Raw genomic sequence first — 55015 nt, forward strand, 5'->3', positions numbered from 1 at the left:
GCAGCCACCCAGGCAGGCGCCCTTCAGGCCAGTCTCAAGCGGGAGCGGCAAACCCTGGCTGCCCTGGAAAAGACCCGGGAGGAAGGGAAAAAGATTCACGAGGCCTACCGGCCCATCGGCCATCTGGCCCAGGCTGCCCGGGGCAACAACGCCCGGAAGCTGACCTTCTCCTCCTTTGTGCTTCAGGCAGTGCTGGACGATGTGCTGGAAACGGCCAACCTGCGGCTGTCCAAAATCAGCCAGGGCCGGTACACCCTGTACCGGAGCCAGGAGATTGTGGACGCCCGGAAGGAACAGGGGCTGGGGCTGGAAATTATGGACGCCTTCACCGGCCAGGCCCGGGCGGTAACCACCCTGTCCGGGGGCGAGATTTTCTTCACCTCTCTTTCCCTGGCCCTGGGGCTGTCCGATGTGCTGGAAGCCTACGCCGGGGGCCTGCACCTGGACACCATTTTGGTGGACGAGGGCTTTGGTTCCCTGGACCCGGAAACCCTGGACGGGGCCATCACCTCCCTGTTGGAACTCCAGAAGGGAGGCCGGCTGGTGGGCATTATCTCCCACGTGGCAGAGCTGAAGGAACGGATCAGCGCCCAGCTGGAAATCATTCCCACGGGCCAGGGCAGCCGGACAGAATTCCACGTGAGCTAGGCGCAGAAAAGCGCCCTGGCTGGATAACTCCAGGACGCTTTTGCTTAATTCTTATAAAAAACGGAGCAGTACAAAAATGCCATGCACTTTTGTACTGCTCCATTTGCTTTTTTAGGTTTATTTCTCCCCCAGCTTCAGGGAAGGGTCGGCATTCAGGTTCAAAGCCGCAAAGTCGTGATGCTTGTACTGATAGTACCCGCGCACGGCTACCATGACGGCGTTGTCCGTGCAGAGAATGGGCGTGGGATGCACCAGTTCGGCGCCCACGGCCTTGGCACCCGCTGCCAGGGCTTCCTGGAGGTGCTTATTGGCGGATACGCCGCCGGCCAGGACAATCTTTTTGAGGCCGGTGCTCTTGAGGGCCTGCTGGCTCTTTTGGACCAATACGTCCACAATGGCCTGCTGGAAGGAAGCGGCCACGTCGGCCTTGCTCCAGTCGCTGCCCCGCTGCTCCTCGCTATGGATGTGGTTGATGACAGCGGATTTCAGGCCGCTGAAGCTAAAGTCAAAGGTATTGGGCAGCAGAGGCCGGGGGAAATCAATGGCCTTAGGGTCCCCGCCCTGGGCCAGTTTCTCGATTTCCGGGCCGCCGGGATAGGGCAGCCCCATGAACCGGGCAATTTTGTCGAAGGCTTCCCCTGCCGCATCGTCCCGGGTTTGGCCCAGCAGCCGGAAAGTCATTTCGTCTTCCACTACCAAAAGGGAGGTGTGGCCACCGCTGACCACCAGGGCCAAAAAGGGCGGCTTCAGGTCCGGGTCCGCCAAAAAGTTGGCGAAAACGTGGCCTTCCAGATGGTTCACCCCGATGAGGGGCTTGCCGGTGCCCAGGGCCAGTCCCTTGGCGGCAGAAAGCCCTACCAGAAGGGCTCCCACCAGCCCCGGCCCGTAGGTGACGGCAATGGCGTCCACGTCCTTTAGGGTCAGGTGGGCGTCGCTTAGGGCCTTATCAATCACGGGCATTACGTGTTCAATATGTTTTCGGGATGCGATTTCCGGCACCACCCCGCCAAATTTCCGATGGACGGGGATTTGGGTGGAAACCACATTGGATAATACCGTGCGTCCGTTTTGGACCACGGAGGCAGCCGTTTCGTCGCAGCTGCTTTCTATGCCTAAAATGGTAATCGCTTTTTCTTCCATAATCTCCTCTATGCCAGGGTGCACGTCATCAAGATGGCGTCTTCCCCACTATCCGTATAATAACCGGCTCTCCGGCCGTTTTCGCTAAAGCCCCAGTGCGCATAGGTCTTGCGGGCAGGCAGGTTGTGCTCCCGGACTTCCAGGGTTACTTCCGTGGCCAAGAGCTCCCGGGCCCGGTCCAGCATTGCGCCTACCAAGGCATTGCCCCAGCCCTCTCCCCGGCGTCCCGTGTCCACCGCCAGGCGCATAATCTGGGCCTCTCCGGCCACCAGCCAAAAGCCTCCGTAGGCCACCGGGCTGCCTGTTTCATCAAGGAGCAGCAGGTAGTGGCTCAGGCGGCCGTTCAGCTCGTCCAGCCAGGTCTCCCGGCTCCAGGCTTCCGGAAAGGAGCCTGCGTCCACGGGCAGCAGCCAGTCCAGGTCCTGTTCCGTCAGGGCTCTTACGCCTTGGGATGTCGTTTTTCCCATAATTCTTCCGCCTCCGAGCGCCGGATATAAAAGGGATCCATGCCAAAATAGCTGTGGAGTTCTCCGGGCACGTACTGGGCTGCACCCAGAATGGCCACCGAGGACCCTCTGGGCAGCCGGGCACTGCTGGGGGCCAGGGAAACAAAGGGGCAATTGTCCAAAAGGGGAACCCGCTGGGTTTCTCCCATAAGAATGGCCGGCAGTTCCTGGGCATTGAGAAGCGCACCCACTTCCTTGCCCGGCACAATCTGCACCGGTTCCACTTCCACCATTTTACCCTCCTGCCACTGGTACCGCCCCAGGTACACATTCCCCTTTTGGGCGTCCAGTACCGGCGCCAGAAGGACCCCTTCCACCGGCAGATTATAGGCAATCACCTGCAGGGTATCAACGGCCACCAGGGGCAGGTTCAAACTGTAGGCCAGGGCTTCCGCCGTAGCCATGCCAATGCGCAGGCCCGTAAAGGAACCGGGACCCCGGCTTACGGCAATGAGCTCCAGTTCCTCTTTGGTCACCTGGGCCAGGGTGAGCAGCTGCTCCAGCTGGGGTACCAGACCCTCCGAATGGGTGAGCCCCACGTTGATGTCCACTGCTCCCAGAATTTTATCGTCTTTTGCCACCGCCACGGAGCAGACCCGGGTGGAGGTATCAATTCCTAATGTCAGCACAATTCTTCAACCTTTCTTGCCAAAGCTTCGTAATGTTCCCCATGGGGAATCAGCCGGGCTTCCCGTCCGTTGTCCTTCCGGAGCAGCTGGATTTCCAGATTTTCCGGGGGCATCTCTTCCGGGAACAGCTCGGCCCATTCGATGAAGGTCACCCCATCGTAACCGGCGTATTCGGAAAAGCCGATGTCTTCCAATTCTTCCTCCCGGTTGATCCGGTACAAATCGAAATGTTTTACGGACAGGTTCTTTCCCTTATAGATGTTCATCAGGGAAAAAGTGGGAGAGGTCACTTCGGCCGGATCCACCCCCAGGGCTTTGGCGGCTGCAATCACCAGACAGGTCTTGCCGGCTCCCAGGTCTCCATTGAGGAGTACCACGTCACCGTCCGTCAGCAGGCTGCCCAAATGGGTGCCCAGGGCTGCGGTTGCCGCCTCATCCGGGCAATACAGGGTTACCATGATTTTTCCCTCCTTCAGCACGGGCTGCGCCTAGCGCAGGTTCCCGTAAATACAAGAAAAGGGGCTGCAGTGCACAGCCCCTTGCGTCGTCTTATTTATCCAGAGTAGGACCAGCGGAAGCAATGTCTTCCGTTACCTCACCAGCAAATTTCTTGAAGTTTTCCTGGAACAGGCCGGCCAGTTTGGCACAGGTCTGATCGTAGGCTTCCTTGTCTTCCCAGGTGGACCGGGGATCCAGCACTTCGTCCGGCACGTTGGGGCAGGACTTGGGCACAGCCACGTTGAATAACGGCATGGTGGTCCAGCCTTCCTTGCCCAGTTCACCGTCCAGGGCTGCGTGGATCATGGCCCGGGTGTAGGCCAGTTTCATCCGGCTGCCAACCCCGTAGGGGCCGCCGGTCCAGCCGGTGTTCACCAGGTATACGTTGGTCTCATGCTTGGCAATCCGTTCCCCCAGAAGCTTGGCATAGGTCAGCGGAGGCAGGGGCAGGAACGGTGCGCCAAAGGCCGTGGAGAACGTGGCCTGGGGTTCCGTAATGCCCCGTTCGGTACCGGCAACCTTGCTGGTATAGCCCGTCAGGTAGTGGTACATGGCCTGCTCCTTGGTGAGCTTGGAGATGGGAGGCAGTACCCCGAAGGCATCAGCCGTCAGCAGGATGATGTTCTTGGGATGGGTGGCCATGCTGGGCAGCTTGGCGTTGGGAATATAGTTCAGGGGATAGGCTACCCGGGTGTTTTCCGTAATGGTCCGGTCGGAGAAGTCAGGAGCCCCGGTCTTGGAATCCACCACCACGTTTTCCATCACGGCGCCGAAACGCACGGCATGGAAAATCTCCGGCTGGCTGTCTTCGGTCAGGTCGATGCACTTGGCATAGCAGCCGCCTTCGATGTTGAATACCCCGTTATCTCCCCAGCCGTGTTCATCGTCACCAATCAGGGAACGTTTGGGGTCTGCGGACAGGGTGGTTTTCCCGGTGCCGGACAGGCCAAAGAACAGGGCTACGTCGCCCTTGGGGCCCTCATTGCAGGAGCAGTGCATGGTAAGAATGTTCTGCAGGGGCAGCAGGTAATTCATTACAGAGAAAATGGATTTCTTCAGTTCGCCGGCATAACGGCCGCCGCCGATGAGCACCACTTTCTTGTCGAAGTTCAGAATAATGAAGGTTTCAGAGTTGGTGTGGTCCAGTGCCGGTTCTGCTTCCACATCCGGCAGGGAGATGACGGTAAAGTCTTCCTGAACAGTGCTGGGTTCATTGGATTTAATGAACAGCTGGTTCACGAATACACTCTGCCAAGCCATCTGGTTGATGAACTTTACCCGAATCTGATACTTGGGATCGGCACCGGCCTTCACGTTGTTCACGTATACCCGGTGGGTCTTGATATAGGCTTCGCACTTGGCGTAAATCCGGTCAAAGGTTTCCTGGCTGCAGGGCTGGTTGTTGGTCCAGCTGACCACATCATGGGTCAGAGGTGTGTCCACAATGAACTTGTCCTTGGGAGAACGGCCGGTATGGGTACCGGTAGTTACCCGCAGCGCGCCCGTATCAGAAAAAGTACCTTCTCCGTTGCGAATGGCTTCTTCAATGAGCTCACGCACGCTTAAATCTCTGACTACTTCTTTTGCTTCCGCTAACAATCCCGTACTGATCATTTTTCGTTAACCTCTCCTATTTCCCCATGGGACCGCCAAAGTCCGCATATTTTGTATACCGTAAATTATATGACATTTTCCGTTATCTGACAATAAGCCAACTGAAGACAATTTATCTACTATTTCATAGGTAATAATTATATTTCCAATTCCTACCTATTCAATAAAATAAGGCTGTGAAGTTCGTTTCACAGCCTTATTCAGCCATAAATACCAGGTCAGGACCTGCACGCAGACAGGCCTTGCCCATTTTTTAACGGAAAAGCAGCCATCAATTATAATTTTTACTTTTCCATTTCTGACGCCATTCCAACCCACTCCAGCGGGCGGCAGCCGTCAAAACGGGATACATTATATTTAGTACAAAATCTTGTTGGCAATAACCATCCGTTGGATTTGGTTGGTGCCTTCGTAGATTTGCAGAATCTTGGCATCACGCATTTTCTTTTCCATGGGATAGTCTTTCATGTAGCCGTAACCACCCATAACCTGCAGGGCATCGGTAGCCACTTCCATGGCCACATCGGAGGCAAAGCATTTGCTCATGGCAGCTTCCTTGCCAAATTCCACGCCCTGGTCACGCATCCAGCAGGCTTTCTGCACCATCAGACGGGCAGTTTCTACCTTCATGGCCATATCGGCAATCATTGCCTGTACCATTTGGAAGGAAGCGATGGGCTGGCCAAACTGTCTTCTTTCCCGTGCGTAGTGGGCAGCCAGATCCAGGCAGGACTGGGCCAGACCTACAGCAACGGAGGCTACGAAAGGACGGGCGGAATCCAGGGTTTCCATGGCAATGCAAAAGCCTTGGCCTTCCCGGCCTACCCGCATGGATTCAGGAACGATAACGTCTTCCAGAATCAATTCGCAGGTGTTGGAGGGACGAATGCCCATTTTATCTTCTTTGCGGCCTACGCTGAAGCCCGGAGTGCCTTTGGGAACGATAAAGCAGGTCAGTCCGCGGATACCGCCGGATTTCCGGGTATTGGCGAACACCAGGTAGCTGTCGGCAATGCCGCCGTTGGTGATGAACACCTTTTGGCCGTTCAGGACATAGTGGTCCCCGTCTTTAACGGCTTTGGTGGCTACTGCGCCTGCATCGGAACCGGCACCCGGTTCGGTCAGGGCAAAAGCAGCCAGCTTGCCTGCGTTCAGCAGGTCGCATTGGTATTTTTTCTGTTCTTCATTGCCAGCAATCAAAATGGGATAAGAGGCCAGAGCATTGGCAGCAATGGAAGTAGCCACACCGGCGCAGCCCTTGCCCAGTTCTTCATAAATCATGGCAATGGTAATGCTGTCCAGTCCCGGGCCGCCGTATTCTTCCGGGACTACCAAGTTCAGCAGTCCCATATCACCGGCGATTTTGAAAATTTCCGGTCTAGCGTGGTTTTCCCGATCCATTTCTTCCGTATAAGGAACAATTTCCTTATCAACGAAGTCTTTGACTATGGACTTTAATTCTAATTGCTCTTCGTTTAACGCGAAATCCATAAGAGAGCCTCCTGTTTTATGGCGTAGCCTAGTATTTTAGTTGTTAATCTTCATTATTTTACCACTGATTGGGTATTTCGTCAAAATGCCCCACCACAAACATGGTGCCCGTTACATCCACCATTTTTTTGCCCTCGGGGTCGAAGATTTCAACCCGGCAAACCAGGGTGGAACGGCCTTTATGTTCCAGATGTGCCTTGGCAATAATTTTTTCCTTGGCAGAGGTGTTGCTGATAAAGTTGATGGAGGAAGAAAGGGTAACTACCTTGTCCCCAATGCTGTAGCCCACTGCCCCCATGGCCGTATCCGCCAGGGTAAAGAGGGCTCCACCATGGACCACGCCATACCGGTTCCCGTGCTTGGCCGGGTCCACCGCCATGCTCAGCTCGCAGCGGCCGCATTCCACTTTTTCCAGTTTCACATCTGCCAATTTCATAAATGCATTTTCGTCAAATTTCTTTTCCATCCAACCTGGGATTTCTGCAGCAGTTAACAATTTCTTCACTCCTATCTCTGAATTTTCAATAATTTTGTTTCAAAAAATCAATTTACAGTATATACACGTGTACCCGCCGACGGCCCCATTGAAGCGCCTGTCCGCGGTTGGAAAATGCCAAATCTATTTTGTTGCCCTTGATGGCGCTGCCGATATCGGCGGCAATCCCTTCCCCGTACCCCATCACATACATCCGGGTACCTAGAGGAATAATCAAGGGATCTACAGCAATAACGCCTTTTTGCATGGGAATGCCGGTATAGGTCACACCCGTTACGCCCGGGTCAGTGGGACTATAGCCCGTAGTTTCCATGGTCCAAAGTTTTCGGTAGTGGCCAAAACTCAGGCCGCTTTCCTTACTCATCAAATTGTAGACGGACCAAGTAACAGCTCCTGTCTGCTGTTTTTTGTGTTTGCGTTGGAAGGTCTTAACGGCATTCATTGTATCGGTCCCAAACTCTCCATCTATCTCGCCCTGGTATATATCCAGCTTGGACAACATAGCTTGTACTTCTTCCACTTTGCGGCCCTTAGCACCCAAGACCGCCACCGGTGGAACGGCAGCGGCCTGAGCAGTCAGGGACAGACTGAGGAGAAGCAGGAGCGTCAGCAGGAGACCTGTGGTCTTATGGTGCACGCTTGGCAGCCTCCTTTTCTAGCAGTCTAACTTACAGAATGTTTTCTGCGTAATCCTTATACAGTTTTTCCAATTCTTCCATTTTCTTGTCCATAGCCAGCTGCAAATCGGAAGCCTTGTCATAGTCGCCTTCGGTCAGGGCTTTGGACAATTGGGTGAACATGGATACGTTGGTATCGGTGTTCTTGGCAATGATAACCCGCAGTTCCTGGACTCTCTGCCACATACCGTCATCCCAGGCAGTGCTGCCTTCGGTGGTTTCGTGCAGGGGTTTCATGCTGGCAATTCTGTTTCTGTAATCCGGAATGATGTGGGTCAGCAGTTCGGTCTTCCATCTGATCAAAGCGCCTTCCTCGAAGGATTTCAGATACAGCGGTTTCAGAATATCGCCTTGGGTCAGCACGGCTACCTTTTCCGGATAAGCATCAAAGGCTTTCATGTTTTCCCAAACGGTTGCAGGCGGTTTGCCAAAGTATTGATCCCGTTCTTCCGGGGTAAAGTCTTCGAACACATCGTCTTCAGAACGATAGGCTCTGTCTTTTTCCAGGTAGAAGCCTTCTTCCCCAGCAGTCTTGGACAGTTCCTTTTCCAGTTCCTTGGTGGACTTGCCGGAAGCCAGGGCAGCCTTGATGCCGTCCAGGGCAGCCAGGTAGAAGCCAGCCAGGGCCAGGTAGGTGTTGGTGAAGGGGTTGGGAGCACGCATTTCCACACGGGTAGCCTTGGGATTGTCGATATCCCGGATCAGGCCGGCCAGGATGGTTCTGTTACGGGAAGGAACATCCGGAGCCTTGCCGATGGAGGTTACGATGCAGATAGGAGCTTCAAAGCCAGGTCTCAGTCGTTTGAAAGCATCGGTGGTGCAGGAAACGATGGGGTTCAGCACTTCGTAGTTCTTCAAAAGACCCATCAGGGCGCCAAAGCCGATGGCGGACAGGAAGTCAGCCTTCATATCGGAGGGGCTCATGATATTCACGAATTTGCCGTCCTTCAGGATGGCGCCGAAACCAACGTGGGTGTGTTCGCCGCTGCCGGCAACGCCCACAATGGGTTTGGCCAGGAAGGATACTTCCAGGCCGTTAGCACGGAAGATTTCCTTAACCAGGGTACGTACCAGAATTTCGTTATCGGCGCATTGCAGGCCGGTGGAGAATTTCCAGTCGATTTCCAGCTGTTCGTTAACGTGGGTCATGTTGCCGTTGGCATCCAGTTGACCTCTTACGCCGCCCACTTCTTTGTGGCCCATTTCCGGTTCCAGGCCATAGTAGCCCAGCACTTCAACGGCTTGTTCCAAAGCGGTACGCACGTTGCCGCGGGTACGGGCCCAGTATTGTTCCTGCATGATCTGGGAGGAAGACAGGGCAGTTTTGTCCACGTCTTCGGTAGGAGTCTTGACCCAGAATTCCAATTCGGTAGCGCTGGTAAAGGTTACCTTTTCTACGTCCTTGGGATCAAAGGCCAGACCAGGAACCGTGCCGGCAGCCAGCATGGCTTTGTGGATTTCGCTGGAAACGTATTCCAGGGATTTTTTCAGCAGGTAACGGGAATCCACGAATTCACCGTTGTGCAGCAGGAAGCAAGGTACACGCAGGGTGCCCACCAGTTTGCCGGTTTCAGCATCCACGTGTTCAATATTGTAGTCAACGAACCAGTTTACGGACAGGTCAGCAACCATATCTACACGGGCATCGTTCAGGGAAGCAACGCCGGGCAGTACTACGGAAGAACCGTCGGTTTGGGCCGTATGGCTGTACAGCATGGTTTCCATATCATCCAGCAGCAGGGAAATAGGCACCTTTTCATCCGTATCGTTGCCGGCAAAGTCAATGCCCATGAAAGATACGAATTTGATTTCAGGATGATTATTCAGCAGAATACGCAAAGTTTCCGGTGTCAATTCACTGTGTTTAATCACATAAAGCAGGTCGTCTTGATACATGTTGGTTTTATACATGTTTGATTTCCCCTTTCCCTCTTTGGCCCATTGGCTAGCATGCTCAGATTCATTTGAGCGGGTTGAACGGGTGGTCCCGTCCTTTGTTATTTTCTTTTAAGTACTTCTGAATTACATGGCTTATTATAGCACACCGCTTTTCATTAAGCTAGTAAGAAAAGCAATTTTTTCGAACTTTTTTCTTTCTGATTTTCTCTATGTTCGTAAATTCTTGTCTATTTCCTGAATTTGTCGGTGTTTCAGAGTCATTTGTCCTTCTAAAAATGAATTTTCCGAACAATACATGGTTTCCCATGGCTAACTATTCCCGTCTTCCGCCGTCAGCTCTTCACTTTCCCTGGGCCTGGCGGTAATGGGCCAGGGCATCCCGGTAGGCGGCCAGGATGGCCCTGCTGGAAGAACCGTAGTACCGGTCCTGTATTTCTGCCTCCAGGAAGGCTGCATCTTTTTCCAGAAAATGGTGCATAAATATGTTTTTCACGAATTTCCGGGTCAGCTCCAGGGTGGCGTTGCAGTCCACATCCAGGATTTCCCCGGTACCGGCCGCTACCTCAAAGGCCAGGTAGAAGGTCCCGTAGATCCGGGTAATGGCGTTGTCCGAGGTGGTCCGGGCTTCCCCGGTAAAGTACAGGGTGCGCTGCTTTGGCGCCGGTTTTTCTGCCATGGTCTAGGCCTCCCCTTCCGTAATGTGGTCATAGACCAGTTTGCCAAGGGTGCCCAGGGTCCGCTTGCCCGTCAGGCTGTCCGGTTGCTGCTGGGTCAGGACGGCCAGAATATAGGGATGGTCCGGCAGGAGAAAAATGCCGCAGTCATTTTCCACGCCCTTGAGGTCCCCGCATTTGTGGGCCAGGGGCACGTCTTCCGGCAGGTACCGCTGGAGCCGGTCCCCCTGCTGCTGCCGCTTGAGCATTTCCAGCATGGTTTTGCTTGCGTGGGGACTTACCAGAGTGCCTTCGTAGATGCCCCGGAGAAGAAGCACCAGGTCGTCGGCGCAGGTCCAGTTATCCCGGCCGGCGTCCCGGGCTGCGCTGTCCATCATTTTCCGGCCCAGGTGGGTAGCGGTGAGCCCCAGGTCCTCTCCCAGCTGGTTCACCTTGTCCATGCCCACCCGGTCAAGGAGCAGGTTTGCCGCCTCGTTGTCGCTAACGATGATCATCAGGGTACAGAGCTCTTTCAGGGTAAAGGTATGGCCGGACAGGAGTTCCTTCAGGATACCGTCCCCGCCGGTGCGTTTTTCGGCAGTCAGGGTCACCCCTTCCGCCAGAGACAGGCTGCCTTCTTCCGCCTGACGAAAAACTTCTGCCAATACCAGCAGCTTAATGGTACTGGCAGACAAAACGGCACAGCTTCCCCCAACAGAGAAGCCGTGCCGCAATTTTTCGTCGTAGAAGCTAAGGGTAACCTGACCGCTGCTGTTTTGGCACAGGGCTTCCAAAGAAGCCTGCCACTTGGTTTGCTGGTTCAAGTTTCCTTCCTCCTTAGGACATCATTTTTAAAACATAACCGCAGAACAGACCGGCAAAGTTCCCGATGGCGGCCCCCAAAATGCCCATAAGCACGCCGATGCCTGCATAGGAAGCATCATAGGCAGAAGCCACAATGGGAGCAGACGCTGCCCCGCCGATATTGGCCAGGGAAGCGGTGGAAACCATGCACAGATCCCAATGGAAGAGCTTGGACAGGCCAAACATCAGCACCACGTGAACCACCAGGATAAAGAAGCCGTACACCACCCACATGGGAGCGGCCAGCAGGTCCAGCACCGAAGCGGTGGAAGCCAAAAGGGAAACCACGGCGTACAGGTACACGCTGGACAGTTCTTCCACGGCGGGCACCTTGCCCAGCGGGGTCATGGCGCAGATCAGGCCCAACACCGTCACAAACAGGGTGGTCATGGTGCCTTTATCAAACATGGCAAGGCCCACACTCTTTAAAAGGGTGTTCAGGTTGGCGCCCACGGTTTGGGAAAGAGCAGAAACCAGCAGGGACACGCCAATCAGGAAAATCCAGTCGGCAGAGGTGGCCTTCTTCTTTTCCTTGGCGACTTCGGCAGCGGCAGCATCGGCCACAGCCTGGAGCTTGGAGGTGTCCGCCTGGGTGGCGGCGTTCCAGCGATTGGCATAGCGCACCCCCAGGAGCAGCAGGGCAATCCACACGGAATAGCACACGGTATCCAGGGCCAGGGCGCAGCTGTAGGCGCCGGCGTCCACCGGCAGGGCTGCCTGCATGGCCGCCATATTGGCGGAACCGCCCACCCAGGAAGCGTACAGGGCCGCTACCGCACCCCAGGTATCATTGCCCAGGAAGCCTTTAAAAATCGGATAGCCTACAATAAAACCCACAAACAGGGTCACCGAGCAGCCCAGGAAGATGGCTACCATCCGGCCGCCCAGTTTGGCCAGCTTCCGGAAGTCGCAGCGCAGCAGCATAACAAAGATCATGGCGTACAGCAGGTTGTTCTTCAGCGCTTTGTAGGCTTCAGAAACGCCCTTGGAATTGTACAGGCCCATGGTGCAGAAGATCATGTTCAGCACGTAGATCCAGACCAGGGGAGGAACAATGGAGAAAATCTTCCACTTGGAATATTTTTCCAGGGCCAGCAAGGCGCCGGCCAGAAACATCAGAAAGGCAATATACGTAAAACCACTGGTGATTACCATACAAATTCCCCCTTTTTCACACCCCTATTAGTCGTCCAGATACTGGATACCTTCAATGCCCCGGATGCCCAGACCCGGTTCATCAGCCACGGTAATTTCTTTTTCGTTAAATACGGCGCCGCCCAGCACCGGGTCCTCAGAGCACAGCACCGGCCCGTCCAGGTCCACCTTGGTGATAATTTGCCGGGCGCAGGCCAGATGCACGGCTGCGTTGACGCTGACCTTGGCTTCCAGCATACAGCCAATCATGCACTCCACCCCGCTGACCTCTGCCAGGGTGGCAATCTTCAGGGCATTGGTAAGCCCGCCGCATTTCATCAGTTTGATGTTGATCAGGTCCGCCGCCTGGAGCTGGACGATTTTCAGGGCATCTTCCACGGAGAAGACGCTTTCGTCAGCCAGGACAGGCACGTAGGACCGGTCAGTGACGTACTTCAAGCCTTCCAGGTCGTGGGCCTTTACCGGCTGTTCCACCAGCTCAATGTCCAGGCCCCGTTCCTGCATCTGGTTCAGCAGTTTCACTGCCTGCTTGGGAGACCAGGCCTGGTTGGCGTCAATGCGGATCCGGGGTTTGTCCCCCACCGCTGCCCGGATGGCGGAAAGCCGCTCCACGTCCAGGGACGGGTCGATGCCCACTTTTACCTTCAGGGTATCGTAGCCCCGCTCCACAGCGTTGACTGCGTCCCGGGCCATTTCTTCCGGGGGATTCACGCTGATGGTCAGGTCGGTGATAATCTGGTTCCGGCTGGCCCCCAGCATCCGGTACACGGGGATTCCGTATTTCTTGCCGTACAGGTCCCACAGAGCAATGTCCGCAGCCGCTTTGGCGCTGCTGTTTTTCACAATGCACTTCTGCACATCCCGGGTGAGATTCTCGAAATCCTCAACGTCCCGGCCCACCAGGGTCTTAATGATGTGGTCCTGGAAAGCGCCGATAATGGCCCCGGTGGTATCCCCGGTAATGGCTCCTGTGGGAGGCGCTTCCCCGTAGCCTACCTCGCCGGTATCGGTGTGGATTTCCACGATGATATCTTCCACGCTGTTGACTTGCCGCAGGGCGGTTTTAAAGGGCACCCGCAGCGGTACAGAAATACGGCCCAGCCGTACTTTGGTGATTTTCATATTTCTCTACCCCCTTTTGCAGAACTTGCTTGCTGTTTTTTATTTGGCCAGCCGATACAGGGTTTCCGCGTAAATCTTGGCGTTCAGCACCAATTTGTCGATTTCCCAGCATTCGTTGGGCAGATGTTCCCGCACGGTGTCCCCTGGGAAAATAGGACCAAAGGCTACAATGTGGGGGATGGATTTGGCGTAGGTGCCCCCGCCAATGCAGATGGTCTTGGGTTCAAAATCGGTCATTTCCCCGTACACGCCCAGCATGGTCTGGATGTAGTCGGTTTTGGGATCCACGTACAGGGCCTGCTTGTGGAATTCAGAAACTTTGGTGAAGCCGTTCTTCCGGAATTTATTGTCCAGCTGGGGAGCGCATTCGGCGTAGGTATGGGTTACCGGGTAACGGTAGTTGATTTTCACCGTCAGGCCCTTGTCGTCCCCATCAATGACACCCAGGTTAAAGGACAGCCGGCCAGAGGCATTGTCCCGCAGGTCGATGCCCATGGAAACCCCGTGAACCTCCAGGCCAATCTTTTCGCCCAGGAAGTTCATCACCTGGTGCAGTTCACCAATCAGGGGCAGCCGGGACAGGGATAGCAGCAGCCGGCCAATGGCGTTTTCGCCCTTTTCCGGAGAGGCGCCGTGGGCCTGTACGCCCTGGGCGGTGATAACCAGGCCCGGTTCTTTTAATTCATAGGTCACCTTGGGATCCAGGTGGCCAAAGCTTTCAATGACTTGTTTGCCCAGTTCCGGGGTGCAGGACAGCTCGGCCACAGCCAAGGCCGGCACTACGTTATAGGCAGAACCCCCGTGAATTTTCACCAGTTTCAGGGGACCGTACTGCTGATAGCCCACCTGGTATTCCACGTTGATGATGCCTTTTTCCCCGTTGATGACCGGGTATTCCCCATCGGGCGTAAAGCCGCAGACAGGCACTTCCCCGCCTTTTTCCAGGTAATGGACCATATCCTGGCTGCCAGTTTCTTCGTTGGTGCCAAAGAGGATACGGATCCGGCGCTTCAGGGGCAGACCGCTTTCCTTCAGGGCCTTCAGGGCATACAGGGCGGAAGTGGTGGGGCCTTTGTCGTCCAGGGCGCCCCGGCCGTACACATTGCCGTCAGCCACCCGGCCGCTGAAGGGATCTTCGTCCCAGCCGTCACCGGCGGGTACCACGTCCAAATGGCCCAGCACCGCTACCATTTCCTTGCCGGTGCCGTATTCGCACCAGCCCATATAGTTGTCCACGTTTTGGGTCTTGAAGCCCATTTTTTCCGCTTCGCCCAGCATAAATTCCAGGGCCTTGGCGGGGCCTTCCCCAAAGGGTTTGCCGGGAGCGGCCTCACCTTGCACGCTGTTGATCTGTACTGCCTTGGACAGCGTTTCCACCATTTCCTCTTTGTTTTTGTCTACCAGTTCTGCCAATTCCATTGTGCGGTCTCCCCTTCACTGTGAAACTCGCTGCTGCATGAAAAAAGCCCAGCAAAAAATACGGGTTTCCCCTCCATTTCCTGCTGGGTCTCCAGATGCTTCCTGCGCTATTGGCCATAGCCCACACACCAAGAAACAGCAACGGTTCTATACTATAGTATTAGTTTACTCTCCTGTTTCTTGCTCTGTCAACGCACTTTTCCATTTTCGTTACATTTTTTCCCTACAGCGCTCTCAAACAAGGATTATTGTGTATCGATTGAACACTTGCAGCCAAAAAGCCCCGCCTGCCTTCTCCCAACGGAGTGCAGAACGGGGCTTCTTTTCTTGCGATACAGTTGTGCAGGCGCTTACAGGCGTTCTTCGATAGCCACTACGGCAGCCCGGATGCAGTCGTCGCAGGGACACAGGACTTTGCCCGTGCCTACGCCTTTCAGGTCACAGCAGGCAGTGGCACCGGTTTCAGCCTTAAATTCATCTACTACGTCCTTCATGATGAATTTGGTGGGCTTGTCCGTATGGTTCAGCAGGCCCATAACAATGCCTGCGCCTACCAAAGCGCCGCAGGTAGCTTCCAAGCCGCCCATGCCGGAACCGAACCCGGAACCCAGGGCTTTCAGTTCTTCAGCGGACTTGCCGATTTCATCCTGGAAGGCCAGGAGAACGGCTTGGGCACAGTTGTTGGCAGTATGTTTGTAATTGACAGCCATTTCGGCTTTTTTACTGGTTTTCATTGTGGTAAGACTCCCCTCTATATGGTGCCTATCATTATAGACGCTTTGCCCCTAAAGCACAAGCAGGACGGAGAAAAGTTCCCCGTCCTGCCGCAAATACGCTTTTGTTGGTTAACACAAGTCTTACAGAATGCCAGGGGGCAGCGCCGTGCCTACGCCCGGCCCAATGGGAACGCCCAGCGCCATCCAGGCAATCATAAAGAGGATCCAGATGAACTGCAGAATCACGGCCAAGGGAATCAGGTTGGAAATAAAGGTCCCCACGGTTACGTTGGGATCGTATTTTTCCTGGGCCACGCTGAGCATCATCCACAGATAGGGCATCATGGGGGTGAAGCTGTTGCCCGGGGAGTCCCCCAGCCGGTACAGCAGCTGGGCAAAGCCCGGATGGTAGCCCAGCAGCATGAACATGGGCACAAAAATGGGAGCGAAAATAGCCCATTTGGCAGAACCCGAGGACATGAAAATATTAACGAAGGCGCACACCAGCACAAAGGTCACGCACAGGGGAATGCCCGTAAAGCCGGCGCTTTTCAGGAAATCCGCTCCGGAAATGGCCAGCAGGGTACCCAGATGGGTCCAGTTGAACAACCCCTGGAACTGGCCGCAGAAGAAGCAGAACACCACGTAGGAACCCATGGCTGCCATCTGCTTGACCATGGCGTTGTTGATGCTGCGGACATCCTTGAATTTCCCTACCGTAATGCCGTAGGCAATCCCTGCCAGGCTCATGAGCCCAAAGAGAATGGGAATCATGCCCTTCAGCAGCAGGGAACCCACCAGGGAACCGTTCTTGGACAGCACGCCGCTGAAAAAGCCGGCCGCAATAAGGGCACAATAGGCCAGAGTCACCAGCCCGGCGTTGCGCATCCCCCGTTTTTCTTCCTGGGTAACTTCCTGAACCCCTTCCAGGTCCTTGGCTTCGTACTTGCCAAAGCGGGGTTCCACCAGCACCTTGGAGAAATAGCCCAACACCCAGGAAACCAGGAAGGTGGATACAAACATAAAATACCAGTTGCAGGTCACGTCCACCACAAAGGAGCTGTTGCCCAAAAAGGCTTCAATGGCCTGGTTGGTCATGCCCTGAAGCAGGGAATCCGTCCCGGCAATCAGCAGGTTGGCGGTAAAGCCGGCGTTGGAGCCGGCGTAGCCCACAATCATGCCCACCAGGGGATTCTTCCCCACCCCGATGTACACCAGGGCTGCCAGAGGCGGAATCACCACCGCTGCCGTATCGGAGGCGATGTTGCCCATAACCCCAACAAACGCCACCAGATAGGGTACAATGCCGGGCGGCACGTTGTGCATGCTCCGGCGCAGCAGGCTGATGAGCAGCCCGGATTCCTCACAAAAGCCAATGGCCAGGGTCATGGTGATCACAAGGCCCAGGGGCGCAAAGCCCGAGAAGTTGCTGACCAAATGGGTCAAAAGCCAGTTTACCCCGTCCTTGGAAAACAGGTTCTGGGACATGACCAGCTTCCCGGTTGCAGGGTTTTCCAGGGCCACTCCGGAAGCCGTAAGACCTGCGCCAATCAGTGCGGTAATCAAAAACAAAATGCAAAACAGGATGGCCGGCGGGGGCAGCTTGGCACAAACCCGCTCCACTCCATTCAAAAACCGGTCCACCCAAGGGGTCTTGGGTGACGCTTTTCCTTCTGCCATACCCCATTCCTCTTTTCCCTGTAGATTTGCACTGCCGTGCTGCGTTACAAATTATGGTGTAACCGTTTTTTACTACTGCTCCTAAAAATGCTTTCCTTGTTCCTCATCCCAGCTTTCCAAGGACCGGGGTTTGCCAAGGACCATCGCCCAGGCCATACCCTGGCGCAGGCCGCCGGCCAGCAGAGGATTCTGCGGTTTGGGTGCCTGGGGAGCTGCGTCCGCCAGGGGCACCTCCGGGGTTAAATCCCGGATCTCGTCCTTCAGGTCTTCCTTTAGGGGCTGGATCGTGGGCTTTAGGTCCTCCACCTGCTCCTGCACCGTAGGCGTTACCCGGTGGCCTAAAGGCTCCGTGGCCGCAGCTTCTTCACAGGTAAAGGTACCGGGCTGGGCCGGCTGCCGCTTCACCGGCTGGGGCCCCTTGGGGAAACTGAGCTTGGGCAGCTTAGGCAGCTGCACGCCGCTTCCCGGCTTCTTGGGAGGCCGTTTTCTGGTCCACTGCCCCAAAATCAGAAACCCAATCCAGAGCAGCACAATAATCAGGCCGCTGTCCATAGGCGCCTCCTACTTCACCGGCTGGGAAGGTTTGGGAGCTGCTTCCTGGGAGCCAGCCGTCAGGCCTTCCCGCATTTTGGTATCGGCCAGCAGGTTGTTCAGCCGGTAATAATCCATCACTCCCAGATTCCCCTGCCGCAGGGCCTGGGCCAAAGCCTCGGGTACCTGCGCCTGGGCTTCCACCACCTTGGCCTGCATTTCCTGGGTATAGGCCCGCATTTCCTGCTCTTTGGCCACAGCCATGGCCCGGCGTTCTTCTGCCTTGGCCTGGGCAATATTCTTGTCGGCTTCGGCCTGGTCGGTCATCAGCTGGGCCCCAATGTTCCGGCCCACATCCACGTCGGCGATATCAATAGAGAGAATTTCAAAGGCAGACCCTGCATCCAGCCCTTTGCTGAGCACGGTCCGGGAAATATGGTCCGGATTTTCCAAAACGTCCGTATGCTCCTCGGAGGAACCTACGGTGGTAACAATCCCTTCGCCTACCCGGGCGATAATGGTGGATTCCCCGGCACCGCCTACCAGCCGGTCAATATTGGCCCGCACGGTAACCCGGGCCCGGACCTTCAGTTCAATACCATTTTTGGCCACAGCAGAAATCAAGGGCGTTTCAATCACCTTGGGGTTAACGCTCATCTGTACGGCTTCCAGCACATCCCGGCCAGCCAGGTCGATGGCTGCGGCCCGTTCAAAGGTCAGGGGAATGGCAGCCCGTTCTGCGGCAATCAGGGCATCCACCACCCGGTCCACGTCACCGCCGGCCAGGTAATGGGCTTCCAGCTGGTCCACATTCACGTCAAGACCGGCCTTGTTGGCCTTCACCAGAGGCAGGATAATCTTGGAGGGAATAACCCGCCGCAGCCGCATCCCCACCAGGGTAAAGATGTGTACGTTGACCCCAGCCGCCATAGCAGAGATCCACAGTCCCAAAGGCACAAAGTGCAGGAACAGGACAATTACCACCAATAAAACAATCACAAAAAAGGAACTACCTAGTAATGCCAGCATCTCAGTTCTCCTTTCGTACTACCGTGCGGCCGCCGGTAACGGCCACCACTTTCACCCGGGTCCCCGGCTCGTAAAATTCTCCGTCGGTAACGCAGTCCACCGGTTCCCCGTCAATCATTACCTTGCCTGCGGGCCGCAGCACCGTTTGGGCGATGCCCACCTTGCCCAGCAGGTCTTTCCGTTCCTCACTGCCCTGGTAGCCCCGTTCTGCGGTGGAACGCCAGCGCAGGGTCAGCCGCCGGCCCAGCCAGCTTTCCGGCATCAGCCGGATCAGCACGTAGGCGGCAAAAAGCAGCAGCACCAAAGCGATCAGCACCGCTACGGCAGCGGTAGTACCAGCGCCCAGGGAAAAATACAGGGCCCCCAAAAGGCACACCAGCCCTGCGGCTCCAAAGACCCCGAAGCCGGGAATCAGTGCTTCGATGCCCAGGAGGATGGCGCCAAAAACCAATAAATTGATTGCCATAACACCCTCCGTTTCTGCCAGTTTTCTACCTGGCAACAGATTAGATACATTGTACCATATCCCTGTTGCAATGTAGAAGGAAAAACAAATAAAGGAAAGCGAAATTGTTCAGAATTTCCAGGCATTGGCGAAAGTGAAAGGAAAAGAAGGACGGCAGGGCCAAAACTCGCCCCACATGAAAACGCCAGGTCAGGTTTCCCCAATCTGGCGTTTTCCCCTAGTTAGCAAACAATAGAAAGAAGTATGCAGTTTTTTAGGTTCAGGGATTAATCTTTTCCCTGAAGGTTTGGACACCATTCTTCAGTTCGATGATGGTGCCGCCGGTGATGGGATTGTGTTCCTTATCTACGGTGAATTTGCCTGTAGCAATGGGGAAATCCTTCATCTTGGCGATTTCTTCGGCAATCTTGGTGCCATCAGTGGTGCCGGCTCTCTTAATGGCTTCTGCCGCTACCAGTACGCAGTCATAGGCATGGATGGCGAAGCTGTCCGGTTCTGCGTTGTATTTGGCTTTGTAGTCTTTGATGAACTTTTGGATGGTAGGGTCCTGGTCCTGGGCAGAATAGGCACTGCTGAAGTAGGTATTGTTCAGGGCATCGGCACCGGCAATTTCTACCAGTTTCGGAGAATCCCAACCATCGGAGCCCAGAATCGGGCAGGTCAGGCCCACTTCACGGGCTTGTTTCACAATCTTGGAAACTTCTTCATAATAGGCCGGCACGTACAGGACGTCCGGATTGGAAGCCTTCAGTTTGGTCAGGGCTGCTTTGAAGTCCTGGTCCTTGGCCAGGAAGGCTTCTTTGGCAACCACTTTGCCGCCGCCTGCCTCGAAAGTCTTGGTGAACACGTCCACCAGGCCCTTGGAATAGTCACTGGAAGAATCAAAATAGATGGCTGCATTCTTCACGTTCAGGCTCTTCAGGGCGAAGGTTGCCATAACCTTGCCTTGGAAAGGATCGGTGAAGCAAGTCCGGAAGATATAGGGACGAACCTTGCCTTGTTCATCCACCGTAATGCCGGGAGCCGTTGCCGTAGGCGCAATCAGGGGGACCTTGGCGTTGGTCACCACCGGGGTAGCTGCCGCCACACAGCCGCTGGTAGCCGGGCCTACAATGACGGCCACCTTATCCTTGGAAATCAACTTGGTGGCCTGGTTGCCGGATTCGGAAGGCTCGGACTTGTTGTCGGCCTGAACAATGGTAATCTTTTTGCCGTTGATGCCGCCTTTGGCATTGATTTCGTCCACGGCCATGGTCATGCCGTTGTAGGCTGATTTGCCGTAGTTGGCCACGTTGCCCGTCATTTCGAACAGGGCGCCCATTTTCACTTCGTTGCTGTTGGCGGCCTGCTTTTTATCGCCGCAGCCTGCAAACAGTGTGGCCAGCGCCGTGGTCATGGCCAGTGCACCCACTGCTTTTTTCCATCCTTTCATGCCCAACACCTTCACTTCATTTTGATTTCTTGCCAGGGACCAGTGCTAACGAAAGCCTGTCTAACAAGTTAATGCCTATTATAGCATGTGTTTCCGATTTTGCAACACTTTATTTTACAAGTTTCTTAAATATTACCCGTATTGTATACCGTATTTATGTATACTTTGTTCTTTATTTGCTGTTTTTATGTACTTTTGTCCTTTATATAAATACTTTACCATTATTTTGTCCTGCTTGAATCTACTTCTTTAGTAGAACGATACCCTGTAAGTTCAATAAATCGTTTCCCATGAGTCTAAACAAATAAAATGAGGCAGAAAAAGAAAAATTCCGGCCAGAAAAACTGACCGGAGTTTTTTATTCCAAACGATACAAAATTGTGAAGCACCAAAAACCGCGGACGGGAACAGCCTTTCCCAGCAGGCCCTGGATTCCCCGCCCTAAATCACCCGGCAGGTTTCCCAGCTGCCCTTTTTGTACCGCCAGATAAAAATCAGCCCCCGAATGGTCCAGTCCAGGCACATGGCATAGGCAATGCCCAGGACCCCCTGGTGAAGCACCAGGGCAAAAAGGATGGAAAAACACAGCCGGACCCCCAGGGTGGTAAACAGGGACGTGGCCATGGTAAAGTTCACGTCTCCGCAGGCCCGCAGGCCTTTGCCCAAGGGGTCGGCAAAGGGGAATACCAGGGCGCTGAAAATATTGTGGATCAGCACCAGAAGAAGGGTCAGGCTCTTGGTCTGGGGCTCCAGAGCATAAAAGCTCAGCAGCACCGGGGTGGCGGCAAAGACCAGGGCATTCCAGCCAATGGCAAAAAACAAGGTGATTTTCGTCAGCTTATGGAAGTAATAGTCAGCCTGGGCAATGTCCCCTGCACCCATGCACTGGCCAATCACGGTAATGTACACCGGACCCATGGCAACACAGACCAGGGACGCCACGGACCAGATGCTTTGGGCCACGCCGTTGGCTGCAATCTGGTAGGTGCCAAACAGGGCCACCACGCTGGACAGGGCCACTTTCACCAGCTGGAAGATACCGCTTTCCACCCCGTTGGGAATGGCAATCCGCAAGATGGTATGCTGCAGAGCACCGTCCAACCGGAAGATCCAGTCTTTCACGTACCACACCGGGTTCACCCGGGAGAAACACAGGGCTGTCATCACCACTGCGGAAAAGCTCCGGGCCACCAGGGACGGCCAGGCCACCCCGGCAACCCCAGCGTGGAATACAAAGACGCCCAGACAGTTGCCCACCACGTTAATCAGGTTGGCCAAAATGGAAATGTACATGGAGGGACGGGTTTTCCCCAAGCTCCGGTACAGTGCCGAGCCTGCATTATAAATGGCCAGGGCCGGGTAGGAATAGGCAGAAATCCGCAGGTAGGTCACGCAGGCCTCCATCACCGCGGGCTCCACCCGGCCAAAAAGCAAGAGCATCAGCCGCTGATTGAACGCCAGCACCAGGGCGGAGCTGACCACCGAAAACAGGAGGGAGGCGGTCAGCAGCTGGGACGCAGAGGCTCGTGCCTTGGGCAGGTCCTTCCGGCCAATGTACTGGCTGATGACCACGGCACCGCCGGCAGCTAGGGCCACAAACAAATTGATAAAAATAACGTTGAACGCATTCACCAGGGAAACCCCGGAAACGGCGGCCTCCCCTACGAACCCCACCACAAACACGTCGGCCAGGCCCACCAGAGCCAGCAGCAGCTGTTCCAGGAATAAGGGAATAATCAGATCTCGTAAGGCTTTGTTGGAAAATAACGTGGGTAAGACTCCCTTTCTCCTGCATTTTGGGGCTTGCAGGCCGGCCCGGGGCGGTCTGCGCCCTTATCCTATTGTAGCGGCTGGGAGAAACTATGTTAAATGCCTATCCGATATCTTCTTGCATGCATTTTGCGCATAGAAAAAGCAGTTTATTTCTTTTCGTCCACGTACCGGATTTCCCCTACAAACACCACGTGGGGTTCCCATTCGCCCTGGGCATTTACCGGATACGCCGCCGGGTTGGCCTTGTAATATTCCTGGATTTCCGGATCCAGGTCTTCCTTGGCAAACTGGTGCTGGTAAAGCTTATGGCACACAAAGGAAATCTTGGCTTCCTTGTAGCTGAGTCCCCCTTCCGGGAGTTCCACCGGCGTCAGGCCCGCTGCCGCCGCCTTGTCTTCCTTGCGGCCAGAGTGAGAGCCCATATAGCCCAGGGCCTTCTTGTATTCCGGCGGAAAGAAGCTGATGGTAAAGGTATCGGCCTTTTTCAGCAGCTCGCAGGTATACCGGGCCGGATGCAGGTAGACCGTGGCCGTGGCGCCGCTTTTCCCTGGACGGGTCCACAGGGTACCAAAGCTGCCCCAGCCAATGGTGCAGCCATTATTCTTTTCCAGATTGCCTACGGACACCAGCGCCCAGTTTTCCGGGAACATGTCCAAAATAGGGTATTGCTTACTCAGATAATCAGTCATTGAAATGTACTCCTTTCGCTTACAAAAGATATAATACTCTTTTTGTAAGAAAAGAGCCAGTACTCACTTTTGGGGAACTTGGTATGGAAGAAAATACCGCCCTGCGCTCTCCGCCGCAGCCCTGCCTGAAAAAAACAATTTATTTCTTCTCGTCCACGTACCGGATTTCCCCTACAAACACCACATGGGGTTCCCATTCGCCCTGGGCGTTTACCGGCAGCACCGCCGGGTTGGCCTTATAGAATTCCTGGATTTCCGGATCCAGGTCTTCCTTGGCAAACTGGTGCTGGTAGAGCTTATGGCACACAAAGGAAACACTAGCTTCCTTGTAGCTGAGCCCCCCTTCCGGAAGTTCCACCGGCGTCAGGCCCGCTGCCGCCGCCTTGTTTTCATTCCGGCCAGAGTGGTAGCCCATATACCCCAGGGCCTTCTTGTATTCCGGCGGGAAAAAGCTGATGGTAAAGGTATCGGCTTTTTTTAACAGCTCGCAGGTATACCGGGACGGATGGAGATAGACCGTAGCCGTGGCGCCGCTTTTCCCTGGACGGGTCCACAGGGTGCCAAAGCTGCCCCAGCCAATGGTGCAGCCATTATTCTTTTCCAGATTGCCTACAGACACCAGCGCCCAATCTTTCGGGAACATATCCAAAATGGGGTATTGCTTACTCAGATAATCAGTCATTGAAATATACTCCTTTCGCTTGCAACACATATAATACTCTTTTTATAGGAAAAGAGCCAGTACTCCCTTTCAAGGAATTTGGTATGGGAGAAGATCCCGCCCTAGAGATACTCTGCTCCTAGCTTAGACGCGCCTTGCCCAGCGCTTTCCCCCACAAAAAACGCCAGCCCCCGCTGCAATTGCTGGCAGGGGAGCTGGTGCTGGGTAAGGGAGCCCGCTAAAAGCTTGGAAAACGGTTTATTGATCGATAGAGAACAATTTGGGGCCGTCCGGCATTATAGTTTTTTGGTTTTCCCGGAGCTTTTCTTGGCGCTTCTCTTCGGTTTTCCAGAACGCTGAGCAGCATCCAGCCGGATGGATTCAAGGGCATCCTCCGGCACTTTGCCTACTGCGCGGAACTCGCTGACGGCCTCACTCATGGCCCTAAAGTTCAGTTCCGTACCGGCTTCGTCTGCCAGATAGTCCACCGCCCGGTCGGCACCAATGCCAAACTGGCTAGCCGTTTCCACCGCGTCCATATTGGCCCCCAGGAAGATGAACTCCCAGCCCTTGGCTTTCTGGGCCTCAATCAGGGCTTTGACTTTCTCCGTGGTGTACTCCCGGCTGGAATTTTCGTACCCGTCGGTGATAATCACAAACAGCACCTTTTCCGCCCGGTAATCCTCCGCCGTATTGGCCTGGACCTGTTTGATTTTCTGAATGGTTTTACCCAGGGCATCTAGCAGCGCCGTGCAGCCCCGCACATAGTAGTCCTTTTCCGTCAGGGGCGCTACCGCCTGGATATTGATCCGGTCGTGGAGCAGTTCGTACTGATCATCAAAGAGCACGGTGGTAAGCACGCATTCCCCCTCCACGGCTTTCTGCTTTTTCAGGAAGGAATTGTAGCCTCCCAGGGTGTCCGATTCCAGGCCTGCCATGGAGCCGCTGCGGTCCAAGATAAATACCAGTTCCGTTAAATTCTTTTTCATTCTAAAGCCCTCCTTTTGGGTTCTAAAAGCTTTTTCCGGGGTACCAGTTTGGGTACCTCCTTGTTGTCTTTAGCATACTCCCCATGGGAGGACTTTTGGTCGCTTGCCAGACGACAACTACGCCGCTCCCCCTAATAGGGGCTGGTCATAATGGAACAGGACTTCGTTGATGGCGTAGATGTCGTACTGACCCTTCAGGATAAAATACTGGACGATCACATCGAATTTCTGGCTGGGAGACAGGGCGTAGCCGGCCCGGGCCAAAAGGTCATCGGTTTCGTCCAGGGTCAGCTCCAGGGCAATGGCCAGGGCCAGAATGGTCCGTTTGGTAGGGCTATAGCCCTTCCCCGTGCGGATTTTGGAAAACAGCCGCCGGTCCAGGTTGGCCCGATGGTACACCTGGGCATCGGTCAGCCCCTTGGCATCAATCAGCCGCAAAAGCGTCACATTAAAGGGTTCGTCCAGGTGGCCCAGCAGGTTCTCCAGGTCCTGGGGCGCCAGTTTCACATTCTCGCAATAGCCCTTGGGCGGCAAGCTGATTTCCGAGGCGCAAAGCATTTCCTCGGCCACGCTTTCGTCCCCGCGGCGGGCCAAATACTGGTCCAGTTCAGCCAGCAGGTCTTTCTCCACCACAAAGGCCCGTTTATCCGGAAAAGCCAGATACACGTCCAGCTCCTGGGTTTCCAGGAAGGACTGGATGGCGGAGACCGCCACCCTCAGGGCCTGATCCTTGGGATAGCCGAATATTCCCCCGGAAATCAGGGGAAAGGCCACGCTGGCACAGTGGTTTTCCGCCGCCAGCCGCAGCGCGCTGGTATACGCCGACCGAAGCAGCCGCTCACTTTCTTCCGGATGCCGGGGGTTGTACACGGGCCCTGCGGCGTGAATCACGTACCTGGCCGGCAGGGCAAAGCCCGGGGTAAGGGCCGCTTCGCCAGTCCTGATGGGGGCCTTCTGGTCACAGGCCGCCTGGAGCTTTTGGGGCCCCGCCGCCCGAAAGATGGCGCCGCAAACCCCGGACCCCATCTGGAGCTGGGGATTGGCAGCGTTGACAATGGCGTCCACCGCCATTTGGGTAATATCCTGCTGTACAAATAACAGAGGCATTTTCTCCTCCTCCTTGCTTTCCGCTATTTTCCAACCTGGCTGCCGGCCGCATAGGCTTCTTTCATAGCCGGAGTGCCCAGCACCTCACCGGGCTGCCAGGCGTGTTCACCCCAGATGATTTTCCGTACCGGGCTGCCCAGCTCTGCCAAAATGGCTTCCAGGTCTTCCCCAGCCCTGCGCAGGCCGGCCTTTCCGTCGTGGCCAGTCACAATCACGTAGGCTTCCTTGCCTCCCAGGTCCTGCCATTTGGGCAGCAGCCGGTCAATCATCACCTTCAGCTGGCCGCTCATGGTAAGAAAATACGTAGGGGTAGCCCACACCAGCACCTGCGCCCCCTGGGTTTTCTCCAGGATTTCTGCCATAGCGTCCTTTTGGACGCAGCTGCCAGTGCGAAAGCAGGCGTAGCAGGCCTTGCAGGGGTGGATTACCTTCTCCCGCAAGGCGATTTCTTCCACCTGGTGCCCCGCTGCTTCGGCACCCCGGCGAAATTCCTGGCACAGCAGCTCCGAATTGCCCTGAGGCCGGGGACTGCCGTTAATCATCAGCACCTTCATGCTTTGTCTCCTTTCCGTCACTGTCCTCAAAGTTCAAGAACTTCCAAATCTTCCGGCACGTACACCCTGCCGGAAAAGAACTTTTTCCCTTCCTGGGTGTACAGCTCCTTGCGCCGCTCCAGCTGGTTGTCCTCCGTATGGTACAACAGCACGTTTTGGACCCCCAGCTTTTCCGCCGCCTGGCAGGCATGCTTTACCGTGGAATGGTGCTTTTCGTAGGGATGGAACACCGCCGCTTCCTCTTCCAGGCAGAACGCCTCGTGGAGCAGCCAGGTGCAGCCCCGGGCGTAGGGCTCCTCCCGTTCCGTATAGGGCTCGTCCCCGCAGCACACCAGGCTCTTTCCCCCGTCCAGTTCCAGCCGGAAACCAAACTGCTTGGTCTTGGTGGAGCCAATGTCAAAGAAGGTCACCTGCCGGCCGTTCACCCTGCGCTGCTCCCCATCTGCCACAGGAATAAAATGCACCCGGTCATCCAAAAAGCGAGTATATTTGTTTAGGAGCAGCTTCACCGCCATGTCCCGGAGCAGGTCCAGCACTTCCCGGTGCCCGTAGACGTTCACCTCCCCCTGGTACTTTCCGTCGTTCATAAAATGGCAGATCATCCGCACCATCCAAAGGACCCCCAGCAAATGGTCCACATGCTGATGGGTCACAAAGATTTCTTTGACGTCCTGCCAGTCATACCCCGCATGCTTCAGTTGGTGCAAAATCGTATTGCCCCCGCCGCCGTCCACCAGGAACAGCTTTCCCCCGTCATCCAGCAGAAAACAGGTATTGTAGCATTCCGTCACCAGGGCATTCCCCGTGCCCAGCATAATAAGCTTCATTGCAGATTCCCCCTATTCTCCTATTTTTACCCAGTGCACCTGCTTGCCCAATTTTTCCAGCAGCGCCATTAAAGCGTCCGCCGCCAGCCACAAAGTGGCCGTATTGTCGTTGGGGTGCACGCCGATTTTCTGATGCTGAAATTCTGCGTCCAAAAACAGGGTCACCCGGTGCTCCCGGTCGTTTAAAAGCCCCAGTGGCGTTACGGACCCGGGTTCCAGGTCCAAATACGCTTTCAGGTCTTCCGGCGAGGCAAAGGACAGCCGCCGGGTGCCGTTTGCCTCGCCAAAGGCCTTCAGGTCCACCCGCTTGTTTCCCCGGACAGTAAGCAGGTAATAATTCCGTTTTTTATCGTCCCGGACAAACAGGTTCTTGGCGTCCCATTCCGGGTAGGGCAGCGCCACGTCCCCCAGTTCTTCCATATTGTAGACGGCCTTGTGTTCCGTGAGTTCGTAGGGAATCCCCTGGGCCGTCAGGTAGGCCAAGGTTTCTTTTTTATCCATAGGGTACCTCCCAATCGCAGTTTTTTCTATTGTACCACGGCTCCTGGGTCGAAAAACCCCCAAGGAAAAGAAAAAGGACTTCCCGCCGCAGCAGGAAGTCCTCGTTTTTTATTTGTGGGGCAGAACTTTGTGAATCACCGCACTGGCCAGCATCACCAGCACAATCACCGGGAAGGTAATTCCCACCGGGGTCTGCACGTCCAAGAGCTCCCGGTACAGGGCGAAGCCGGCCAGCCACAGCACCAGGTTCAGCCAGTTGACGGCTTGGCTGCTGTGGTCCTGCTTCAGGATAAAGTAATCGGACAGCAGGATTGCGGTCATGGGTGCGAACACCGAACCGATGAAGTACAGGAAGTCTTCAAAGCTGCTGGCATCCACGGCGATGGCAATGGCAATTCCCCCAGCGCAGGCAATCAGGGCCAGGACCTTTTCCGAAATTCCGGGCAGCAGGCTCTTGCCGCTGACCCCGGCGGAGAAGGCGTCCAGGAAGGTAGTGGTCACCGTGGACAGCAGCACAATCAGAATGCCCACGACGCCCAGGCCGGCCTGAAGCAGGATTTTGGCAATGTCGTCCTGGCCGGTGTACAGGGCGGCACCCATGCCGATAATGAACATCCAGGTGCTGGCAGCAAAGTAGGCCAGACAGCTGGCCGCCGTAGCCTTAAAGGGCTTTGCGGCGTCCCGGGTGTAGTCGGAGATGACCGGCAGCCAGGAAAGGGGCATGGCCACCGTAAGTTCAATGGCTGCGCCCAGAGTCAGCTCCCCGGCAGCCTGGGGCACCCCGCTGCCCATAAAGATCACGTCGCTGAGCACCAGGGTCAGCAGGAACAGGGCAGCAATGACCACCTCGTTCACCTTCCCCAGGGTCTTCAGCCCCAGGATAATCCACAGGGCGATGAAGGCACCGATAATCAGGCTCCAGGCCGAAAGCCCCAGACCCGCCAGGGTATTGCCGGCAGCAGCTGCACTGGCAATCATCACGGCCGTCCAGCCAATGAGCTGAATCACGTTCAGGCCGGCAAACAGCTTGGCACCCTGGTGCCCAAAGGAAATTTCCACCGTTTCCATGGCACTGCGCCCGGTCTGGCCGCCGATGAGCCCGGCCCCAAACATCACAAGCCCGCCAATCACGTGGCCCACCAGGATGGCCAGCAGCCCCTTGGCAAAACCCAGGGGAGCCAGCAGCATCCCCGTCAGAATCTCGGCAATGGAAATCCCCGCCCCGAACCACAGCAGGGCGTTTGCTGTAACTGATGTTTTCACTGAATCCATATGTACAATTCCCCCACTTTCCCGCCGCAGACAAAAGCGCTGCCTGCGGCACACTTGCCTAAAAGTATAGTACAGGACAAGGGATTAGGCAAGAAAGGCAGCAGGAAAGGTCAACAATTCCTGAGAAAAAGGGAAAAATTGGGGCTGCTCCCCTTCCCCCCAGCTGGGGAGAAAAGCATTTTGGCAGCAGGGCTCAGGGGTTTTCCTGGACCATTTGGCGGCCCAACTGGCGTGCAGCTTCCAGTTCCTGGGGGAATACGGTCTCCCGGCGTTCCTTCCGCTGGGCCTCGTCAAAGACGCCCATGCTGTACCGCTTGTAATCAGGAACCTGGAGGGTTTCGCAGGAAGCCAGGGTGGTGACGGCGCCATGGAGGACCAGGGTATGCATATCGGCCAGCTCCTGGAAGCGGGCTTTGTAATGCTGGTTGTAGTAGGCTTCCGGGGCATTCATGGTGTAGATGAGCCCCAACGGCAGCTTCCCGGTAAAGTAGCTTTCCAGGGGCTTATCATAGGACAGACAGCAGAAAATCAGCCGCTCCCACAGGGCCCGGAACTGGGCGGTAGGTTCGCTGAGATAAATCGGAGAACCAATAAACAGCCCGTCTGCCTGGAAAATCCGGTCCAGCAGCGGGGACAGGTCGTCCTTCCAATAGCATTTGCAGCGTTGGGCTTCCACCCGCTTGCAGGCCATGCAGCTGCGGCAGCCGGTAAACTTCAGGTCAAACAGGTTGATCAGTTCCGTTTCCGCGCCGGCCTCCTGGGCCCCTTGTTGGGCAGCCTGCAGCAGCAGGGCCGTATTACCGTTTTTTCTGGGACTGGCGTTCAGCAAAATAATTTTTTTCATGATTGCTCCTCCTAACAAGTTTCGCCAATGGCTTCTCCAATTTTCCGGGCGGCAGCAGCGCTTTCCGGGTCCTCCACCTTGCCTTTGCCGTACAGACTCCCGTGGCCGTAGACCACTCCCAAATCCTTCCAGCCCATAGCCTGGGTAAACAGCCGGTGATACCAGTTCACCGGGTCCGGACACCAACCAGGCTGATTGGCGGTAAGCAGCAGCACGGACTGCTTGCTCCGGAGCTGTTCTGGCGACAGGGTCTGCCACAGGGCAAACAGCCGGTTGATGGCCGTCAGAAGGGGGCCGGTCACAAAAGCAAAGTACACCGGGGAGGCCAGGACAATGACCTCTGCCTTTTGGAAGGCCGGATAGATTTCCTCCATAGCGTCCTGTTGGACGCAGGGCCGGCCGTTTTTCCCGCACTGCCCGCAGCTTAGGCACCCGTGCAGCGGCAGGCTTTGCAGGTCAAATTCCTGGACGGTGTTCCCCTCTTTCCCGGCCCCTTCCCTAAAGGCCCGAATTAGTTCTGCGGTATTGCCGTTTTGCCGGGGCCCGCCGTTTAAGATCAAAATCTGGGACATTCTTCTCGCTCCTTTTGTTCTGCCTTGCAATTCGGGCAGCCCTATGGTATTCTTTAGTTAGAAAATTAACATAGGATAATTTTTAGCGTAGGTTTATTTTATAGCGTGTAAAAAGCCTGCACAAGTACGATTTTTAACAATACCCAGTATAGCAAAACATACTGGAAAGGAAGTGGAAACCATGTCTGAACCGGAGAGAAGCCTGGAAACGCCCCCGGAAGAAAAGGCCACCTGCCCCTGTATGGTCGCCCAGCGGCTGCTCCAGGGGAAATGGGCCATTGCCATTCTGTACCTGCTAAGCACCGGGCCGGTGCGATTCAACGAGCTTCAGCGGAAGCTCCAGAAAATCAACCACGCCACCCTGTCCACCCAGCTAAAGCAGCTGGAAACGGAGGGGCTCATTGTGCGCAAGGAATACGCCCAAATTCCCCCCAAGGTGGAATACTCCCTGACCCCCATTGGCCGGGAATTCCAGCCGGTGCTGGACAGCATTGGAGTCTGGGCCCAAAAGTACGTGGCTGCCCAAAAAAGTTAGTCTATAGTTGCCAAAGTCCCTGTCAGGCAAAATGTGCCGGGCAGGGGTTTTGTGCACTTGTGCAGCCAGGGGCCAGCAGCCCCGAAGCCCAGGGGAGACGGACCGCCTTGCGGCTCCATGCTATAATGGAAGTAACAGTAAAAGAAAGTGGTGATACTATGCCTCAAGTGGTTGTGGTAAACGCAGAAAAATGAATTTTGACGGAAAACTGGATTTTTCGGTGTTGTCGGATTCTGTGGCTGTCTATCCCAGCAGCACCCCTGAAGAACTGCTGCAGCGGATCCAGGGCGCCCAAGTGGTGGTCACCAAGGAACTGCCCGTGCCGGCAGCCCTGCTGGAGCAGTTTCCACGCAGCGTGCAGCTGCTTGTGGAAGCAGGCACCGGCTACAACAATATTGACCTGGCAGCCGCCAAAAAGCAGGGCATTACGGTGTGCAACATCCCCGCCTACAGCTCCCAGCGGGTGGCCCATACGGCCATTATGCTGCTGTTAAACCTGGCTTCCACCATGCAGGTCCAGCTGGCCATGCTGGCCAAGGGAGATCACCGGAACTTCACCCAGCACCTGTTGGTGCCCCATACGGAAGTCAACGGCAAAACCCTGGGCATCATTGGCGCCGGCCATATTGGGAAACAGGTCATCAAAATCGCCCAGGCCCTGGAAATGCACATCTTGGTCCATACCCGGACGCCCCGGGAAGACGGGGACGGCATCCAGTATGTGGGGCTAAAGGAACTGCTGCAAAAAAGCGACTATGTATCCCTGCACTGCCCCCTGACCCCTTCCACCCGGCATTTGCTGAACCGGGAAACCCTGGCTCTGATGAAACCCAGTGCATTCCTGATCAATACCTCCCGGGGTGCCCTGATTGACGAACCCACCCTGATTGAAGCCCTGGAAAACCACCAAATTGCCGGGGCCGGACTAGACGTTCAGGAGCAGGAACCGCCGGCAGAGAATAATCCCCTGTACACCCTGCCCAACGTGATTCTTACGCCCCATATGGGCTGGAAAGGGCTGGAAACCCGCCAGCGCCTGGTCTCCATCATAGCCCAGGACATCCACCAGTTCCTGGCCGGCAGCCCCATTAACGTGGTAGGCTGACCTGCTGGGCAGCAAAAAATTGAGAGGGTTCCACCTGGTCTCCGGGAAATTCCTGGGACCGTGGAACCCTCTTTCACAAACGGTCATTGACAGCCGTTATATGAACATTCTATAATAACAGTGTTCATGTGACCCCGACCTGGGCATGAACGAAAAAAGCTTTTGGGTAAGCTTTTAGGACACCAGATGGGGTATCTGGTGCCATCGCTATCGTTTGTTTTTTTACTTGACCTAACTTATAGGATTGCATCGCCTTCCGGACGTCTATTGGCGATGACCGCTTAGCTACTGCGCAGCTGGGCGGTATTTTTTTGCCCTGAAACAGCCCGGGAAGCCAGCTGCAGCCCCTAAGCCCCTAGGCCCGTTAGCCGGGCAGTACTTTCCAAACCTCCCGGACATTTTCTGGAACGACAAAAGACGAGCGTTCGCTCGTCTTGGGGTGGTGCTTTATTTTCTTTTTCGGGCCTGAGGAAGCTCGGCTATTCTTTTTTGTATTCCTTACATTTTTCCTTATTATGCATGACTCCCCAGGGTTTAAAAGGCTTATACTTTAAGCAATCTCCTACTGTATAGTTTCTATCTCGTCTCCTATATACGCAATCTTTACATTGCTCTGGCTTCAGCAGAAAACCAACAAATGGTTGCGTTAAATTGCTATCTTTACGCATCTCTAATTCCTCCCATTTTAGGGTTTGGAGAAACTCGGTTATTCCTTTTTGTATTTCTTACATTTTCCCGTATTCTCCATAACTGCATCGGGTTTCGAAATTTTATACTTCAGGCAAGTACCTACGTCATAATCTCTATCAGGACGTTTGTAGGCGCAATCCTTGCATTGCTTAGGATCTAATGGATCTCCATAAAAAGGCTCTGTCAAATTACTATATTCTCGCATTTGTATTTCCTCCCTTTTTAAAGCCTCAGAAATCTCGTCTATTCGTCCAGATTGAAGGGGACGCCTGGAGAATTAACCATGGTTTCTTTATGATATTCCCACACTTTATTTTTCAGGTCTTCCTTAAAACCATCAGGTGGAAAACGACGTTTATCGCTTCCAATAGCATACTTTCCTGGAAACGTCTTCAATCCCTCCGCTATGGCTTTTCTTTTTTCCAAAGGAATATCAGTCGTTTTTTTCGGAACTATCACATAGGTAATGTGATTCAAGTAACTGTAAGGTTGCCGAAAAACCCTGATTTCCCGAAAAAACAAACGCACCAAGTAATACCAATGGTTGTCCATTTCCACCATATAGTCGTCTCCGTCTGACGTATAGAAAAGGATTTTGTTAGGTTTCGCCTTCATGCGCCAGCCCTCCTTATTTGACTTGCAAACATGCTGTATTTTTTGAGTCTCGGGATTCTCGGCTATTCTTTTTTGTATTCTTTACATTTCTCTTTGTTTTCCATAACTCCCCAGGGTTTTATGGTTTTATACTTTAAGCAGTCTTTGACATCATAATCTCGATCAGGCCGTCTAAAAATGCAATCTTTGCATTGCTGTGGGCTCACTGGGACTCCAATAAACGGTTGAGTCAAATTGCTATTTTTACGCATCTTTGCTTCCTCCCTTTTTAGGGCTTGGGGAAGTTCGGCTATTCGTCCAGATTGAAGGGGACGCCTGGTAATTCTTCGAGAATTTTTCTTCCCATTGCAAGCCATGGGTTAGAGAAATTTTCGTTGAATTTTCCATCAAGGATAGCAGGCAAACCTACATGGTAAGGGAATGTTTTAATCCCTTCTAACAGATTTTTCCTTACTTCCAGCGGAATATCACTGGTCTTTTTGGGCACTTCAATATAAGGCTGGTGATTAACATAGCTTAAAGGCTGCTCATAAACAAGTATTCTTTTTGCACCCAGCATGACTAAATAATACCAATGGTTGTCCATTTCCACCATATAGTCCGTTTTATCGGAATCGTAAAACAGAATCCGTTTAGGTTTCGCCTTCATCAGCCCATCCCTCCCCCATCTGCTTTCTTACTTCAGAATACACCGTTTTTCTTCCAAAGTAAAGGACGACCCGTTGCAGGAAAGTCGGGAAAAATGGACAGTCTATACATGAGGCCACGGTTCCCCGTGTATCCTTTCTACAAATTTTGAATTACCAGGCTCCGTGGAAACACACCCCACCATCGGTGATTGACGAAGGGCCGCAGCAGCCTTTATAATCAAGGTATCACAAACCCCTTCTGACTGTAGAAGGCGGCTGTGTCAAATCGGGGAAACCCCTGCAGCCTGCAACCCTCGTCAGGCGCAGGTTCCCCAGCTTCCTTCGTGGCCGCACTGCTCTTATTGCCCAGGCAGTGCGGCTTTTGTTTGTCCGCACAAGCGTTTTTGCGCATCAAAAAACCAGGTACATTCTTTGGGAATGTACCTGGTTTTGGATAGGTCCGCAGGGGACCCAAAAATTATCTTTTAGAAAATAGGAATATCCCTTTATCCCCTGTATTGCCGGGGCTTTCTTTATTTTTTGTACCCTGCAAATGCCCTTTGGATTTATAGTGGTAGTTGCTGTCCGAGTCGTATGGTGTTCATCCCAATTGCGGAGCACCGGAAATCTGTAGTATAATGACATATGAGACTATGCCATTATAGATGGTACTCAGATTTACCGGTCATGGAAAATAAAATGGCGGTTTTATCCTCCATGGCAACAGCCCTTTATGGATTCACCCCGTATTGGGCTGTTTTTTATGCTCATTTTCTCGTTTTCCCCTTGATGCCATTCTACGCTTCCGCATTTGCCCTGACATCGTTTTTTGCATTTCCTCGATTACTTATTACTTGCTTGCGCGGAAAAATAAAAACGCTCATAGGGCAACCTCGCGAGTGTATTTTATCCTCTTTTTCCATGAACATCATTTTCCTCGTTTTTTGGGGCTAAATAGCAGAATAATCAATATTCTATTTGCATTTTTGAAACACTAGAGGTAATATCGACACAATAAAAGAAGAACTATTATCAAGGAGGAATAAATCATGGAACGGTATCCTAATCTGAAAATCATTGAAGCGCTGCAGAGAAAGTATCCCGCCGGTACGCGGATCCGTCTTGTGCAGATGGATGATCCCCAGGCGCCTCCCATCGGAACGATGGGAACGGTGATCTGTGTGGACGACATCGGGTCCCTGCTGGTAGCCTGGGATAACGGCTCCACACTCAGTGTGGTGTACGGGGCCGATACAGTCCACATCCCCTGGACCAATGCATACGAAAAGATTCCGGCCTTCCTGCTTGCGGTGCCTGACAAATAAATAAAAACGACCCCCGCCCGGACGAATCCGGACGGGGTGTTTTGTCATTTGGCAGCCCAGGCCACTAAGAGACCGGCAGCTACTACTTCCCAGGTGTTCCGCTGCGCCTTAATCCGTAGCCGGGTCCTTTTCTCCTCTTTCGCGGATTCCATCAAGGACCTGTTGACAGTCTCTAATGAGTTCTCCTGATTTTTGGAGGCCATCGTCAACAGATCCAGCTGCTTCTTCAGCTCGCTGGACTGCTTCCTGGCCTCGTTCAATTCTGTTTTCGACGTCGCCAGCTCTTTGCGCAGCGCTCTCACTTCCTGCTGTGATTGCTCGTTGCTGTCCTTGAGCTCGTTCAAGTTGCTGCTGAGCCGTTCCAGTTCGCTCTGCGTCATCATATACACCGGCTCCCGTGTGGTAGCCGATGCCGAAGCCGAGGCCGAAAATGAGCAAAGCAGCAGCAATCCGGCGGTACCAATCAGGGAGGCAAGGAGCCTTGATTGTATCATCATCTTTATTCCTCATTTCCCATTGCTTGAGCATAGTCTGTCACCCCACGGGCGATGGCCCGAGCGAAATCATCATACCCTGTCCGCAGAAGTTCCGAATCTTCACCGTTATCGATGAATGCAGTCTCCACCAGGCAGGCCGGCATATCGGTATGCTTTAATACCATGAGCCCCGGCATGACCTTGACCCCTCTATCTGTGGTGTTGATGCTGGCCACCATCTGCGCCTGGATTTTTTCGGCCAGTCTGGCCCCGTCCGTACCCTCTGCAAAGCACCAGGTCTCAGTTCCCCGGGCATCATGTCCGGCGCAGGCATTGCAGTGGATGGACACAAAAACGTCGGCGCCCCATCCATTGGCATCGTCGCAGACAGCCACCGGGCGGTCAGAGTACTCGCTATCATTGCACAAGTTGTCGCTCTGGAGCATCCGGACCTGGCACCCGGCGGCTTCCAGGTACTGTTTAGCCAGGGCTCCGATCCGGGCAGCTACGTCGCACTCCCGCAGGTCCACATCCCCATTTCCATCTGTATGGATAGCGCCGCTGTCATATTCCAGGTCATGGCCTGGGTTGATGTATACTTTCATTTTCTTCTCCTTCTTTCTTTTCCCATTCATCGGGAACGCCGTCTTCATCTTCATCCACCAGGCTCTTCCCGATGAAGCCTATGGCTGCGATGAAGGACACACCGGTCAGAGTCTGGAGCAGCATGTTCAGGGCCGGGAGGTCCACCCGCCCCAGGGCTGCCCACAGCCAGATCCAGCCGGCCCAGTATAAAAGGATGCTGCCGATAATCAGAAGCATCAGCACGATTACCAGGGCACGGGGCAGGCCTCGGACCTTCATGCGGCCCAGGGAGCCCATAAGGCTCAGCAGCACCCCGTGGATGCCTTTCATTCCCGTACCTCTTCCGGCATGTGGAGAACGGCTTCATGCTTGGCGCTCATGACGCCGTTGTCCGCCAGGTGTTCGTAAACTCCGTACATTTCCTGCCAGACCTGCTTTTCTTCCGCCGTGGGGGCGGACCTCTGGAACCGGATATACATATCGTTGAGGGACGCCCTCAGAATCAGCTGCATCCCCTTTCTCACGGCCTGCAGTCCGGTTACGTAGGCAATCACATAACCCGCCAGCCCGCCCAGCAGCAGGCTCACCAGCGTGCTCATTCCTTCAATCACAATTGCATCCAAAATATCACTCCCTTTTTCGCATCAAAAAAGCCCATCCCCAAATAGGAATGAGCTTAGAAATATGAAGCTGTTTCAGCCATTAAATTAGGCCGTTCGTTTCCAATAGGCTACAACGATATAAGGCTGACGGTTTTCGTGATAGCCATTGCCACCTGCACTACTAGTGGTAAAAGTATGCGTATGGGCTCCAGACAAGCTCGTGGTGCGATTCTGCGTCTCCTTTAAATATCCGGAGTAGTTGTTTCCGTCGATATTGGCCGTCCTAGCATATGATGTATAGGTGTGGTTATGTTCCCCTGCAGAGCTTGTGGTCCCAGAGTGAGTATGGCCCGGGGCTTCCTGCAAAGATAACTTATGTTTTGCTTCACCGCCTGTCTCTCCGTTATTGTAGGTATAATTAGTCCCGTTTTCAGAATATGTTCCTGCTCCTACAAGAGTACGCCCTTGAGCAAACTGTACCCACGTCATCCCTGACCATTTTGTATTGGGGTCAGTATCATCAGCAAATGCAAGTACGGAACCTACTGGGTGCACAATCTTAGCGATGTCGGATTCAGTAAAAAGAGTTTTCCATGTTCCATCTCCGGCCAGAGCTTTATTCTGGTCTCCGACCGCTGGGGCCGGTACTAACCCCGCGGTCCCATTTGCATCTGAGGTCGCTCCTGTAAATGCTACCGAAGTTTCCAAAATCTGGTTAATAGACTGCTGTGCAGCCGCAGCACTGGCTTCAGACGCCTTTGCCGCAGCCTGGCTTTCTGCCGCTGCAGTTGCGCTCTTACCTGCATTCGTTTCTGCAGTCTGTGCCGCCGTTGCAGAGCTGCCAGCACTGGAAGCAGAAGACGCCGCTTCTGTTGCGCTCTTCCCGGCTGCTGTAGCAGAACTTGATGCAGCATCACGGGCTGCTTCAGCAGACGTTTGCGCAGTAGCCGCGCTGGCCGCTGATGCAGCCGCATTACCTGCCTGCGTTGTAGCAGTGCTGGCCGAGTTCGCGGCTGCAGTTGCTGATTTCTGAGCACTTGTCGCATTCGCAGCAACACTGGTTTCAGACGCCTTTGCAGCCACTTGAGAGTCGGCAGCCTGTGAAGCGCTGGCAGCAGCTGCGGCAGCATTAGAAGCTGTTGCGGCATTAGACGCTTCAGCAGTTTCAGCTGCACCTTGCGCGCTGCTCACGGCTTCATTCATAGCAGTGACTTTAGCTTCGGCGTCCTCTTCGTCCCAAACAGTGGTGGAAGCACTGTACCTAGTGCCTCCGGCCCCGCCCAGGACCATTTTATATTTCCCAGATGTTTTCTTGGCGAAAACCATTTCCCCCTCACGCAGAGTAGGGTCTACCGTTGACCAGTTCGTATCAGTATCTGTAGAAAACTGGATTCTTGCATTTGTTTCCATTTCGTTTCCCCCTTATGCAGTGCGGACCCACATATACACTGCCAGATATTGCGGCCGGCAGTCCCAGGCTTTTCCTTCGCCAGTACTTTTAACTGTTACCGTGTGGCCGTGCCCGCCTTCCCATGAAGTTCTGCCAGACCAGGATCGAGAGGCGTCAAAGTTAGCAGGAGTGATATCGTGCCACTTGCTGCTTTCGTTAAAGTCTGCACCCTCGATGTTTGAATTGGTACCCTCATTGGCAAAAGCGCCATAGACATTTCCGTTCCATCGGCCCGTGTGTGTTGGCAGCATAAGGTGGCCGGTGATATTCATCGAGCCTCGGCCGTGATCATGGTAGCCATTCGTAGAGCACGTAACTTCATGGTCGTGTACTGGCATTTCGGCTTTGGTGTTTGTATGTGTGTTGCTGCCACCCGTAGCCCCAGCTGCCACTGTTTTCCCGGCACTCATAAGGAACGTTTCTTCTTTCAGTAATTTCCACGTGGTCCCAGCATATTTTTCAGCCGGGTTGGTTGAACTCTTTGTAAGAATGATTTCCCCCACCTCTGGAGTGGCAAATGCTTTGAGGGTCTTGACCAGTTCAGTAAGGTCAATGTTCCCCTTTTCATCCGGTTTTATATTATTGACGCTGCCCGCAAAAGTGTGCCGCATATTTGCCACCAGTTTGCTGTAGTCAGAATCCAGGGCATCGAACCCAGCCTGCACGATTACTTGGGCCATAGCAGCCGCCATAATGGACACTTGCTTATAGAGCTTGTTATGCAGAGCTGGTTCGGCGATACCCGGAACCACCCCGTTGATACGCTGGGTGTCTGTTTGATATACGCTGTCGGCTTCAATGTCGCTTGCCGCGACAGATTCACCGAAAACAAGAAAATTGGAATTCGCCATTTATTTCCCTCCTCAGGTTCCGGACCCGCTGCTGTTAGAGCCGGAAGTATCAGTTTTAGTAGTTTCAATCCAGTGAGAGTTATACCCATTGTAATTGAGCGTATTATACTTGTATGCAAAAATCGGAAGCCCTTCCGTGGAAATGAAGCTCATCAGATTAATCCGGACCCCTTCCGGTTTCGGGACAATGTATCCATGGGCAATCAGCTCCTGCATAAGCTGACTATAGTCGCCTAAAAGTACAATGTTATAGCTCATATCCTGAAGGTCCTGGATCTGCAGTTTCTGATTTGCTGGGAATAGTACATTCCACATTTCGTACAGATCTGCAACCGATCCTTTCCAGATATTCTGGATGATCTTACATTTGATCATAGTCCGATAAACATCATCCGTGATAAAATGATCTGCCTCAAGGTATTGTGCTACCCAGCCAACAACTATGGTTTTCGCGTCAGAAGATTTAACTGCGACTGGAGTTTCAATAGTATCATAAATACTAGTTGCCCCTGTATCAGCTACCATTTCCGATGGAGACGGGCATTTAACATCACTGGTGGCAATAGCTGAAGGCGAGAAATTCAGATTACGAGACACCCCCACGATAGCCCCCAGGATATCTAACTGTGCATCAGCCGCCGTATCAATATCGAACTGGTCGATCATTTTTAAAATTGCTATATCCAACTTGCAGCCATAATCCACCATTCCGCGGACCATATCGTTAAATTTAGGGCTCCCCCTGTATTCAGAGGTCATTAACCCCCTATAGTATTCTTTTTCGTTCGTCCGCATGATTACACCTCTACCGTGATGTTGTCATATACCGGCTGGGCAACCTCATTATAGGTGATAGCCATATCCACCGCAGACTTGCTGTCCGCAGTTCGCCCAATCAGCAGCTCTGATACCCCAAAGGTAGGTTTATAGACATTGGTGTTGCAGTCCGTAATGACCCCCATGAGGAGAGAATAGGATAGAGTCTGCCCGATTTCCAAAGACTTGATATAGCCGTAAACAGCAGCCTGGATTTTGGCCTTGGTCCCGCCCACATAACCAGTGTACTTTGCCACTTTTACCGATACGAAAACAGGGACGTAGGTGGGCCGGCTGAATCTGACTTTATTGGGATAATCATTTACATCAACGACTTCCACCTCTGTAGTTCCGTTGGTATAACAACCAAGTCCCTTATGGTAGAGGATACTCTCTGCAATCTCCGTGTCAGTGCCTCCTTCAACAACGCAGGTAACTGAATGAGGCGGCAGCCCGTACGGGTTATTGTCAGCATCCACCTCAGAGATATTCGTATCATTCTCATAGCAGGCTACCCGGGTAACGTTGTCCAGAGCAATCAGTGCGCCACGAGTTCCCGCTAACATGCTTTGGGAAGGATTGGCTACCGAAATTTCCTGCCGTTCTCTCAGCTCTGCATCAGTTTCTTCTGCAACGCCGGGGACCGCCGTAGAGTTATTGGTCACACTGACCCAGCCGTATGTAGGGGTATTGATTTGGGAGATATCTCCTACGCCAGCTGTCTTTGCACCGGCTGTTTCGCAGGTTACTGTGGTCGTAAGAGTCCCATTAGAACCGATAACCACCGACGCCGGCAAGTCCCAGATCAGTCCGGATGTATCTTTAACGGATCCCTTTTTGATTTCTGTAAAAGGAGTCCCCGTAAGCGTAACCTCACACGTACTGTAGCCTGCCGCCTTCCTCTCCAGCCCGTTCAGTTTTACAATGGAATCAAGGGTTGCCCCGATTGCCGTTTGTGGGCTCCTGGCGTTATAGGCGTACTGTACAGCCTGGTAAGAATCCGCGATCTTCAGTGCCAGGATCGAAAGAAACTGGTAATCCGCCGCGTCGTTTCCCAAGTATATATCCTGGCCATAAATGGACTTCATCAGGTCGATCATATCTTCAAGGATATCCTGGTACGTCGGCAGATGCAGACCGGACGAATCAATAAATGGAGTAAAATAACTCACGCTGCTTTCACCTCCTCATTAGTTACACTGAGCGTCCCGTATTTCGTTTCAACCAGAGCTCGGAAACCATAGTTCCGGTTTTCAAAGCTGGAAGTCCAGGCGGTAATGGCCAACACTCCTTCTGTTTCTGAGATCCGGTCCCGGATAATGAGGTCGACCGCCTGCTGGTTTTCCGGTCTGCCAGAAGTTCCCATAATCTTCTGCCACAAGGGCAGCCCGTCTTCCTGGTCTTCCCACCATTCCCCATAAAGAAGGAGCAGCCGGCTTTTGATGGCCTGGGCTACAGCTTCTGCTCCGCTCAAATAGTTGGATGTGCCATTTCCAAACGTATAATCCCAGTCTTTGCTGAGTCTTCGGTAAATCATGCCACGCCTCCTGTATTTCCACCACCGGTCTCGACTCCACTATGTTTGTGGCCGATGAAGTTCTTTCCATCAATCATAGTGGAACCTCCAATAACAACAGAGCTTCCCAGGATAGAAACAGTCCCGCCCACAATGTTAATGGAGTTCCCGGACAGCTCAATGTATGCCTCGCCGCTTTCTGTTCGAAGCTGTGCGGATTTCGTGCTGTAGTTCGGGACTATCCGCGGCTGGCTCCAGGGGCCCGGGATTGCATACCCATCAGATAGATCATGCCGCCTGCAGTCAATTTGGTTCTGAACCCCGCCAGACTGCCACCAGGCATCCATGCAGTTGTCACCGAACACAACCAGGCACTCATCTCCTTTTTGCACCGGAAGCGTAAGCAGGTATCCGCCGGCCCTTGGAAACACAATCGGTACATCCACTAAAAGTGGAACCTCTTCCCAGGTCTCTTCGCCATCGTTGTAGCGTTTTTCCCGGATAGCCAGCTGCACACTGACGGTCTGGGTTTCAGGGTCAAAAGACTGGATAATGCCAGGAGAAGCTACCCGTGTCTTGATAGCCCGGCTTCTCGCCTTGTTTTTTTCATTTACGCTGCGGGAAGGATCCCGTTCGTTCATAGGAATCACAACGTCATACCCCCATCCCATTGTTCTTCGTATTTGCCAGCATAGCCGGCAGCGTTCCCTTGCCATATCGGGAAATTCCCTGGCAAGACGTATACCAGTTTGTTCCTCGGGTGTCGCCCGAATGCGTCAGTGCTGTTACCCTGTAGATCCATTCGTCATCCAGAGGTGCCTGCTGCTGCCCTGGCGAAACCTGAGCTTCGTTGACTTCACTGTTCTTCAGCTTAACCAAGGTGCCCAGATGAATAGCAGGATTCAGGAGCAGCTTGAAGGATACCCCGAACTGCGTTTGCTGGGGCATTCCGACAAGGCCCGTATCGGGCGTCACAACTAGAGCTTCATCGTTTGATATATCCTGCAGACGGGTAACATGCAGGGTCCCATCTTCCACATAGTAATCTGCAGCATTTCCCCTGCAGATATCTGCGATGTAGTCCGTCGGGTCCCCAAAGAACACCTTTCCTCTGGGAAGGGCCTGCAGAGACAGCCCGTCAGTAATTGTCCCCGTGCTTGCTGGGATCTTCTTTTCCGCACTGTCACACACGGTCTGCAGGGCTTGCCGCTGGTTCAACCCCTTGTTCACGGTTTTCTTGATGAAGTTCAGATGCAAGGGACTGTCACCATCAATGGCTGTAAGGGTCAGGACATAGTCTACGTTGGATTCTTTGGAACGGCTGGACCAGATGATCTGCCCATCAAAGATTTTCCCGTACTGAAGTTCTACGTCAACCGTTTGAGAAGTGACCGTCTGTCCGCTGGCTTTAGCCGCACTGGCCTGCTCATCTGTAAGTACATTCCCAGAACTATCTACGTTGGCATTTTCCTGAACCGTCGTAGAATAGCCGGCTTCGATGATGAGCCGGTCCCCTTCGTCAATCAGCTGCTTTTCCGTAGCCGCAGTCAGATTATAGATTTTGCAGGTAGCATAGAACCCGTTCTTGTCCCGACTCTTGTGGACTTCAAAAGTACAATGCAGTTCTGACACGTTCAGGGCTTCATTGTCGTTTTTATCTGCAATGAGGATTTTCCATTTCCGAAGCCATAATTTCCCGTTCAAGAATCATCACCCCACACCAGAATAAACGTCGACCCCAAGGTAGTGTTGTCTGGCTGCTGCAGATCGCTGGCCTCATTTTTTACTACATATGCGCTGCCAATATCCAAATATTTGAACTGTCCCAGTAAATCAATACCGCAGACCAGTGGCAGCATATCAATCAGGGTTTTCCCTGTCGCATAGTCAATGACCGTCGCAGTCCAGTAATCGCACAGATCATGGTACCTGAGGCACAGCTTGATATGAATGTTTCTTGCCCCGCCGTCCAAGGTCAGTTTGAACGTTTGTTCACTAAAAGGTACGTTGGTAAGCGGGATTTCTGACCATGCCATTTAATCACCTCAATTCATGCCGGCTGCAATCTCGCCCTGGCGCATAACAGAAGTCGGGGTCTCTTTGGGCTGGGCTTCACCGCGTTTCGCTGTACCTGCGGAAGTCCAGTTCCTGGCCGAGACCTTTTCCGTGGCCACGCTGGCCATAATGATCTGCTGCATGTTCACATTGGCCCGCAGCCCCGTCAGTGTGTTGGGGCCATCCTCTACAGTAATTCCCTGGATAACCATATTCGGAAACTGGTTCATCCGGGTAAGAACCGTAATAGGCTGGTGGGACTGCATCAATTTGACGAGTTCCCTGTAGGCCGAAACAGATTTGGTATACGCACTGCAAAACTGGCCGGAGACCATGGTGGCCATGGCATCGCTCATGCCAATTTCCATCGAAATACTTACCGGGTTATCATACATATGATCTGAGATATTGGCCCCGTTTTGGACCGGGTGGGATGTTACTGTAGCCGTATGACTGGTAGTCGTAGAAAACACTGCGTCAAAGAATAGCCCGCCAATATTGGTTTTGCAATAGACCAGTTCTTCCACCCCAGCAGCAGGCCATTGCGGCGGCCGGTACCCTCCCTGGATTGCCTGCAAGAAAGCAGCCGTCTGGCTGCTGTCATTGATCAAAGATACAGCCAGATCAGACAGCCCGTTTAAAGATAGATTCATTTATACAAGCACCCCTCTTCCTGCGCGCGCTGCTATACGCTCGCTAATGTCTTCAAAGTTGCTTCCCCCTTCCTGAGCCGGAGCCTTGGATACATTGATCTGGATCGCCCCGATAGAAACTTCTGTTCCGGCCTGGCTGCCAACACCTTCCGGAGCCACCATAGGTGTGTACCCGCTGGACGCAGCAGCATAGGAATTGCTGTTAAAGAAGCTGCTTCCATTCCCGACAAGGCTGTTCCCAGCCCCGCCATAGCCACCTCCAGCAGTTCCCTGGCCGGCAGCTTGGATATAAGCATTGGTAGAACCATACCCGGTAATATTCCCAAACCACTCCTGAGCGGTATCCAGGTCAATGGTCTTGATCCCGCCGTCAGACTGGCGGTTAATCATCATATTTCCACCAAGGGAAATCCCTACATGAGAGGGGAAGAATACAGCGTCCCCTGCATCAGGGGTGTATCCTGGGCCTCTCATGGCATTGCCGTATGCTGTCTGCATCGAGCCGATATCATCCACAGCCGGAAAATTTACGCCCAGATTGCGGAGATAAGCGGAAGCAAAACTGGCACATTGTACAGCAGGATCTGTATTGCTCCCGTCCGGGTCCATCCATTGATACCCCTGCTGCAAGCTTCCAGCCAGGCCCGTTACCGAACCAGCAGAAAGATTCCCGTTATCATCCAGATTAGCGCTCAGGTTGCCAATATCATTAGAGGCCATACCACCATTAGCACCACCGGAAAAAGAGCTTCCAAAGCGGAATCCTCCAAGATTATCATACTTTACATGGGTTTGAGCTTTACCAAATCCGCCAAGGCCCCCGGCTAATTGGCTAGCCGCTCCCAACAGGCTTTTCCCTGCTTCCTGGAATCTTCCCTGTGCCACGAGAGCCAAAGCTTCGATAATTTTTGCAAAGACACCGACAAAAGAAATTCCCGACTTAATGCCTGTGGTAATAGCTTCCCCGATCACTTTCCAGTAGGAAGTCCCCTTCGACAACCGGGATGGGCTCTGGTTTTCATCCAGGGAACGATAGAGTTCTGAAATGGATTTTTTCAGATCCCGGAAAGCCTTCGTCAGTTCATCAACAGTTTTGACCCAGGTGTTCTCAATTTCGCCCCAGTCGATACTGTCATTGATTTCCTTGGCAATATTCCCTAACACTCTGAAAATGGTATCCAGAGCCCCGGAGATCTTCCCCAGAATATATTGGATCACACCGCCAATGGTTTTCACCGTATCACTGCGCATGAACTTCAAAACAGTTTCCCACATAGGGGCCAGAGTCTTAGAAGAATTCCATCCCTTTATGCAGTAAACAAAATCCTGAATAAGCAGCATTGCAGTACCCAGGATCATTACCAGCCGGCCAAAGGGGCCAGCGGTAATTGCAGCTCCTACAACTGCGAAAATCCCCGCCCACTTTTTCACACTGGCCGGAAGGTCTTCGACAAAATCGTATACCACGCCCAGCACAGATTTAATGGCATAGAACGCAGAATAGGCAACACCTACGATAGAGGACAAGCCGTTCGCTATTTTCTTTGCCACCTCCGGCAGATTCCGTCTAAGCCGTTCATTCAGCCACTGGATGAACCCCTGGAAGCGTCTTATGAACGGGTCCATGTATTTGATCAGGTAGTAAGCGATCCATTCCCGCAGTGCTTTCATCTTGACCTGCAGGCTCTGGATATCGTACCCGATTTCACGGATCCATTTAAACTGCTGTTCAGCGTCTACCGGCGTGGCCAGCTCATTCATCTCCTGCCGAAGCCGGAAAAACTGTTCACGCAGTTCAGGAACCCAGGCAATATCCTGTTCTGAGACGCCCATGGTCTTCATGGCTACAGACAGTGCTTTAGCGCTATCTCCAGTAATCCACATCTGGGTTCCCAGACGCTTGTACTGCATTTCAGCATCGGCCGTGCTCTTAATCAGGCCCGTAGTTACCTTAACCACTGCCGCGAGGCTAATACCAACGCCTACTGGGATTGCCATCCTGGCCATCCCTTTGAGTGCGTGTACCAGGTCATTAATGGCCGTCTTCGCGGTTTCAAAAGAACCTGTGTCTAAATCCGCACTTAATTTGATCACATATTGTTCCAATAGCGTCATACAATCACCTCACGCTGGGCCCTGGCATTGAGTCCACGTCTAAAAGCCTCATAGATTTCCTGAGGAGTAGCATTGGTACCGGATACATCAACCCGAATAATCCCAAAGCTGATACTGCTGCTTGAAGAGTTGTTCCAATTCGGGTTGGATATAGCAGCAGCGGCGTAACTCGTAGGGGAAACAGCCGGCATAGAAAAAGCTGCCGTATTCCCTGCAAAACCCATCGCCCCGCTTCGGGCACTAATACCGCCACCTGCGGAAGCCATAGCAGCCAAACCATTGGCCGCCCGCTCTTCTTCCACTGCAGCAGACTGATCAGCCGGGCTTTCAAAATCATGGAGGACCGCATCAGAGGCTTCCTTTACGCTGTCCGTAGAGGCTAATACCTGGTAAACGCTGGAATAGCTTTCCTTCAGTTCATTCAGCAGGAATTCCAGCTGCATGCCCAAATCCGCAATGCTCCGTCCGGTCGATTTCGCATACCGGTACAGTGCCCGCTTCCGGTTTTCTGAAGTCCACTGAGCCAGGCCAAAGCCAATACCGTCGCCGGCAAATTCATCCTCACTGATTGAACCATTATCCACCCCGGCCACATAGGCTGCATCGTCAACTCCGCTGCTGTCTTCCGCATTTCCCGGGTTCAGGCCGCTTTCAGCCTGGAGGTTCCCAACAAGGCCGGCGGCACCAGCAGGAGTAAGGCCAGCCTGTACCAAAGCCCCAATAAGCTGACCAGCACCGGCCCCGATTGACCCCATACCAGAATTACCAAAATTGCCTCCTATACCGAAATTGCCATATTCGTTTTCCAGGCTGTTATCACCCATAGCGCTCTGGATCCCTGCGAAAAACGGTATCCCCCACCGGTTGATTGAAAACTGGTGGGCAAACTGGTGCATGGTATTGGCCGCACCTTTGAAGTCTCCGCTGAACACCTGCGACGTTGCTTTCGCCAGCTTTGCAAACAGGCTGACGAATACCGCTAAGGTATTGACCCCGCCTTGAATAGCCCCGCCCAAGAGTTTCCAGAACACCAGATATCTTTGTGCGTCTAACCATCCGGATTTCTTAGCCAGCATAGTAAAGAAACTGTCGGCTGCTTCGTTCAGATCCCAAAAGGCTTTGCCCAGTTCCCCAGCTGCTTTCTGGGCCTCCTGCGCCACGCTATCCCAGTCAATTGCTTCACTGATTTCCGTTATGATTCCTACGACAGTTTTGAGAATCTTTTCCAGGATATTTGCGACTGCCGTTAAAAGCTTTGTAATGATTTCTCCCAGCTTCTTCAGGGTTTCGCTGTTCAGGAACTTCAAGACTTTTTCCCACATAGGGGCTAAGGTCTTTGAGCTGTTCCATCCGTTCGCATAGTACACAAAGTCCTGTACCAGAGTCAGAATAGCCGTAATGGCAATCAGGAAATACCCCATAGGGCCGGAACGGATTGCCGCGAACACAAGGCCAAAGATTGCTGTCCATTTCTTTACCTGGCCGGGGAGATCACCCACAAAATCTAAAATTTCCCCAATGACCGACTTCAAAAGCGAAATCGCCGAATAAGCAATGCCTACTATGGTCGATAAGGCTTTTGCTATCTTCCTGGCAATGGCTGGCATATTTTGCCCAAGTTGGGCATTCAGCCACTGGATGAATCCCTGGAACTCTTTAATCATGGGGCCCAAATACTTGATCAGAAAATAAGCTACCCACTCAGAGAGCATCTTTACGCGCACTTGTAAGGATTGAACATCATAGCCGATCTCCCGGATCCACTGAAATTGTGCTTCCGTGTCTACAGGAGCCGCCATAGCATCCATCTCTGCCCGGAGCCTAAAGAACTGACCCCGCAGTTCCGGTACCCATGCAATGTCTTGCTCAGAAACGCCCATGGTTTTCATTGCAACAGATAAAGCCTTGGCACTTTCAACGGTAGTCCACATTTGTGTGCCAAGGCGCTTATATTGCACTTCAGCGTCAGCAGCGTTTTTGATAATTCCGGCCGTTGCTTTGGTAATAGCTAAAATGCCACCGAACAAGGCAGCAGGTACAGCCACCGATTCGACGCTGCCAATGATCTGTTTGAGTTCCTTGAGGCAACTAATAGCCTGGTTGAAAGACCCTCGGTCAATCCCCGCTCCCAGCTTATATAAATACTCTTCAATCGGTGTAGTTGCCATTACTTATTCACCTCGCTACGGGCCGCCTCCTGAGCGCGGATTTTATTGATCGCATTGGTGTCCAGAAGTTCGTGGGCATCCAGCAAATCATCCAGATCATACGTCCCGTCAAACGTCTCGTGCTGCTTCCACAGTCCAGCTGTTACCGGGGCCATTAAAAAGGCATCCAAATTGGGATATGGAAGCGGGTCAAACCCAATCAGTCTTTCTTTTTGCCTTCCAAGATCGCCGGAGATAACCCGGCTTCTCCGAAAAAATCTCCTACGTTAAAAATTAATGCCTGTACCGTGAGCCCCATGACTGTAAGTACATCGTAGTTCAGTTCCGGGTCTACAAACCGGCCATCTTCCCTCAGCAGTGGTACCGGAAGGAGTTTGCCATCAACGTCGTCCAGCTTAACCACAGTTCGCAGAATCATGGTCTGGATCTCATCAAATTCCTTTCTGGGGAGGGACGGCAAGGTGGTAGTGAGCATTCCCACGATTTCCTTATCATTCCGTGCGGTCATCGCCGGTGCGAGTACCGCCGCAGCTTTCACAGCCAGATAGGAAGCAGACCGGGCGTCCAGTTTGCCCAGTCTGTATTTCACTCCTTTGATTTCAGTGATTTTTGTTTTCGTTTTTGGAGCCTGCATATTTCTTTCTCCTTTCATGCTCAAATGGCATTATTAGTAATGTCAGCACACATCAGTGTCCAGGTCACACGCTGCCCCTGGGACTGGTACGGTACGTCCGCTTCTTTCTGCGGGCTGACGCCGGAGCAAACATGGGAGCCGCCGGTACTGGTGTTTTTCAGCAGCATGGTGGTCGTTGCCCAGTTAGTCGTATTAGCCGCCCAATGAGCGTTGAACCAGTTCAGAAGCCAGAAATGCAGAGGGCTGGTCTGCTGGACTTCAATCGTAACCGTGCCATTATTCCCGGCCACCTTAGAAACCATCACAGAGCCATCCGCAGCCACATCATGCGCGCTGCGTTCGGTAGACTTGGACACCGAAACGGATCCGGCACCTTCGCCGGTAAAAATATAATCACCTACAAGATCGCTGTGGATAGAACCCACAAGATCAGTAAAGCTATAGGTCGTAGTTGCCATTTATCTTCCCCCCTTAGCGGTTGACATAGACTTCAATGGTCACAAATTCGATAGCGCCGGCCAGTTTAACAGATACATAGATAGGCGGCGCCTTGCGGGCGTCTCTATCGGCCTGAGACTGATCGTCCACGTCTTCGGCCTGTACCAGATAGCCATTCGTCAAATAGGTGCCGTTTGCCAATTCCAGGACGGTCCCGCCGTTCCACTTACCCGGCGCGATAAAGCCAGTGTTTACGTACTTGTTGCAGGCCGTATTAATGACGTTCACAATGGAAGCCACCCCTGCATTGGTCTGAGGGATCTTGCGGTTATTGGCCAGCAGGTCCATGACGTTCAGCTTGATGTCATTCTTCAGCATATCCAGGTTTAGGATTTCGTCGAAGGCGGTCCCGTCAGCCATACGCCCGTACTGCAGCAGATTATAGTCCTCATCCCGGGTGACATACACGTTCCCGTTTGCACCGGTGGAATCGCGTCCACCTGCGATTTGTTCAACCTGGTTTTCCGTCAGGCTGTCAGTTGTCACTCCCGGCAGTTTCTTATAAGCCAGTGTAAAAGCGGAATTGCTGGTCCCGCGATTGGCACCCATAGCATACCCGGCCGTTGCGGCTACCGCATCCAGAGTGTCTGCCTGGCCGCAGTATTGTCCGAAAGTACGCCGGTACGCTTTCTGCTTCATAGCATAGAAAATGGCGTCCTTACTGGAGGTGTCAGAAGCCGGGGATACACTGGAATCATCAGTCGTGTAGAACAATACTGTGTCCGGAGTCGCTGTTTCTACCCATGCCGCGAGAGCCACCAGGTCGTCATACGCCGCTCCCAGAGGAACCAGGATATACCATTCGCTGTTAGCGGCCCTGCAGGCCTGTGCAGCAGCCAGGAGGCTTTCGTCGTCAGAGCTCTTTACACCCACAGCCAGCTTGGTAGGCGTAATGGTCGCGGAGAAATACAGCAGTGCAGCCTTATACTCTGCGCTGTCCGTAGTGAAGCCATCAGCCAGGAGTGCGTCCACAGAAGTGTAGGTTCTCACCCTTTCATCTTTCGGGATTACCGAACTCGTCCCAAGGATCAGGGCAACGTTGAAGCCCCGTCTTGCGGCAGCTCTAGCTGCCAGGCTGACGGAAATATCAACAATGGGATTCAAAGTTAATTTATTAGCCATATTATGGTCCTTTCATTCAAGATTTATTGATTGTCAGACTGCCCAGCTGGGTGATCGTCCCCGCGGTTTTGCCTGGCAAAGTCTTGTCGGTGTTAACATGGACATCCACAGTAGCAATGGAACGCACGTCTTCATCAAATTCAACCGTAGAGTTGAATGTCATCTGAAGGTCGGCCCTTTGCCACCACAGCCCCTGAAAGATTTCCGGAGCATAGGTAACTGCATTTCCGCTGGGAACTACGTTAATCCCCTTTTCCTTCAGCTGCTTTGGGTTATCCATGAGCTTATGCCGGAGCGTCACCAGGTTGTCGTATCCGTTGGGCCCATATGCTACGAAGGACATTTGAAGGACCCGGTTTACCTTATGATGGCGGACAAGGTCATCTCCAGAGTTCTCCCAGGTCTCATCTACAGTCTGCGTTGAGTCGTCGTCCGCATCCCCAAAGAGAATGAATACCACGTCATCATTTACACCCCAGTCCGGTTGGCCCTGGGCCGGATAGGTTAGGCGAACAGGAGGCTTTTTAGAGCCATAGTCTTTATTCTGGTCGTAGCCAAGGGAGGCCATGACCGCTTCATAGAAAGCTGCTTCGATTTCTTCTCGTTTCAACGTCGCCACTAACTTTCACCTCCAGGAATTCGAACACAGATAGCCCGGTAAAAGCCATATTTCTGATCAGGGTCCACACTGACGATTTTATAGGTATCACCTTCCCAGGAAACAGTATCTGCCAGGTTCTCTCCTTCATTCTGCCCGGTCACATAAACCGGGATTGTGGTAAGAACGCGGATCCCGCCACCTTGACGATCCCCTTCGGGAACGACCGACAAGTCTCGCGTATTTGCTTTGGTGACGATACCCGTTGTCGTAATGGTTTCTTTTTCCCCAGCGAGAAAGCGACCCTTTACCCAAGTCCCACTTTGCCGGTTAATGACGACCTGCTGGGAAAGCATGGGGGAAAGGACAACCGAAGACAGATTGATCATGGCTTATTCCTCCCGCACGACATAGATAATACTGTTCCGCAAGCTCCCTGTATCGATCAGGGGACGCTCGCTGCCCTTTGCCTTAATGGTTTTCGGGGCATTTTTAGGCCAGTTGTTCCTGGGGTCATAGAACCAGCTCCTGCAGGCGTTCTGGGCCTTTAATCCAGTCCACGCCATGGCAGATTGCACGGCTGGTTCATTTCCGTCCAGCGTGGCTTTATAGATCCGCTGAAACCCTTTCCCAATTTCGTTCCTATGCGCTTTCAGTGCGGGGCCGATAACTGGCCGGGGCGGGACGGCATACAGGGCGGACCCGTTAGAATGGATATACATTTGGTAGGCTTCAGAATAGGTGCTGCCAGATTTCATCATTAGCTTCATGGCTTTTCGCATAGCAATTTTTCTGACGCCATGTGTGTGCATGAACAGCAGTTCTGCGTTTGTAAGTTCCGGGGCATCCCCATTTCGGTTTGTAGCCGTAGATTTAGGGACCCCTACATACAGAGCCCTTTTCTCTAAGCCCTCAAGTCTCTTCAACAGCCCCTCGATCCCGCCGTTCACTTCAATATGAGATACTTGGGCCTTTACTTTTCCAGCATCTACCATACGTACATCCCGCCTTTGCCCGCCATCTTGGCAAGAGTTGCAAACTGTACCCCATAAGAAGTCAGCTTGAAGCCAGCCCAGCCAGCAAGATCACTGGTAATGGAACCAATTTCTCGAGAATAGGAAACCCCGTCGGCGCTTTCGCCAGAAAGCAGTCCCGCATTTGTGGCCGCTGCCAAAACGGAATTGGCATCACTGCCAGCTTCTGTCTGAGACTGCAGATATAGAGCGCAGAAATGAGCGATGAACAAGCCAATAGCTGTTTTCCACATAGCCCCATACCGGCGCTTGTTAACACAAGCATTGCCCATTTCCACGTACTGGGAAATAGCGGCATCCGGGACCAGTCCCTTGAACTGTGGGTAAAGTTCCTCGAAATCTGCGACCGTGTAAGACGGATTACCGTAGGTTGGCTTCACATTGGACGCCTGGGCCAATAGCCCATTGATGAACATCAGCCGCCCTCCTTGTTAAGCCTTGATTTTAGCGGTAGTTGCTTTTGCTGCTGTTTTAGTTTCAGCTGCTGTAACCGCCTGGGTAGCCGCTTTTTCCGTAGGTGCGGTTGCTACGATGATATCGCCATCAGATTCTGCGGCCTTGAAGAAGTCATTATTAGCGCACCAGTCCGGGGCTTCTTCCATAGCCATACCGCCCTTGGTGGTAAAAGTTTCATTGTTTGCATTGCGGAATTCAAAGCGTTTTTTGCTCAGAATAAACATGTCATTTCCTCCTAATAAAACAAGGAGCTGCAATTAAGCAGCTCCCCATATGCTGGATCAGATTCCGTCGATATAGCGGACCGGCTGATAGTAGTTGAATTTAACCTGACCGATCTGAGCAGCGTAGAGGGTCAGATAAGCACCACGTTCTACAGACGGCTGCGTCATGGCCCGGGTAATAGGCACCGTAATATCAAAGTTCACTTTGTCTTCATCATTTACGTATACCATCATGCGGTCGGTTTTACCGGTTCCTGCTTCCTTGCACCAGCGGCAGGGCTCGATAGAGATTTTGCCACCCTGGTTACGGGCAATGTTGTTCTGCAGCAAATATTCCAGAATAGAGATGTTGCCAGCGTCGGATACCTTTTGAGTCACCAGGTAAGCGTACTGTTTGGAGGGGATCAGGATGTGGTTGGGCATACCGTCCAGATCATATTCGGCGGCAGTCCAGGCTGCTACCAGTGCATCATTGATATCATGCAGGATTTCATCCGGGGTCTTGGTCACCCAGGTTGCGGTCCCAGCCGCGCCATTAGCTGCGGTAGCGGCTACCACATTGGCGTCGTTCAGCAGGCCCGTAGTCCCAAACTTAGTCATGCCCTGGTACACGTTCTGGTCCAGAGTCTTGTTGTAGTTCAGTCGGATACCTTTATCCAGCAGATCTTCCAGGGAACGGCCGATCTGCTGCAGTTTTGCCTGATCAACAAAAGGAACCTGCATAGCGTGCATCCAGGTGAACACACGGAACAGATTCTTGTTGGTGTTGACCTGCATCACAGGGATAGCGGTAGTACCCGTACCCACAATAGACAGATCATTAGGGCCAGTGGTGCCATAATCCATGTCAAAGGTACTGGTGAAATCCACCCAGCCGCCACCAGTACGAGCTACAATATCCCGCTGCCAGGTTACAGAAGACAGCGGTTCTCTAATTTTAGTGTCCGTCTTTTCCAGTTCGCCCATCAAATAGGCCATACCGGAAGCAACTGCGTCGTTTGCACCACCGTAGAAGGCTTGCCGGCCGCCCTGTTTCATAGCAAAAGCAGCGCTGCCAGCCATGTTCCCGTTGGGTGCGCCAAATTGTACATTATCGTTCATTGTTTCCCCTCCTCAATCATGCGTTCAGCCGAGTCAGAATAGTGATTTCAGCAACACCATTGGCATCCACATAGCCATTAGTCCACTGTACATTAGTCAGCTGAACGGTATTCGTGCTATCCGCTTCTGCTTCAAAGCCACCTACAACCCCGGCAGGGATGGAGGAATTTTCCTTGATTCGTACATACACAGAACCACCTGCAGTCGGAGTCCCATGGTTGCAAGTCACAACCACAGCCCCGCGGTTGATGGCGTTTACCAGGTCTTTTGCGTGGTATGCGGTCGCGGTCTGATCGTCATATGCAGTTGCCTGCTTTACCACACGCAGTGCCACGCCGCCGAATTTAGCTGCAGTGAAATCATCCCCCACAGGGCTATACGTATTGTCCCCATTGGCGCACAGTGCCATACCAAAAGGAACATCAGCGGAGCCCTCTTTCAGCTGCCGGCTGGTTACAATATCGTCCGGAGTTCTTGCGTAGGTACCCGGAAAACCATAGTTCATAGAAATGCCAATTGCTTTTCCACTCATTGTATTGACCTCCTGTTATTTCTTCATGTAATGGGGATTGTATTTGTCTCTGATAGCGCGTCCCAGAGCTCTGTCATCTTCAGCGGTATCTCGTGCACCAGCATAGCCGTTCTTTTTAGCTTTTGCCAGCGTACCATAGCCATGATCATTGGCATTGCCACGAACCAGATAGGCCA

The 55015-nt window shown here is 53.3% G+C and carries 67 protein-coding genes (2 of these 67 cut by a window edge); 4 read left to right on the top strand and 63 right to left on the bottom strand.

Annotated features, from left to right (window positions below):
* A protein-coding gene (locus C7E10_RS03950) for an AAA family ATPase (RefSeq protein WP_105326058.1) crosses the window boundary here: on the top strand, positions 1 to 648 show its 3' portion. The gene continues 1629 nt to the left of window position 1, outside the view; 648 of the gene's 2277 nt are visible here — the last part of the coding sequence; its start codon lies off the left edge, out of view; it ends in the stop codon at positions 646 to 648.
* A 117-nt stretch (positions 649 to 765) separates the two neighbouring features.
* On the opposite strand, the gene tsaD is transcribed toward C7E10_RS03950, so the two are convergent.
* From tsaD to C7E10_RS04105, 31 genes are all read right to left on the bottom strand, one after another.
* The gene (gene tsaD / locus C7E10_RS03955; RefSeq protein WP_105326059.1) at positions 766 to 1788 is read right to left on the bottom strand and encodes a tRNA (adenosine(37)-N6)-threonylcarbamoyltransferase complex transferase subunit TsaD; all 1023 of its coding nucleotides are present in this window, start codon (positions 1786 to 1788) and stop codon (positions 766 to 768) included.
* 8 nt (positions 1789 to 1796) lie between these two features.
* A complete protein-coding gene (gene rimI / locus C7E10_RS03960) occupies positions 1797 to 2255 on the bottom strand; it encodes a ribosomal protein S18-alanine N-acetyltransferase (protein WP_105326060.1) in 459 nt (152 codons plus the stop codon).
* Positions 2228 to 2923 carry a tRNA (adenosine(37)-N6)-threonylcarbamoyltransferase complex dimerization subunit type 1 TsaB gene (gene tsaB, locus C7E10_RS03965; RefSeq protein WP_105326061.1) on the bottom strand — a complete coding sequence of 232 codons (696 nt, stop codon included), beginning with the start codon at positions 2921 to 2923 and terminating at the stop codon, positions 2228 to 2230. Before tsaB ends, rimI begins: the two co-directional genes overlap by 28 nt.
* Positions 2917 to 3381, bottom strand: coding sequence for a tRNA (adenosine(37)-N6)-threonylcarbamoyltransferase complex ATPase subunit type 1 TsaE (gene tsaE, locus C7E10_RS03970; RefSeq protein ID WP_105326062.1), 465 nt, complete (start codon positions 3379 to 3381; stop codon positions 2917 to 2919). Before tsaE ends, tsaB begins: the two co-directional genes overlap by 7 nt.
* 91 nt (positions 3382 to 3472) lie before the next feature.
* Positions 3473 to 5035 (bottom strand): phosphoenolpyruvate carboxykinase (ATP), encoded by a 1563-nt coding sequence (pckA, locus tag C7E10_RS03975; RefSeq protein ID WP_105326063.1) that lies wholly within the window; start codon positions 5033 to 5035, stop codon positions 3473 to 3475.
* Between the two features lie 357 nt (positions 5036 to 5392).
* Entirely contained in the window at positions 5393 to 6526 is a 1134-nt protein-coding gene (locus C7E10_RS03980) for an acyl-CoA dehydrogenase family protein (RefSeq protein ID WP_105326064.1), read from the bottom strand.
* 58 nt (positions 6527 to 6584) lie between these two features.
* Complete coding sequence (locus C7E10_RS03985) at positions 6585 to 7022, bottom strand: PaaI family thioesterase (protein ID WP_255668037.1); 438 nt, start codon at positions 7020 to 7022, stop codon at positions 6585 to 6587.
* A 52-nt stretch (positions 7023 to 7074) separates the two neighbouring features.
* Positions 7075 to 7659, bottom strand: a complete 585-nt coding sequence (locus C7E10_RS12435) for a 3D domain-containing protein (protein WP_105326066.1) — start codon at positions 7657 to 7659, stop codon at positions 7075 to 7077.
* A gap of 31 nt (positions 7660 to 7690) precedes the next feature.
* The gene (locus C7E10_RS03995) at positions 7691 to 9595 is read right to left on the bottom strand and encodes a type I glutamate--ammonia ligase (RefSeq protein WP_105326513.1); all 1905 of its coding nucleotides are present in this window, start codon (positions 9593 to 9595) and stop codon (positions 7691 to 7693) included.
* A gap of 343 nt (positions 9596 to 9938) precedes the next feature.
* Positions 9939 to 10274 (bottom strand): DUF3870 domain-containing protein, encoded by a 336-nt coding sequence (locus tag C7E10_RS04000; protein ID WP_105326067.1) that lies wholly within the window; start codon positions 10272 to 10274, stop codon positions 9939 to 9941.
* A 3-nt stretch (positions 10275 to 10277) separates the two neighbouring features.
* A complete protein-coding gene (locus tag C7E10_RS04005; protein ID WP_105326068.1) occupies positions 10278 to 11075 on the bottom strand; it encodes a serine hydrolase in 798 nt (265 codons plus the stop codon).
* Positions 11076 to 11088: 13 nt separating this feature from the next.
* Positions 11089 to 12270: a DUF819 family protein gene (locus C7E10_RS04010; RefSeq protein ID WP_105326069.1), complete on the bottom strand. Its 1182-nt coding sequence runs from the start codon at positions 12268 to 12270 to the stop codon at positions 11089 to 11091.
* 27 nt (positions 12271 to 12297) lie between these two features.
* Positions 12298 to 13392: a dipeptide epimerase gene (locus C7E10_RS04015; protein WP_105326070.1), complete on the bottom strand. Its 1095-nt coding sequence runs from the start codon at positions 13390 to 13392 to the stop codon at positions 12298 to 12300.
* Between the two features lie 39 nt (positions 13393 to 13431).
* Positions 13432 to 14811: a dipeptidase PepV gene (gene pepV, locus C7E10_RS04020; RefSeq protein WP_105326071.1), complete on the bottom strand. Its 1380-nt coding sequence runs from the start codon at positions 14809 to 14811 to the stop codon at positions 13432 to 13434.
* Between the two features lie 350 nt (positions 14812 to 15161).
* Positions 15162 to 15545: a C-GCAxxG-C-C family protein gene (locus C7E10_RS04025; RefSeq protein WP_105326072.1), complete on the bottom strand. Its 384-nt coding sequence runs from the start codon at positions 15543 to 15545 to the stop codon at positions 15162 to 15164.
* A 123-nt stretch (positions 15546 to 15668) separates the two neighbouring features.
* The gene (locus tag C7E10_RS04030) at positions 15669 to 17207 is read right to left on the bottom strand and encodes an AbgT family transporter (RefSeq protein WP_105326073.1); all 1539 of its coding nucleotides are present in this window, start codon (positions 17205 to 17207) and stop codon (positions 15669 to 15671) included.
* Between the two features lie 81 nt (positions 17208 to 17288).
* Entirely contained in the window at positions 17289 to 17759 is a 471-nt protein-coding gene (locus C7E10_RS04035) for a hypothetical protein (RefSeq protein WP_105326074.1), read from the bottom strand.
* 9 nt (positions 17760 to 17768) lie between these two features.
* Positions 17769 to 18767, bottom strand: a complete 999-nt coding sequence (floA, locus tag C7E10_RS04040) for a flotillin-like protein FloA (RefSeq protein ID WP_105326075.1) — start codon at positions 18765 to 18767, stop codon at positions 17769 to 17771.
* A 1-nt stretch (position 18768) separates the two neighbouring features.
* Positions 18769 to 19269, bottom strand: coding sequence for an NfeD family protein (locus C7E10_RS04045; RefSeq protein WP_434735295.1), 501 nt, complete (start codon positions 19267 to 19269; stop codon positions 18769 to 18771).
* Between the two features lie 223 nt (positions 19270 to 19492).
* Positions 19493 to 20665, bottom strand: a complete 1173-nt coding sequence (locus C7E10_RS04050) for an ABC transporter substrate-binding protein (RefSeq protein WP_105326077.1) — start codon at positions 20663 to 20665, stop codon at positions 19493 to 19495.
* A 441-nt stretch (positions 20666 to 21106) separates the two neighbouring features.
* Positions 21107 to 22474 (bottom strand): MATE family efflux transporter, encoded by a 1368-nt coding sequence (locus tag C7E10_RS04055; RefSeq protein ID WP_105326078.1) that lies wholly within the window; start codon positions 22472 to 22474, stop codon positions 21107 to 21109.
* Between the two features lie 110 nt (positions 22475 to 22584).
* Entirely contained in the window at positions 22585 to 23127 is a 543-nt protein-coding gene (locus C7E10_RS04060) for a flavin reductase (protein WP_105326079.1), read from the bottom strand.
* 139 nt (positions 23128 to 23266) lie between these two features.
* Complete coding sequence (locus C7E10_RS04065; RefSeq protein WP_105326080.1) at positions 23267 to 23809, bottom strand: flavin reductase; 543 nt, start codon at positions 23807 to 23809, stop codon at positions 23267 to 23269.
* A gap of 275 nt (positions 23810 to 24084) precedes the next feature.
* Positions 24085 to 24777 carry a vWA domain-containing protein gene (locus tag C7E10_RS04070; protein WP_105326081.1) on the bottom strand — a complete coding sequence of 231 codons (693 nt, stop codon included), beginning with the start codon at positions 24775 to 24777 and terminating at the stop codon, positions 24085 to 24087.
* 117 nt (positions 24778 to 24894) lie between these two features.
* Positions 24895 to 25884, bottom strand: coding sequence for a macro domain-containing protein (locus C7E10_RS04075; RefSeq protein WP_105326082.1), 990 nt, complete (start codon positions 25882 to 25884; stop codon positions 24895 to 24897).
* Positions 25885 to 25907: 23 nt separating this feature from the next.
* Positions 25908 to 26438 (bottom strand): flavodoxin family protein, encoded by a 531-nt coding sequence (locus C7E10_RS04080; protein ID WP_105326083.1) that lies wholly within the window; start codon positions 26436 to 26438, stop codon positions 25908 to 25910.
* Positions 26439 to 26464: 26 nt separating this feature from the next.
* Positions 26465 to 27265: an MBL fold metallo-hydrolase gene (locus tag C7E10_RS04085; RefSeq protein ID WP_105326084.1), complete on the bottom strand. Its 801-nt coding sequence runs from the start codon at positions 27263 to 27265 to the stop codon at positions 26465 to 26467.
* Between the two features lie 12 nt (positions 27266 to 27277).
* Complete coding sequence (locus C7E10_RS04090) at positions 27278 to 27766, bottom strand: prolyl-tRNA synthetase associated domain-containing protein (RefSeq protein WP_105326085.1); 489 nt, start codon at positions 27764 to 27766, stop codon at positions 27278 to 27280.
* Between the two features lie 108 nt (positions 27767 to 27874).
* Positions 27875 to 29038, bottom strand: coding sequence for a putative hydroxymethylpyrimidine transporter CytX (gene cytX, locus C7E10_RS04095; protein WP_105326086.1), 1164 nt, complete (start codon positions 29036 to 29038; stop codon positions 27875 to 27877).
* 193 nt (positions 29039 to 29231) lie between these two features.
* Complete coding sequence (locus tag C7E10_RS04100; RefSeq protein ID WP_105326087.1) at positions 29232 to 29882, bottom strand: flavodoxin family protein; 651 nt, start codon at positions 29880 to 29882, stop codon at positions 29232 to 29234.
* 11 nt (positions 29883 to 29893) lie between these two features.
* A complete protein-coding gene (locus C7E10_RS04105) occupies positions 29894 to 30454 on the bottom strand; it encodes a flavodoxin family protein (protein ID WP_105326088.1) in 561 nt (186 codons plus the stop codon).
* A 181-nt stretch (positions 30455 to 30635) separates the two neighbouring features.
* Between C7E10_RS04105 and C7E10_RS04110 the strand changes: the two genes are divergently transcribed.
* Complete coding sequence (locus tag C7E10_RS04110) at positions 30636 to 30989, top strand: winged helix-turn-helix transcriptional regulator (RefSeq protein WP_105326089.1); 354 nt, start codon at positions 30636 to 30638, stop codon at positions 30987 to 30989.
* A 190-nt stretch (positions 30990 to 31179) separates the two neighbouring features.
* Positions 31180 to 32094, top strand: coding sequence for a 2-hydroxyacid dehydrogenase (locus C7E10_RS04115; protein WP_105326090.1), 915 nt, complete (start codon positions 31180 to 31182; stop codon positions 32092 to 32094).
* Positions 32095 to 32573: 479 nt separating this feature from the next.
* On the opposite strand, the gene C7E10_RS04120 is transcribed toward C7E10_RS04115, so the two are convergent.
* The 5 genes from C7E10_RS04120 to C7E10_RS04140 all read right to left on the bottom strand — a co-directional run bounded on the left by C7E10_RS04120 (position 32574) and on the right by C7E10_RS04140 (position 34048).
* Positions 32574 to 32762: an ASCH domain-containing protein gene (locus C7E10_RS04120; protein ID WP_105326091.1), complete on the bottom strand. Its 189-nt coding sequence runs from the start codon at positions 32760 to 32762 to the stop codon at positions 32574 to 32576.
* 38 nt (positions 32763 to 32800) lie between these two features.
* The gene (locus tag C7E10_RS04125) at positions 32801 to 32989 is read right to left on the bottom strand and encodes a hypothetical protein (RefSeq protein WP_105326092.1); all 189 of its coding nucleotides are present in this window, start codon (positions 32987 to 32989) and stop codon (positions 32801 to 32803) included.
* 38 nt (positions 32990 to 33027) lie between these two features.
* Positions 33028 to 33399: a hypothetical protein gene (locus C7E10_RS04130; protein ID WP_105326093.1), complete on the bottom strand. Its 372-nt coding sequence runs from the start codon at positions 33397 to 33399 to the stop codon at positions 33028 to 33030.
* Between the two features lie 62 nt (positions 33400 to 33461).
* A complete protein-coding gene (locus tag C7E10_RS04135; protein ID WP_105326094.1) occupies positions 33462 to 33650 on the bottom strand; it encodes a hypothetical protein in 189 nt (62 codons plus the stop codon).
* Between the two features lie 38 nt (positions 33651 to 33688).
* Entirely contained in the window at positions 33689 to 34048 is a 360-nt protein-coding gene (locus C7E10_RS04140; protein ID WP_105326095.1) for a hypothetical protein, read from the bottom strand.
* A gap of 1029 nt (positions 34049 to 35077) precedes the next feature.
* Between C7E10_RS04140 and C7E10_RS04145 the strand changes: the two genes are divergently transcribed.
* Positions 35078 to 35353 (top strand): DUF4314 domain-containing protein, encoded by a 276-nt coding sequence (locus C7E10_RS04145; RefSeq protein ID WP_105326096.1) that lies wholly within the window; start codon positions 35078 to 35080, stop codon positions 35351 to 35353.
* 44 nt (positions 35354 to 35397) lie between these two features.
* On the opposite strand, the gene C7E10_RS04150 is transcribed toward C7E10_RS04145, so the two are convergent.
* From C7E10_RS04150 to C7E10_RS04275, 27 genes are all read right to left on the bottom strand, one after another.
* Positions 35398 to 35850 carry a hypothetical protein gene (locus C7E10_RS04150; RefSeq protein WP_234997679.1) on the bottom strand — a complete coding sequence of 151 codons (453 nt, stop codon included), beginning with the start codon at positions 35848 to 35850 and terminating at the stop codon, positions 35398 to 35400.
* Between the two features lie 2 nt (positions 35851 to 35852).
* Positions 35853 to 36434 carry an N-acetylmuramoyl-L-alanine amidase family protein gene (locus tag C7E10_RS04155; RefSeq protein ID WP_105326097.1) on the bottom strand — a complete coding sequence of 194 codons (582 nt, stop codon included), beginning with the start codon at positions 36432 to 36434 and terminating at the stop codon, positions 35853 to 35855.
* The gene (locus tag C7E10_RS04160) at positions 36406 to 36744 is read right to left on the bottom strand and encodes a hypothetical protein (RefSeq protein WP_105326098.1); all 339 of its coding nucleotides are present in this window, start codon (positions 36742 to 36744) and stop codon (positions 36406 to 36408) included. The genes C7E10_RS04155 and C7E10_RS04160 overlap by 29 nt, the downstream gene beginning before the upstream one ends.
* Positions 36741 to 37037: a hypothetical protein gene (locus tag C7E10_RS04165; protein ID WP_105326099.1), complete on the bottom strand. Its 297-nt coding sequence runs from the start codon at positions 37035 to 37037 to the stop codon at positions 36741 to 36743. The genes C7E10_RS04160 and C7E10_RS04165 overlap by 4 nt, the downstream gene beginning before the upstream one ends.
* Before the next feature lie 84 nt (positions 37038 to 37121).
* Positions 37122 to 38426 carry a phage baseplate protein gene (locus C7E10_RS12020; RefSeq protein ID WP_105326100.1) on the bottom strand — a complete coding sequence of 435 codons (1305 nt, stop codon included), beginning with the start codon at positions 38424 to 38426 and terminating at the stop codon, positions 37122 to 37124.
* Between the two features lie 12 nt (positions 38427 to 38438).
* Positions 38439 to 39317: a phage baseplate protein gene (locus tag C7E10_RS04175; RefSeq protein WP_105326101.1), complete on the bottom strand. Its 879-nt coding sequence runs from the start codon at positions 39315 to 39317 to the stop codon at positions 38439 to 38441.
* 12 nt (positions 39318 to 39329) lie between these two features.
* Entirely contained in the window at positions 39330 to 40112 is a 783-nt protein-coding gene (locus C7E10_RS04180; protein ID WP_105326102.1) for a baseplate wedge 1 family protein, read from the bottom strand.
* A gap of 2 nt (positions 40113 to 40114) precedes the next feature.
* On the bottom strand, positions 40115 to 41305 hold the full coding sequence (locus C7E10_RS04185) for a baseplate J/gp47 family protein (RefSeq protein ID WP_105326103.1): 1191 nt from the start codon (positions 41303 to 41305) through the stop codon (positions 40115 to 40117).
* Positions 41302 to 41670 carry a contractile injection system sheath initiator gene (locus tag C7E10_RS04190; RefSeq protein WP_200820201.1) on the bottom strand — a complete coding sequence of 123 codons (369 nt, stop codon included), beginning with the start codon at positions 41668 to 41670 and terminating at the stop codon, positions 41302 to 41304. The genes C7E10_RS04185 and C7E10_RS04190 overlap by 4 nt, the downstream gene beginning before the upstream one ends.
* Positions 41667 to 42290: a Gp138 family membrane-puncturing spike protein gene (locus tag C7E10_RS04195; RefSeq protein ID WP_105326515.1), complete on the bottom strand. Its 624-nt coding sequence runs from the start codon at positions 42288 to 42290 to the stop codon at positions 41667 to 41669. Before C7E10_RS04195 ends, C7E10_RS04190 begins: the two co-directional genes overlap by 4 nt.
* Positions 42291 to 42303: 13 nt before the next feature.
* On the bottom strand, positions 42304 to 43353 hold the full coding sequence (locus C7E10_RS04200) for a baseplate hub protein (protein ID WP_105326104.1): 1050 nt from the start codon (positions 43351 to 43353) through the stop codon (positions 42304 to 42306).
* Positions 43350 to 43685, bottom strand: coding sequence for a phage baseplate plug family protein (locus C7E10_RS04205; protein WP_105326105.1), 336 nt, complete (start codon positions 43683 to 43685; stop codon positions 43350 to 43352). Before C7E10_RS04205 ends, C7E10_RS04200 begins: the two co-directional genes overlap by 4 nt.
* A 9-nt stretch (positions 43686 to 43694) precedes the next feature.
* Positions 43695 to 44357, bottom strand: coding sequence for a phage baseplate protein (locus tag C7E10_RS04210; RefSeq protein ID WP_105326106.1), 663 nt, complete (start codon positions 44355 to 44357; stop codon positions 43695 to 43697).
* Positions 44358 to 46472 carry an NlpC/P60 family protein gene (locus tag C7E10_RS04215; RefSeq protein WP_105326107.1) on the bottom strand — a complete coding sequence of 705 codons (2115 nt, stop codon included), beginning with the start codon at positions 46470 to 46472 and terminating at the stop codon, positions 44358 to 44360.
* Positions 46469 to 48640 carry a phage tail tip lysozyme gene (locus C7E10_RS04220; RefSeq protein WP_105326108.1) on the bottom strand — a complete coding sequence of 724 codons (2172 nt, stop codon included), beginning with the start codon at positions 48638 to 48640 and terminating at the stop codon, positions 46469 to 46471. The genes C7E10_RS04215 and C7E10_RS04220 overlap by 4 nt, the downstream gene beginning before the upstream one ends.
* The gene (locus C7E10_RS12025; RefSeq protein WP_160101814.1) at positions 48640 to 48795 is read right to left on the bottom strand and encodes a DUF6889 family protein; all 156 of its coding nucleotides are present in this window, start codon (positions 48793 to 48795) and stop codon (positions 48640 to 48642) included. The genes C7E10_RS04220 and C7E10_RS12025 overlap by 1 nt, the downstream gene beginning before the upstream one ends.
* A gap of 44 nt (positions 48796 to 48839) precedes the next feature.
* On the bottom strand, positions 48840 to 49274 hold the full coding sequence (locus tag C7E10_RS04225) for a phage tail assembly chaperone (RefSeq protein WP_105326109.1): 435 nt from the start codon (positions 49272 to 49274) through the stop codon (positions 48840 to 48842).
* A 20-nt stretch (positions 49275 to 49294) separates the two neighbouring features.
* On the bottom strand, positions 49295 to 49732 hold the full coding sequence (locus C7E10_RS04230) for a tail tube family protein (protein WP_105326110.1): 438 nt from the start codon (positions 49730 to 49732) through the stop codon (positions 49295 to 49297).
* 13 nt (positions 49733 to 49745) lie between these two features.
* Positions 49746 to 50894, bottom strand: coding sequence for a DUF3383 family protein (locus C7E10_RS04235; RefSeq protein ID WP_105326111.1), 1149 nt, complete (start codon positions 50892 to 50894; stop codon positions 49746 to 49748).
* Between the two features lie 16 nt (positions 50895 to 50910).
* A complete protein-coding gene (locus C7E10_RS04240) occupies positions 50911 to 51513 on the bottom strand; it encodes a phage neck terminator protein (RefSeq protein ID WP_105326112.1) in 603 nt (200 codons plus the stop codon).
* A complete protein-coding gene (locus C7E10_RS04245; RefSeq protein WP_105326113.1) occupies positions 51513 to 51881 on the bottom strand; it encodes a hypothetical protein in 369 nt (122 codons plus the stop codon). The genes C7E10_RS04240 and C7E10_RS04245 overlap by 1 nt, the downstream gene beginning before the upstream one ends.
* 3 nt (positions 51882 to 51884) lie before the next feature.
* Complete coding sequence (locus C7E10_RS04250; protein ID WP_105326114.1) at positions 51885 to 52487, bottom strand: phage virion morphogenesis protein; 603 nt, start codon at positions 52485 to 52487, stop codon at positions 51885 to 51887.
* Entirely contained in the window at positions 52481 to 52942 is a 462-nt protein-coding gene (locus tag C7E10_RS04255) for a DUF4054 domain-containing protein (RefSeq protein ID WP_105326115.1), read from the bottom strand. Before C7E10_RS04255 ends, C7E10_RS04250 begins: the two co-directional genes overlap by 7 nt.
* A gap of 15 nt (positions 52943 to 52957) precedes the next feature.
* A complete protein-coding gene (locus C7E10_RS04260) occupies positions 52958 to 53206 on the bottom strand; it encodes a hypothetical protein (protein ID WP_105326116.1) in 249 nt (82 codons plus the stop codon).
* Positions 53207 to 53263: 57 nt separating this feature from the next.
* Entirely contained in the window at positions 53264 to 54307 is a 1044-nt protein-coding gene (locus C7E10_RS04265) for a DUF2184 domain-containing protein (protein ID WP_200820202.1), read from the bottom strand.
* 16 nt (positions 54308 to 54323) lie between these two features.
* Positions 54324 to 54839, bottom strand: coding sequence for a structural cement protein Gp24 (locus C7E10_RS04270; RefSeq protein ID WP_105326117.1), 516 nt, complete (start codon positions 54837 to 54839; stop codon positions 54324 to 54326).
* Between the two features lie 15 nt (positions 54840 to 54854).
* A protein-coding gene (locus C7E10_RS04275) for a DUF2213 domain-containing protein (RefSeq protein ID WP_105326118.1) crosses the window boundary here: on the bottom strand, positions 54855 to 55015 show its 3' portion. Its footprint extends 1075 nt past the window's final position; 161 of the gene's 1236 nt are visible here — the last part of the coding sequence; its start codon lies beyond the right edge, outside the window; its stop codon occupies positions 54855 to 54857.

The sequence above is a fragment of the Acidaminococcus hominis genome, assembly GCF_900291475.1.
GTDB lineage: Bacteria > Bacillota > Negativicutes > Acidaminococcales > Acidaminococcaceae > Acidaminococcus > Acidaminococcus hominis.

Coding starts and splice junctions, on each gene's coding strand:
- tsaD (WP_105326059.1), bottom strand. CDS start 1,788: ATGGAAGAAAAAGCGATTACCATTTTAGGCATAGAAAGCAGCTGCGAC.
- rimI (WP_105326060.1), bottom strand. CDS start 2,255: ATGGGAAAAACGACATCCCAAGGCGTAAGAGCCCTGACGGAACAGGAC.
- tsaE (WP_105326062.1), bottom strand. CDS start 3,381: ATGGTAACCCTGTATTGCCCGGATGAGGCGGCAACCGCAGCCCTGGGC.
- pckA (WP_105326063.1), bottom strand. CDS start 5,035: ATGATCAGTACGGGATTGTTAGCGGAAGCAAAAGAAGTAGTCAGAGAT.
- C7E10_RS03980 (WP_105326064.1), bottom strand. CDS start 6,526: ATGGATTTCGCGTTAAACGAAGAGCAATTAGAATTAAAGTCCATAGTC.
- C7E10_RS03995 (WP_105326513.1), bottom strand. CDS start 9,595: ATGTATCAAGACGACCTGCTTTATGTGATTAAACACAGTGAATTGACA.
- C7E10_RS04000 (WP_105326067.1), bottom strand. CDS start 10,274: ATGGCAGAAAAACCGGCGCCAAAGCAGCGCACCCTGTACTTTACCGGG.
- C7E10_RS04010 (WP_105326069.1), bottom strand. CDS start 12,270: ATGGTAATCACCAGTGGTTTTACGTATATTGCCTTTCTGATGTTTCTG.
- C7E10_RS04015 (WP_105326070.1), bottom strand. CDS start 13,392: ATGAAAATCACCAAAGTACGGCTGGGCCGTATTTCTGTACCGCTGCGG.
- pepV (WP_105326071.1), bottom strand. CDS start 14,811: ATGGAATTGGCAGAACTGGTAGACAAAAACAAAGAGGAAATGGTGGAA.
- C7E10_RS04025 (WP_105326072.1), bottom strand. CDS start 15,545: ATGAAAACCAGTAAAAAAGCCGAAATGGCTGTCAATTACAAACATACT.
- C7E10_RS04030 (WP_105326073.1), bottom strand. CDS start 17,207: ATGGCAGAAGGAAAAGCGTCACCCAAGACCCCTTGGGTGGACCGGTTT.
- C7E10_RS04035 (WP_105326074.1), bottom strand. CDS start 17,759: ATGGACAGCGGCCTGATTATTGTGCTGCTCTGGATTGGGTTTCTGATT.
- floA (WP_105326075.1), bottom strand. CDS start 18,767: ATGCTGGCATTACTAGGTAGTTCCTTTTTTGTGATTGTTTTATTGGTG.
- C7E10_RS04050 (WP_105326077.1), bottom strand. CDS start 20,665: ATGAAAGGATGGAAAAAAGCAGTGGGTGCACTGGCCATGACCACGGCG.
- C7E10_RS04060 (WP_105326079.1), bottom strand. CDS start 23,127: ATGACTGATTATCTGAGTAAGCAATACCCTATTTTGGACATGTTCCCG.
- C7E10_RS04065 (WP_105326080.1), bottom strand. CDS start 23,809: ATGACTGATTATCTGAGTAAGCAATACCCCATTTTGGATATGTTCCCG.
- C7E10_RS04070 (WP_105326081.1), bottom strand. CDS start 24,777: ATGAAAAAGAATTTAACGGAACTGGTATTTATCTTGGACCGCAGCGGC.
- C7E10_RS04075 (WP_105326082.1), bottom strand. CDS start 25,884: ATGCCTCTGTTATTTGTACAGCAGGATATTACCCAAATGGCGGTGGAC.
- C7E10_RS04080 (WP_105326083.1), bottom strand. CDS start 26,438: ATGAAGGTGCTGATGATTAACGGCAGTCCCCGGCCTCAGGGCAATTCG.
- C7E10_RS04085 (WP_105326084.1), bottom strand. CDS start 27,265: ATGAAGCTTATTATGCTGGGCACGGGGAATGCCCTGGTGACGGAATGC.
- C7E10_RS04090 (WP_105326085.1), bottom strand. CDS start 27,766: ATGGATAAAAAAGAAACCTTGGCCTACCTGACGGCCCAGGGGATTCCC.
- cytX (WP_105326086.1), bottom strand. CDS start 29,038: ATGGATTCAGTGAAAACATCAGTTACAGCAAACGCCCTGCTGTGGTTC.
- C7E10_RS04100 (WP_105326087.1), bottom strand. CDS start 29,882: ATGAAAAAAATTATTTTGCTGAACGCCAGTCCCAGAAAAAACGGTAAT.
- C7E10_RS04105 (WP_105326088.1), bottom strand. CDS start 30,454: ATGTCCCAGATTTTGATCTTAAACGGCGGGCCCCGGCAAAACGGCAAT.
- C7E10_RS04110 (WP_105326089.1), top strand. CDS start 30,636: ATGTCTGAACCGGAGAGAAGCCTGGAAACGCCCCCGGAAGAAAAGGCC.
- C7E10_RS04115 (WP_105326090.1), top strand. CDS start 31,180: ATGAATTTTGACGGAAAACTGGATTTTTCGGTGTTGTCGGATTCTGTG.
- C7E10_RS04120 (WP_105326091.1), bottom strand. CDS start 32,762: ATGCGTAAAGATAGCAATTTAACGCAACCATTTGTTGGTTTTCTGCTG.
- C7E10_RS04125 (WP_105326092.1), bottom strand. CDS start 32,989: ATGCGAGAATATAGTAATTTGACAGAGCCTTTTTATGGAGATCCATTA.
- C7E10_RS04130 (WP_105326093.1), bottom strand. CDS start 33,399: ATGAAGGCGAAACCTAACAAAATCCTTTTCTATACGTCAGACGGAGAC.
- C7E10_RS04135 (WP_105326094.1), bottom strand. CDS start 33,650: ATGCGTAAAAATAGCAATTTGACTCAACCGTTTATTGGAGTCCCAGTG.
- C7E10_RS04140 (WP_105326095.1), bottom strand. CDS start 34,048: ATGAAGGCGAAACCTAAACGGATTCTGTTTTACGATTCCGATAAAACG.
- C7E10_RS04145 (WP_105326096.1), top strand. CDS start 35,078: ATGGAACGGTATCCTAATCTGAAAATCATTGAAGCGCTGCAGAGAAAG.
- C7E10_RS04150 (WP_234997679.1), bottom strand. CDS start 35,850: ATGATGATACAATCAAGGCTCCTTGCCTCCCTGATTGGTACCGCCGGA.
- C7E10_RS04155 (WP_105326097.1), bottom strand. CDS start 36,434: ATGAAAGTATACATCAACCCAGGCCATGACCTGGAATATGACAGCGGC.
- C7E10_RS04160 (WP_105326098.1), bottom strand. CDS start 36,744: ATGAAAGGCATCCACGGGGTGCTGCTGAGCCTTATGGGCTCCCTGGGC.
- C7E10_RS12020 (WP_105326100.1), bottom strand. CDS start 38,426: ATGGAAACAAATGCAAGAATCCAGTTTTCTACAGATACTGATACGAAC.
- C7E10_RS04175 (WP_105326101.1), bottom strand. CDS start 39,317: ATGGCGAATTCCAATTTTCTTGTTTTCGGTGAATCTGTCGCGGCAAGC.
- C7E10_RS04180 (WP_105326102.1), bottom strand. CDS start 40,112: ATGCGGACGAACGAAAAAGAATACTATAGGGGGTTAATGACCTCTGAA.
- C7E10_RS04190 (WP_200820201.1), bottom strand. CDS start 41,670: ATGATTTACCGAAGACTCAGCAAAGACTGGGATTATACGTTTGGAAAT.
- C7E10_RS04195 (WP_105326515.1), bottom strand. CDS start 42,290: ATGAACGAACGGGATCCTTCCCGCAGCGTAAATGAAAAAAACAAGGCG.
- C7E10_RS04205 (WP_105326105.1), bottom strand. CDS start 43,685: ATGGCATGGTCAGAAATCCCGCTTACCAACGTACCTTTTAGTGAACAA.
- C7E10_RS04210 (WP_105326106.1), bottom strand. CDS start 44,357: ATGAATCTATCTTTAAACGGGCTGTCTGATCTGGCTGTATCTTTGATC.
- C7E10_RS04215 (WP_105326107.1), bottom strand. CDS start 46,472: ATGACGCTATTGGAACAATATGTGATCAAATTAAGTGCGGATTTAGAC.
- C7E10_RS04220 (WP_105326108.1), bottom strand. CDS start 48,640: ATGGCAACTACACCGATTGAAGAGTATTTATATAAGCTGGGAGCGGGG.
- C7E10_RS12025 (WP_160101814.1), bottom strand. CDS start 48,795: ATGGCCCCGGTAACAGCTGGACTGTGGAAGCAGCACGAGACGTTTGAC.
- C7E10_RS04225 (WP_105326109.1), bottom strand. CDS start 49,274: ATGCAGGCTCCAAAAACGAAAACAAAAATCACTGAAATCAAAGGAGTG.
- C7E10_RS04230 (WP_105326110.1), bottom strand. CDS start 49,732: ATGGCAACTACGACCTATAGCTTTACTGATCTTGTGGGTTCTATCCAC.
- C7E10_RS04235 (WP_105326111.1), bottom strand. CDS start 50,894: ATGGCTAATAAATTAACTTTGAATCCCATTGTTGATATTTCCGTCAGC.
- C7E10_RS04245 (WP_105326113.1), bottom strand. CDS start 51,881: ATGATCAATCTGTCTTCGGTTGTCCTTTCCCCCATGCTTTCCCAGCAG.
- C7E10_RS04250 (WP_105326114.1), bottom strand. CDS start 52,487: ATGGTAGATGCTGGAAAAGTAAAGGCCCAAGTATCTCATATTGAAGTG.
- C7E10_RS04255 (WP_105326115.1), bottom strand. CDS start 52,942: ATGTTCATCAATGGGCTATTGGCCCAGGCGTCCAATGTGAAGCCAACC.
- C7E10_RS04260 (WP_105326116.1), bottom strand. CDS start 53,206: ATGTTTATTCTGAGCAAAAAACGCTTTGAATTCCGCAATGCAAACAAT.
- C7E10_RS04265 (WP_200820202.1), bottom strand. CDS start 54,307: ATGAACGATAATGTACAATTTGGCGCACCCAACGGGAACATGGCTGGC.
- C7E10_RS04270 (WP_105326117.1), bottom strand. CDS start 54,839: ATGAGTGGAAAAGCAATTGGCATTTCTATGAACTATGGTTTTCCGGGT.